This window comes from Mesorhizobium sp. M1142, assembly GCF_040318565.1.
In the GTDB taxonomy this organism is placed as follows: Bacteria; Pseudomonadota; Alphaproteobacteria; order Rhizobiales; family Rhizobiaceae; genus Mesorhizobium.
This window is the reverse complement of the sequence record NZ_JAMYMK010000001.1, coordinates 625792-683462: the sequence shown is the minus strand read 5'-3', so window position 1 is coordinate 683462 and position 57671 is coordinate 625792. Positions and strand designations below refer to the sequence as shown.

Below are 57671 nucleotides of genomic sequence, written 5' to 3'. Positions count from 1 at the left end.
TTGCCGGCGACGAGGCCTGCGGCGACGCCGAGCGTCAGCGGCTCGATCAAGGCGGCAGCGCTGAGACCGCCGAGTGAGACGCCGGCGTTGGCAAAACCGAAGATCGGGATGACGAAAAAGGGTACGATTGTGTGCAGGCCGTGTTCGAGCCGGTGCAGCGGCGAATGGTCGAGATCGTGGCCGCTGCCCGACGAGATCTTCAGCGGTATGGTGAGAGCCAGCGCGACCCCGGCGAGCGTCGCATGGACGCCCGATTTCAAAACCAAAACCCACAGCACGACACCAAGCACGATATAAGGCAGCAGCGTCAGCACCCGCATGCGGTTGAGCACCACCAGCAGCGCGATGACGGCGAAGGCGGCGCCGAGATAGGCGAGCGACAGGCCGCTGGTATAGAACACCGCGATGATGAGCACGGCGCCGAGATCGTCGATGATGGCGAGCGCGGTAAGGAATATCTTCAACGAGCCCGGCACGCGGCTGCCGAGCAGCGACAGCACGCCGAGCGCAAAGGCGATATCGGTGGCGGTCGGGATCGCCCAGCCGGACAGAGCGGCTGGATTGTTGCGGTTGATGGCGACGTAGACCAGTGCTGGCACCGCCATGCCACCGGCGGCGGCGATGCCGGGCAGCACGCGGCGCGGCCAGGTCGAGAGCTGGCCGTCGAGCATCTCGCGCTTGATCTCGAGGCCAACCAGCAGGAAGAACACCGCCATCAGGCCGTCATTGATCCAGTGCGAGACGCTGAGCGGTCCGAGATAGGCATGGAGGGCGGAGAAATAAGCTTCGGCCAGCGGCGAATTGGCGACGATCAGGGCCAGGGCCGCCGCAGCCATCAGGATGAGGCCGCCGGCCGCCTCGCTGTCGAGGAATTCGCGCAGCATGGAGACCAGCCGCTTTTCGTCCTGCATGTCGCCTCCGTCGTATCAGCGGCAAGGTCCGACGCACCGCCCAGCGATGATGCGCAAACGGCGCTGGCCGGGCAAGCCGGCAGTCAGAACCTTTTAGCGCGGCGCGCGCTTGGCGAGGATGCGTTGCAGCGTGCGGCGATGCATGTTCAGGCGGCGTGCGGTTTCCGAGACATTGCGGTCGCACATTTCGTAGACGCGCTGGATGTGTTCCCAGCGCACGCGATCAGCCGACATTGGATTTTCCGGCGGCGCGGCACGTTCGCCCGCCGTGCGGGTCAGGGCTGCAAAGATGTCGTCGGCATCGGCCGGCTTCGATAGATAGTCGATGGCGCCGAGCTTTACCGCCGTCACCGCGGTAGCGATGTTGCCATAGCCTGTAAGGATTATGGCGCGAGCATCGTCGCGCTTCTCGCGAATGGCAGCGACGACGTCGAGGCCGTTGCCGTCGGCCAGCCGCATGTCGACCACCGCATAGGCCGGCGGATTGGCGCGCGCCTTGGCAACCGCCTCCTCGACGCTCTCCGCCGTCTCGACCACGAAACCCCTGGTTTCCATGGCGCGGGCAAGCCGCGTCAGGAACGGCTTGTCGTCGTCCACGATCAGCAACGAGGTGTCCTCGCCTTCGACCATTGCGCCAATCGTTTCGTCAGTACTCATCGTGCTGAAAATCCTGCTGCCTGATTTTTACGCAAATATAGTTTCGCAACGCTATTGTCCAATTTAGGCCGTGTCGAACATGGTGGCCGAAGCCTGCTCGGGATTAAGGAAGACGCTGCGCGGCCACGATATCTGCACGATAGCGCCCTCGCCGGGCTCGCTCGAATTGCGGAAATCGAGCGTCGCGCCGGAGCGTTCGAGCAAGGTCTTGGCGATGAATAGGCCGAGGCCGAGGCCGCCGCCGGCTTCGGTGCCCTGGCGGGTCGACATATAGGGTTCGCCGATACGGTCGATGATCTCCGGTGGAAAGCCCGGCCCGTCGTCGATGATCGAGAAGCTGACGGCGGCCTCGTTCCACCTCCAGCGTATGGTGACGTTCTTGCGGGCGAAGTCGACGGCGTTCTCGACCAAATTGCCGAGGCCGTAAATGACGCCCGGATTGCGCCGGCCCACCGGTTCCGGGCCGATGCGCTCGCCCGGCCGAAGCTTGATCGAAATGCCGAAATCGCGGTGCGGTGCCGTCACTTCCTCGACCAGCGAGGTCAGCGGCAGGCGCGAGAGGTGCACTTCGCTCTCGGAGGAAAGGCTGGTCAGGCGCTTCAGGATTTCGCGGCAGCGCTCGCTCTGCGAACGCAGCAGCTTCACGTCCTCGCCGTATTTCGGATCTTCGCCAAGCGCCTTCTCCATCTCCTTGGCGACAAGCGTGATGGTGGCGAGCGGCGTGCCGAGTTCGTGCGCGGCGGCCGCGGCGAGGCCGTCGAGGGCCGAGAGATGCTGTTCTCGCTGAAGCACCAATTCCGTGGCGGCAAGCGCGTTGGCAAGCAGCCGCGCCTCCTCTGCCACCCGGAAGGCATAGATCGCGGTAAAGGCGATGGAGCAGAACACCGCCATCCACATGCCGGCGACATAGATGAAGGGCATCGCCAATGGCGCCCCCTCATGCCAGGGCAGCGGCAGGTGGTAGAAGACCAGCAGCGTCGCCGCCACGATCACCAGCGCGCCGAGCAGAGCCGTCAATCGCAGCGGCAGCGACGTCGCCGAGACGACGACGGGCACGGTCATCAGCAGCGAAAACGGATTGGTAAGGCCGCCGGTCATGTAGAGCAGGCCGGCAAGCTGCAGGCTATCGAAGGTCAGGATGGCAAAGGCCGAGAACGGGGTAAGCCGATGCGCCGCCGGATAGCGGAAGGTCAGCAACAGGTTCATCCAGGCCGAACAGGCGATCAGCGCAAAACACATGCTGACCGGCAGCGGAAATTTCAGCCCGTAGGCGACGACAAGCACAGTCAGGCTCTGGCCGACAATGGCAAGCCAGCGCAGCCTGATCAGCGTGTTGAGGCGCAGCCGCTGGCTTTGCTGGAAGTCGGGCGCGTGCAGAATGTTTATCATGGCGGGATTATAGAGGGGAAACCGCTGGAGGTCTTTCCGAAAACCGGGACCACCTTCCGCTGACGCGGACCTTCGGGTTGTGATCATGGTCCGGGAAGCATCAGGTACCGCGCGGCTTCGCGCGGCTCGTGGCGGCGGCGAGAAGCGGGTTCTCCGGCCAGACATGCCTGGGATAGCGGCCACGCATCTCTGCCCGCACATCGGCCCAGGAGCCGCGCCAGAAGCCGGGCAGGTCGCGCGTCGTCTGGATCGGCCGGTGCGCCGGCGACAGCAATTCGAGGGTCAGCGGCACAGTGCCGTTGGCGATCGCCGGATGCCGGTCGAGGCCGAACAGTTCCTGCACGCGCGCCGCCAGCACCGGCCATTCGCCGTCATAGCGGATCGGTAGCCGGCTGCCCGACGGCGCGTCGAAATGGGTCGGCGCCAATGTGTCGATCTTGCGCTGCAATTCGTGCGGCACCAGCGTCATCAGGCCTTGCGAAAGCACGCTAGGATCAATCGCCGTAAAGGCTGTGGCACCGGAAAGGAATGGCAGCAGCCAGTCGTCGAGGCGCTCGACGAGCGCGGCATCGGAGACATCGGGCCATGGCGCGCCGAGGCCGCGATGCAGCCAGCCGAGCCGCTGCCGCAACGTCTCCGCCTCCCTGGTCCACGGCAACAGGGACAGACCGTGTTCGCGCAAGGCGTCGAGGATGGCGCGATCCGCGTCGGCACCGGTCGGCGCCGGCAGCATGCGTTCGGACAACGTGATGGCCCCAAGGCGAACCGTTTCGCGCACCCGCACGGCGCGCCTGTCGCGGTCGAAGCTGACCTCGCGGCGCGTCTCGATCCTTTCCGCCAGCGCGGCACGGATATCGGTCTCATCGATGGCTGCCGCCGCGGTGATGCGGGCGTTCTGCGCCTTGCCCTGCAGGTCGGCGACGACGAGCCATGTCTCGCCGGCCAGCGGATCGGAGGCGTCGAGCGTGGCGCCCGAGCCGTTGGCAAGCACGAAGCGGCCACGCTCGCCGCGCGCTTTGGCGACCCGATCCGGCCAGGCATGGATGAGGAGCGAGCCGGCAGTGCTGCCCTTCTCCTTGAGGGGAGGGTTGATCCGCGTAGCGGATCGGGGCGGGGTCGATTCGGGCACGCCATCGGCGACCCCGCCCCGTCTCCCTCGTCTCGCTGCGCTTGGCTCGTTCGCCGACCCTCCCCTGGAGGGGGACGACGAAGCCTGCTTTGCCAACCTCTCGGCCAACTGCCGGGCAGCGGTGGAACGCGGCGATCTGTCGGCGTGAAAGCGCATTAGCTGCCGTTCGAGATCGGCACCCTCGCCGCCAAGGCCACGCTCGGTCAATAGCACGGCGAGCATCGCCGCCTCGAGCGCCTGTCCGGTCCTTGCCGCCTCGGCGACCATGTGGGCGAGCCGCACCGGTAGCGCCAGCCTGCGCATCGCGGCACCGGCATCCGTCAGGCGTCCTGCTGCATCGACCGCATCGAGCGCACGCAGCAGCGCCCTCGCCTCGGTGAGCGCCGCAGCCGGCGGGGGATCGAGGAAGGACAGGCTGGTCGGATCGGCGACGCCGAACGCGGCGCAATCGAGCAACAGGCCGGAAAGATCGGCCTCGAGGATTTCCGGCGGCGTGAAGGCCGGCAGTGCCGTCGTCTGCTCGGCCCGCCACAACCGGATGGCGACGCCGGGCTGCGTGCGCCCGGCACGGCCGGCGCGCTGGTCGGCGGAAGCGCGCGAAGCACGCACCGTCTCCAGCCGCGTCAGGCCGCTCGCCGGCTCATAGCGCGGCAGCCGCGACAGGCCGGAATCGATGACGACGCGCACGCCATCGATGGTGATGGAGGTTTCGGCGATCGACGTCGCCAGCACCACCTTGCGGCGGCCGGGCGGCGCAGGCTTGATCGCCGCATCCTGCCTCTTGTTGTCGAGCATGCCGTAGAGCGGCACGATATCGGTGTCGGCACCGACCTTGCCGGCCAGCCGCTCCGCGGTGCGCTCGATCTCGCGCTGGCCGGGCAGGAAAGCGAGCACGCTGCCCACCTCCCCGGCAAGCGCCGAGCGGATCGCCCTGGCCATCGCGTCCTCGATGGCGATGCCGGCCGGCCGCTCGTCATAGCGGATGTCGACCGGAAAGGCGCGGCCTGCGCTCTCGATCACCGGCGCGCCGGACAGCAATTTTGCGACACGCGCGCCATCGAGCGTCGCCGACATCACCAGCAATCTGAGGTCGAGCCTCAGCGCACTTTGCACGTCGAGCGCCAGCGCCAGCCCGAAATCGCCGTCGAGCGAGCGTTCGTGGAACTCGTCGAACAACACCGCCGCGACACCGGGCAACTCGGGATCGTCGAGGATCATGCGGGACAGCACGCCTTCGGTGACGACGAGAATCCTGGTCTTCGCGGACGTGCGGTTTTCCATGCGCATGGCATAGCCGACAGTTTCGCCGGGCTCTTGGCCAAGCAATTCGGCCATGCGGCGGGCGGCAGCGCGGGCGGCGAGGCGGCGAGGCTCGAGCAGAATGATTTTTCCGGCGCCTAGCCATTCAGCGTCGAGCAGTGCCAGTGGAACCAAAGTCGTCTTGCCGGCGCCGGGCGGCGCCACCAGCACGGCGCTGTTACCATGGCTCAGCGCTTCATCGAGCGCCGGCAAGACAGCGGAGACCGGCAGGTCCGGCAAGAGTTTTGTGGTCATTGTGCTAATGCTGTGCAGCCAGTTGGCGCCGATCGCGTATCGGCGGTGACGGTCGCGGCGCAACCTCGGCGCCGATTCAAAGCCTGGTCCGCGAAAACGGGTTCCAGCGCACCGTGCCGAGCCGCACCTCCTCGCGCACCATCGTCAGCAGGCCGGAACCGCCGACCACGGCGAGCCCGACCAGCGACAGAAAATCCGGATATTCCCTGAAGAACAACGCACCTAGAAGCACCGCCCAGACGATCTGCGAATAATGCGTCGGCGCGATGCGGTTGGCCGGTGCGTATTTGACCGCCAGCAGATGCAGCAGCTGGCCGCCGGCGGTGAAGGCGCCGGCCAGCACAAGCCACGCCCATTGCCTGCCATCCGGCAGCGAGAACGAGGTGGCCGCCGCACCGACGCCGTTGAAGAGCAGGCCGTAGCCGATCAGCACGCCGAGCATCGTCGTGCGTTTTTCCTGAGCGGCGAGCGAACGCATCAGGATGACATTGGTGGCGGCCAGGAAAGCGATGATGAACGCCGCCAGATGACCAAGATGCAACTCGCGAAAACCAGGCCTGACGACCAGCATGACCCCGGCAAAGCCAGCGACGACCGCAAGCCACCGCCATGGGCCGACCTTCTCCTTGAGGACCAGCGTGGCCAGGATGGTGACGAACAGCGGCGCCAGGAAGATCAGCGCATAGACTTCCGCCAGCGGGATGGTGGTGAAGGCATAGACGCTGAGCACACCCGACGCGATGCCGGCCCAGGCGCGGGCCTGTACCGCCCAGGGCCGGGTCGTGCGCCAGAAATCGCGCCAGCGCTCGCCTGGCGGCCTGGCGAAAAGCAGGAAACAGCCGGCAAACAATGTCGAGAAGAATCCGATCTCGAAGACATTGAACTGCCCGCCCAGGCTTTTGACAACGGCGTCGCTGCACGAATAGCTTGCATAGGCGATGAGAGCGAGCAGAATTCCGTTGGGCACGTTTTTCCGTTTCCGGGAGAGATGAGAGTGAAGATACTGGCGCTTGGCGCGCATCCGGACGACATCGAGATCTTCATGTTCGGTACGATGGCGGCCTATGCCGCGCAAGGCGCAGAACTCTTTTTTGCCATAGCCACGGATGGCACCAGGGGCGGCTATGGCGATCCGGCCGCGCTTGCCCGCACGCGCCGCAAGGAGGCGACCGCGGCGGCCGGTCTGCTTGGCGTGACGCCGCGCTTCCTCGACTTTCCCGATGGCGCGCTGGTGGCGGACGCGGCCCTGATCACGGCGCTGAAAGCAGTGATCGGCGAGATAGGGCCGGATCTGGCGATCACGCATGCGTCGAACGACTATCATGGCGACCACCGCGCGCTGTCGGATGGCGTGCGCATCGCCGCATCATTCTCGGTGCCGGTGCTGCATGCCGACACGTTCGGCGGCACCGGGTTTTCGCCAACGCACTACGTCGATACCTCCACGCATTTCGATCTCAAGGCGGAGGCGATCCGGGCGCACCAGTCGCAGGATCCCGAGCGTTTCGTCGACGCGGCGCGCACGCAGAACGCCTTTCGCGCCGGCCAGTGCAACGGCCCAGCCGGATCATTCGCCGAGGCCTTCCGCTTCGAGCCGGTCTTCCCCTTCGCCGATATCCGCGCGCTGCTGCCGCCGGCCCCAGTGATCCGACCGGTGACGGTCAGCAACAAGACGGTGACCTAGGCAGGCCGCCGCAACTTCTCACGTTGGTTCCTATCCAGCATGCTGCGGTGCAGCAACGAATTCGCTTGCGTTGTTTAGTAAAAATTGCATCACTAAACAAATTACTGAACATCTGGGCGTTGCCGCCATTGTGTTTAGGCCCCGGAGGAGAGGGGTTTAGCGGGCTCTTGAAACCGTCATCCGGACGCGTTTCGCAAATGGGAGGAAGGCATGAAATCGACCTTTAAATTGGCGTTGGGACTGGCCTCGGCACTCGTCGCGTCGACAGCCGTTTCGAACGTCGCGCAGGCAGAAGATCTGACGCTTTGCTGGGCAGCCTGGGACCCGGCCAACGCGCTTGTGGAATTATCCAAGGACTTCACCAAGGAAACCGGCATCGGCATGAAATTCGAGTTCGTGCCGTGGACCAACTATGCCGACCGCTTTCTCAATGAGCTGAATTCGCACGGCAAGCTGTGCGACTTGATCATCGGCGACAGCCAGTGGATCGGCGGCGCCGCCGAGAACGGCCATTACGTCAAGCTGAACGACTTCTTCGACAAGGAGAAGATCAGCATGGACGATTTCGTGCCGGCGACCGTCGTCGGCTATTCGGAATGGCCGAAGAACTCGCCAAATTACTGGGCGCTGCCGGCGATGGGCGACGTCGTCGGCTGGACCTACCGCAAGGACTGGTTCTCCAGGCCGGAGCTGCAGAAGGAATTCAAGGAAAAGTATGGCTGGGATCTCGGCCCGCCGACGACCTTCGACCAGCTGAAGCAGATCGCCGAATTCTTCCAGAAACGCGAGATCGACGGCAAAACCGTCTATGGCGCGTCGATCTATACCGAGCGCGGCTCGGAAGGCATCACCATGGGCGCCATGGACGTACTCTACAGCTTCGGCTTCCAGTACGAAAACCCGAAAAAGCCCTACGAGATGGAAGGCTTCGTCAACTCCGATAAATCGGTGAAGGGCCTGGAGTTCTACAAGGCGCTCTATGACTGCTGCACGCCTCCCGGCGCCTCGAACAGCTACATGGGCGAAGGCGTCGATGCCTTCAAATCCGGCCAGGTGGCGATGCACATGAACTTCGCCTTCACCTGGCCAGGCCTGCAGAAGGACGAGAATGTCGGCGGCGACAAGATAGGTTATTTCGTCAATCCCAAAGGTCCGGACGGCGACCAGTTCGCCCAGCTCGGCGGCCAGGGCATCTCGGTGGTCTCCTATTCCGACAAGCAGGAAGCCGCGCTCAAATACATCAAATGGTTCGCCAACAAGGACGTGCAGTCCAAATGGTGGTCGCTCGGCGGCTATTCCTGTCTCAACGCGGTCGTGAAGGACCCGGGCTTCCCGGCCAGCCAGCCCTACGCGCAGACCTTCCTCGACTCGATGGCCATCGTGAAAGACTTCTGGGCCGAGCCGAGCTATGCCCCGCTGCTGCAGGCATCGCAGAAGCGCTTCCACGACTATGTCGTTGCCGGGCAAGGCTTGGCCAAGGATGCCCTCGACGGCCTCGTCAAGGACTGGACCGAGGTCTTCCAGGACGATGGCAAGATGTAACCGGGCAAGATGTAACCGGCTCCTCCCGAGCCCATGACCGAACCGTCCCGTGCCGCCCTTGGCACGGGACACAGTTCAGATAAATTCCATTGTCGAGACGATCCAAGTGACCGAAGCAGGACTGACCATGCTCAATCGGACTGCGGACAGCGTTGCCCGGGCTACGCCCGAGCCGTTGGCCCGCAAGGTCCGGGGCATCAGCGACAAGGGCCTCGCCTGGCTGTTCATTTCGCCGACGATCCTGTTGCTTCTAGCCATCAACATCTTCCCGCTGTTCTGGGCGATCTATCTGTCCTTCAGCAATTTTCGCGCCAATCGTCCCAATGAGGTGGTGAAGAACCTTGGGCTCGCGAACTACAAGCGCATTCTCGCCGACCAGGACATCTGGATCGCCATGCAGACGACGGCGCATTTCGTGTTCTGGACCATCCTGCTGCAGACGCTGATCGGCTTTACGCTGGCCTGGCTGATCGACCGCAAGTTCCGCGGGCACGCCTTCTGGACGACCATCATCCTGGTGCCGATGATGCTGTCGCCGGCGGTGGTCGGCAATTTCTGGCGCTTTCTCTACGAGCCGCAGATCGGGCTGTTCGCCTACGCTGTCTCGTTCGTCACCGGCATTCCGGCAACGCAGATCAGCATGCTCTCCAACGTGTCGCTGGCGCCATGGTCGATCATCATCGTCGACACTTGGATGTGGACGCCTTACGTGATGCTGATCTGCCTCGCCGGCCTGCGCTCGATCCCCGAATACATCTACGAAGCGGCCGAGGTCGACCGCGCCTCCAACTGGCGGCAGTTCTGGTCGATCACGCTGCCGATGGCGCTGCCCTTCATCATGCTGGCGGTGCTGTTCCGCGGCATCGAGAACTTCAAGATGTTCGACATGGTCAATTTGCTCACTGGCGGCGGGCCGGGATCGACCACCGAAGTGGCCTCGATCACGCTGAAGCGGCAGGCCTTCGAAAGCTGGCGGACGGGCTATTCCTCGGCCTTCGCCATCATCCTGTTCGTCGCGGTGTTCGGCCTGGCCAACATCTACGTCAAGGCACTGAACAAGGTGAAGCAGAGATGAGCCTGACGTCAGCCCATTCCGTTGTCGCACCCTCGGCCACGTCGAAGCGCGTCGCCGGCACGATCATCGTTGCCTACGCGCTGATCTCGATCGTGCCGCTGCTGTGGATCTTCGCCACCAGCTTCAAGACGCCGCCGGATTCGATCGCCTATCCGCCGAAGATCCTGTTCCAGCCGAGCCTCGAGGGCTACTGCAACTTGTTCTCGACCCGGACTCGGCAAACCCCGGAATACATCAACTCCCTGGGACCGGCGACGGGGGTCTGCGACGAGACGGTGCGCAAGCGCAATATGGTGATCGCCGGCCCGTCGAACTTCATGCCGCGCTTCGTCAATTCGCTGATCATCGCCTTCGGCTCGACGTTTTGCGCGGTGTTCCTCGGCACGCTGTCGGCCTATGGTTTTTCGCGCTTCAAGGTGCCGCTCGCCGACGACCTTCTGTTCTTCATCCTGTCGACGCGCATGATGCCGCCGATCGCGGTCGCGATTCCCATCTACCTGATGTATCGGGAGCTCGGACTGTCGGACACCGCGCTCGGCATGATCCTGCTCTACACGGCGGTCAACGTGTCGCTGGCAGTCTGGCTGCTGAAAGGCTTCATCGACGAGATCCCGCGCGAATATGAAGAGGCGGCGATGATCGACGGCTACACCAGGCTGCAGGCGTTCTGGCGCACCGTGCTGCCGCAGGCGACCACGGGCATTGCCGCGACCGCCATCTTCTGTCTGATCTTTGCCTGGAACGAATACGCCTTCGCTGCGCTGCTGACCTCGGGCACGGCGCAGACCGCGCCGCCCTTCATCCCGACCATCATCGGCGAAGGCGGCCAGGACTGGCCGGCGGTCGCGGCCGGCACGACGATCTTCCTGGTGCCGATCCTGGTCTTCACTATCCTGCTTCGCAAGCAATTGCTGCGCGGCATCACCTTCGGCGCGGTGCGCAAATGAGCCTGACCGTAAAACGCAAATCGCGCTGGCCCGTCTGGGCCAGGCGCGGACTGATGGAAAACGTCGCCACGGCGATCATCGCCATCGGCTTCCTGATGCTGTTCCAGCCCTTCGCGCTGGCGCTCTACACCTATTCGTTCGTCACCATGCTGGCCGGCACGGCGATGTTCATCATCGTCTCGAAATTTCCGGAGTAGACGATGGCTGAGATCAGGGTCGAACATCTGAGAAAGGCATTCGGCGATTTCGTCGCCGTGCAGGATTCCAACTTCGTCGTCGAGGACGGCGAATTCTTCGTCATGCTGGGGCCGTCGGGTTGCGGCAAGACGACGACGCTTCGTATGATCGCCGGGCTCGAACTGCCGACCGGCGGCAAGATCCTGCTTGGCGGCGAGGACGTCACCATGCGGCGTGCCCGCGAGCGCGACATCGCTTTTGTGTTCCAGCTGTTCGCGCTCTATCCGCACATGAATGTGAGAAAGAACATCGGTTTCCCGCTGCTGGCGCAAGGCATGCCAGGCGCTGAAATTCGGGCCAGGGTGGAAGAGACGGCGAAGCTGTTGCGGATCGACCATCTGCTCAACAAATCGGTCTCCGGGCTAGCCGGCGGCGATCGCCAGCGCGTGGCGCTCGGCCGCGCCATCGTGCGGCGGCCAAAATGTTTCCTGATGGACGAACCGCTCGGCACGCTCGACACCGAATTCCGCGATCTGATGGTCCATGAGCTGCGCGAATTGCACAACCGCATCCACGCCACCACCGTCTATGTCACGCACGACCAGATGGAAGCGATGTCGATGGCCGACAAGATCGCGGTGATGAACCATGGCGTCATCGAGCAGTTCGGCACGCCGCGTGAGATCTACGACCGGCCGGCGACGATGTTCGTCGCCGACTTCATCGGCTCGCCGCCGATGAATTTCCTCGGCTTCGACGGCGGCCTTTCAAAGGGCGCCAGGGAAGTTGTTGTGCAGGGCGCGACGGTGGCCGTGCCGGAGGTGCGCGAGGATGTCGCGCCGGCCGAGATGGCGCTTGGCATCCGACCGGAGCACATCCGCTTCGACGACGCTTCGAAGCTGCGCGGAGCTGTTTACGGCACGGAATATCTCGGCACCACCCAGATCGTGGCGGTGGAGACGGCAGACGGCATCATCAAGGCCAGGGTGCCGGCCGAAATCCGGCTCAATCCGGGCGATCATGTGGGCCTGGCGCTGAACAGCGCGCGGCTGTCGCTGTTCGCAAAAGGATCCGGCCGTGCGGTGCGCACCGAAATCCATGACTCGGCCTCCCAGGGGAGAGCGCATCATGGCTGACGTTCACATCAAAGGCGTGACAAAGGCTTTTGGCGAGCATGTCGCCGTCGACAATCTCGATTTGCATATCGCCGACGGGGAATTCGTCGTGCTGCTCGGGCCGACCGGCGCCGGCAAGACGACAACGCTCAGGCTGATCGCCGGGCTTGAGCGTCCGGAAGCGGGCTCGATCCATATTGCCGGCCACGACACGACGACGCTGTCGCCGGCCGAGCGCGACACCGCTTTCGTGTTCCAGCAATATTCGCTCTATCCGCATCTGTCGGTTTACGACAACCTCGCCTTTCCGCTGCGCTCGCCGGCGAGGAAAATGCCGGAGGATCAGATTCGCCGCCGCGTCGAGGACGTGGCCAAGATGGTGCGCATCCACCACAAGCTGAATAATCGCTCGACCAAACTCTCGGGCGGCGAAATGCAGCGCGTCGCCATCGGCCGCGCTTTGGTGCGCAAGCCGTCGATCTACCTGATGGACGAGCCGCTGTCGTCGCTCGACGCCAAGCTGCGCGCCGATCTCAGGCTCGAGCTGAAGCGTATACAGGCCGAACTCGGCGCCACCATGCTCTACGTCACCCATGACCAGATCGAAGCGATGACCATGGCCGACCGCATCGGCATCCTCGCCGACGGCGTGCTGGTCCAAATCGGTTCGCCGCGCACGATCTATTCTGAGCCGGCAAACCTTCACGTCGCGGCCAGGCTCGGCCAACCGGCAATCAATTTGTTGCCGGTCGGACTGCTGCCGGATGGCGGAGCGCCGGCGGGGACCAGGACAATCGGTGCGCGGACCGAACATCTTTCGATCGCGAAGGCGGCGAACGGCCATGCCGACGGCGTCGTCGATTGGGTCGAGCATCTCGGCGACCAGAACCATCTGCATGTGACGGTGGGGACCAGGAAGCTGGTGACGCTGACCGACCCCGACACCGACCTGGCGCAGGGCGACAGGATCATGATCCGCTATCGCTCGCCGCTGTATTTCGGCGCCGATGGGCGACGGCTGCTGTGAGCGCTGCGCGGGTGTTTTCCTGGCACCTTTCAACCGGCAATTTCGGGCACCGGAGTGGACCAATTCGATGAAGCATTTTTTCAATCGCAGGGATACGATCGTAACTGAGGCCCTGGACGGCTTTCTCGGCACGACCGGCACCGGCGATCTCGCCCGCCTCGACGGCTATCCCGAAATCAAGGTCGTCCTCCGTGCAGACTGGGACAAGAGCAAGGTCAGCATCATCTCCGGCGGCGGGGCCGGGCACGAACCCGCGCATGCCGGCTTCGTCGGCATGGGCATGCTCACGGCGGCGGTATCAGGCGAGATCTTTGCTTCGCCGAGCGTGGAAGCAGTATTGACGGCCATCCGCGCGGTGACCGGTCCCGCCGGGTGCCTGCTGATCGTCAAGAACTATACCGGCGATCGCCTCAACTTCGGCTTGGCCGCCGAGAAGGCGCGCGCCGAAGGCTTCCGCGTCGAGATGGTGATCGTCGCCGACGACATCGCCCTGCCTGATATTGCCCAGCCGCGCGGCGTTGCCGGCACCTTGTTCGTGCACAAGATCGCCGGCCACATGTCGGAAGCCGGCAACGATCTGTCGACGGTTGCCGCTGCTGCGCGGGCCGCGGCGGCGGATATCGTTTCCCTCGGCATATCGCTGTCATCCTGCTCGATCCCCGGTCAGAGCCATGACGAAAGATTTGGCGCCGACGACGCTGAACTCGGCCTCGGCATCCATGGCGAACCGGGCGTTGAGCGGATTGCGGTGCAAAGTGCCGAAAGGCTGGTTGCGATCATGTCGGAGCGCCTTGCCGCGCGGCTCGATCCCGCCAGCGACTACGCCTTGCTGATCAACAATCTCGGTTCGGTGCCACCGCTGGAAATGTTGCTTGTCGCCAATGCGGTGTTGACATCACCGCTGGCACGAAAGGTGACGCTGACGATCGGACCCGGGCAGCTTATGACCGCGCTCAACATGAACGGCTTTTCCTTGTCGCTGATCCGGCTCGATGCGCCGCGCGAAGCGGCGTTGAGGGCGCCGGTAGGCCCTCACGCCTGGCTGCCGGCAAGAGCCGTTCGCCAAGCCAGCGTCGTGCCGATGGCCAAAGCCGCCGGCCGGGGCAACGCGTCGAAAGCCAGCCCGGACGCACGCACCGAGCGGCTGGTGGTCGCCATCTGCGAACGGCTGATCTCGCTTGAAGGCGCGTTGAACGGACTGGACGCCAAGGCGGGAGACGGCGACACCGGATCGACTGTGGCGGCCGGTGCGCGCAGCGTGCTTGGCCGCCTTGCGGCGCTGCCGCTCGCCGACCCTGCCGCCACGCTGGCCGCCGTGGGCGACATCCTGAGTGCCAGCATGGGCGGCTCCAGCGGCGTGCTGTTGTCGATCTTCTTCACCGCCGCCGGGCAGGCGCTGGAGTCTGGCGAAACGCTTCCCAAGGCGCTTCTCGCCGGCCTCGATCGGATGTCCTTCTATGGTGGAGCGAGGATGGGCGATCGCACGATGGTCGATGCCTTGGAACCCGCCTTGAAGGCGCTGGATAGCGGCAGTCTGGAGGATGCGGCGGTCGCGGCGCGACGCGGCGCCGAGGCCACCGCTGCCATGCGCAAGGCCAAGGCCGGGCGGTCCGCCTATATTGGCAGCCAGCTCGACGGCGTGGTCGACCCCGGCGCCTTTGCCGTCGCCGAGGTCTTCACGGCCCTCGCTGCGTTGCTCGAACCCGCTTGACTGGGGAAAAGAATGCTTCAATTGCCGGATATGCAATTTTCTCGTACTGCCGGCAGCGTAGGGGCCAGGAGCATGGGTGATATGGCGGCAGCGGATATTTCCAGGCTGATCGAGGCGGCGGCAAACACCATCGCCGCCCATGCCGAAGAGCTGACCAGGCTCGACCAGGCCATCGGCGACGGCGACCATGGGCTCAACATGAAACGCGGCTTCGAGGCCGTGCGGGCCGAGGCCGGCGTGTTTGCGGCAAAGCCGTTGCCCGAGGCGCTGAAGGCGATCGGCACCAAACTGGTGATGACCGTCGGCGGAGCCTCCGGTCCCTTGTTCGGCACGCTGTTCATGGTGCTCGGCAAGGAGATTCCCGCGGCGCCGGATCGCGCCGATCTGGCGGCGGCCTTCGGCAAGGCGATTGAAGCAGTGGCCGCCAGAGGCAAGTCGCAGGCCGGGCAAAAAACCATGCTCGACGTGCTGCAGCCGGTGCACGAGGCCCTGCTGCAGGGAAAGGCGGCAGCGGACATCGCCGAGATCGCCGACAACGCAGCCGACGCGACTGTGCCGATGAAGGCGCTGCGTGGGCGCGCCTCCTTCCTTGGCGACCGTTCGATCGGTCATATGGATGCCGGCGCACGCTCGACCGCGCTTCTGGTGCGGGCCGTAGCCGAAGCAATCGAGAGGCGCGCATGAGCAATGTCGGCATCGTCATCGTCTCGCATTCGCCGCTGGTCGCCGAAGGCACCGCCGACATGGTGCGGCAGATGGTCGGCAACGAAGTGCCGCTTGCATGGTGCGGCGGAAACGGCCATGGCGGGCTGGGAACCAATGTCGAGGCGATCATAGGTGCCATCGACAAGGCCTGGTCGGAGGCGGGTGTCGCGATCCTCGTTGATCTCGGAGGTGCCGAGACCAATAGCGAGATGGCGATCGAGATGATCGGCGAACCACGCGCCCAGAAGATCGTCGTCTGCAATGCGCCGATCGTCGAAGGCGCGGTGATGGCGGCGACCGAGGCTTCCGGCGGCGCCTCGCTCAGGGAAGTGGTGGCGACGGCGCACGAATTGTCGCCGTCGTGAACGAACGGGAATTTTGACAAGCATGTCCGCAGCAGCCGAAGCCAGCGTCCTGATCACCCATGAGGTGGGGCTGCATGCGCGTCCTTCGGTGAAGTTCACCAAGCTTGCCAAGACGTTTTCGGCCGACGTCGAGATTGCGCTCGCCGCCAACGGGCCATGGTTCGACGCCAAGAGCATCGTCAAGGTGATGGCTGCGAAAGCGCCGAAAGGCACTGTCCTGCACATCAGAGCCAAAGGGGACGGCGCCGGCGAGGCGGTCGGAGCACTGGTCGAGCTGGTGCGCCGCGATTTCGACGAAGGCAAGGACCATGCCCGAACCGCTTAGGCTGCAGGGCATTTCGGCATCGGCCGGCTATGCCGAGGGGCCGCTGTTCGATCTAGACCAGGCTGCTGTGCGTTATGTCCGCAAGGCGACTGCCGCGGGCGAGAAGGCGGCGCTTGAGGCCGCCATCTCCATTGCCGCGGGCCGGCTCGCGACATTGATCGAAAGCAGCGACAGCGAGGCGGCCGCCATCCTCGAATTCCAGCTCGCCATGCTGGAGGACGACGCGCTGACCGGCCCGGCCTTTGCGCGAATTGCCGACGGCATGGCTGCTGATGTGGCTTGGCGAAAAGCGCTCGACGCCGAGATAGCCGGCTATGAAACATCCGAGCAGGACTATTTCCGGGCGCGCGCCGCCGACATGCGCGATATACGCGACCAGGTGCTGCGCGCGCTGACCGGGGGCGGCGACATTGCGCCGCCGGCGGGTGCGATCTTCTACGGCGAGGATATCGCACCGACGCGCTTCCTCGAAACCGACTGGAGTGCAGGCGGCGGCATAGCACTTACGGCAGGAAGTGCCGCAAGTCATGTCGCAATGCTGGCACGCTCACGCGGCGTGCCCATGGTGGTGGGGCTTGGGCTCATGGAGCGTGGGCTGGCCAGGCCAGGTGCTTCGCCGGCTCACCTTACCGGAATCGCACTGCTCGATGCCGAACATGGTGGCATCGTGTTGGCGCCTTCGAAAGCGGAGATCGCCATATTCCGGCGATCGTCGTCGTCTTTCGCGGCGCATCGCGGCAAAGCGGCAGCCTATCTGACAAGGCCGGCGGCAACGAAGACCGGCATAGCGGTCCGCGTGCAGGTGAATATCGCCGATCCGTCCGATGTCGACAGCATCGATGCTGCGGCGTGCGACGGTGTCGGGCTGATGCGGACCGAATTCCTGTTCGGCAAGACGCTGCCGGGCGAGGAGACGCAATATCGCGCCTACCGCAAAGTGCTGGAATGGGCAGGCGAGAGGCCGGTGACGATCCGTACTGTCGATGCGGGCGGCGATAAGCCTGTGCCGGGCCTCACCGTCGAAGAAGGTAATCCGTTCCTTGGCCTGCGCGGCATCAGGCTGTCGCTGATGCGTCCGGAGGTCTTTCGTGTGCAGATCCGCGCCTTGCTACGTGCCGCCATGCACGGCAATTTGAAGGTGATGTTCCCGATGATCGCCGTTCCGGAAGAGTATGAACACGCCACCGCGCTGTTCGCGGAGGAGCAGGCTGACCTTTTGGCGCGCGGCATCGCGCACAAAATGCCGCCGCTTGGCATCATGGTCGAGGTGCCGTCGGTGGCCATCGCACCGGAGGCATTCGCCAAGGCCGCCTTCTTCTCGATCGGTTCGAATGATTTGACCCAATACGTGATGGCGGCCGCGCGCGACAATGCGTCGGTCGCACATCTGAATTCCGTCAGGCACCCGGCCGTGCTCCGGCTGATCGCCTCCGTTGCGGCCTTCGGCCGCGGGCATAATATCCCGGTCAGCCTGTGTGGCGATGCCGGCGGCGACCCCGCCTCGATCCCGGCGCTGCTCGAAACCGGCCTGCGTGACCTCTCCGTCGCTCCCGCCCAACTCGCGATGGCCAAGGCGGCCATCGCGGACGTTTCGATCTAGGCCCCGGCATGGCTGACAAGGCGTCGCAATCCGGCCCCGAAGAGGCGATCCGCGCCTACAAGACGATCCTGTCGCAGGTGATCGACCAGCGCCCGTCCGGCATGCGCCAGCGCCTCGCCGACGCGCTTGGAAAACACCGCAGCTTCGTCACGCAGATTTCAAGCCCAGCCTACTCGACGCCGATCCCGTCGAAGCATTTGCCGGCTATCTTCTCCGTCTGCCATTTCAGCCCGGTCGAACGCGATCATTTCCTTGAGGCCTACCATCGGGCGCATCCGGGAAAGATGTCGCTGGCCGCAGGCATGCGCAAGACACGTCATGTCTCGCTGATCGTTCCCGATTTCGGCGACGACAAGCAGAACGCGGCGCTCGACCGGGCGGTCAACGATTTCATCCAGAAGATCACCAGCATCGCCGGCAAGGGCAGCTGACGCTGGGCTATTTCGGGAGGACAGCCATGAAGAAATTTCTGAATTCGGTCGATACGGTGCTGACCGAGAGCCTCGACGGCTTCGTTGCAGCGCATGCCGATATCCTGGCGCTTGGCGAGGAACACAAATTCATCCGCCGCAAGCTGCTCAAGCCGGGCAAGGTGGCGCTGATCTCCGGCGGCGGCTCGGGTCACGAGCCGCTGCATGGTGGGTTCGTCGGGCACGGCATGCTGGATGCCGCCTGCCCCGGCCAGGTATTCACCTCGCCGACGCCTGACCAGGTGATGGCGGCGGCCGAAGTCGTCAATACGGGCGCCGGCTGCCTGTTCATCGTCAAGAACTACGAGGGCGACGTGATGAATTTCGACATGGCCGCTGAAATGTCGGAAGGCGTGATGCAAATCGTGACCAATGACGACGTCGCGGTCGAAAACTCGTCCTACACAACCGGCCGGCGCGGCGTCGCCGGTACGCTGGTGGTCGAGAAAATCGTCGGCGCGGCGGCCGAAGAAGGCATGCCACTGGAGCCGTTGAAGGCGCTGGGCGAGCGCGTCAACGGCGCGACGCGCTCGATGGGCGTGGCGCTGACCAGTTGCACCGTGCCGGCGGCGGGCAGGCCGACCTTCGATATCGGCGACGGCGAGATGGAGTTCGGGGTCGGCATCCATGGCGAGGCCGGAAGGCGGCGTGACACATTGAAAAGCGCCGACGCCATCACCGACGAGATCTGTACCGCAATCCTGGGTGACCTGGGCGACGGTGCCAGAGGCCAGGCGCTGCTCTTCGTCAACGGCTTTGGCGGCACACCGTTGATGGAGCTTTACCTGATGTACAACAGCGCCCGCAAAATCTTCGAGAAGCACGGCGTCACAGTGACCCGGTCGCTGGTCGGGTCCTATGTGACCTCGCTCGACATGGCCGGCTGTTCGATCACGCTGAGCATGCTCGACGACGAGGCGGCTGTTTGGTGGGATGCACCGGTACATACGGCCGCACTGCGCTGGGGCATGTAGCGGCGGAGAATGCCCCAGAAATAGCCGGTGATAGGACCGACATCGGCAACGCCGCGTATCGTCAGACAGTTGCCCTCCTCACCCTGCGTAAGATAAGGAATCTGCGGGTTTGGGGAGTTCGAGCATGCGTTACAATTGGGATCGGGCGCCGACGGGTTTCGAGCGCCATGGAAAGATGCTGGCAGCCGCCTTGCTGATCGCCGGCGGGGTCGGACTTATGCTCGCTGCCCTCCCGCTTTAGGGACAACAACTCGGGTAGCGGACTACTTCCGTGCGCGTTGCCTCAGTTCACCTGGCCTGTCACGGCGAGAAAACGGCGGTCACGCCCTTCAAATCCCTGGCTGAAGCGCTGCACGAGCACGACAACCACGCCCGCTTTGCCGTCTGGGGTGAAGGTGTAGGATTCCGACACGCTGTAGGAGGTCGGGCAATTCCTCGAACCGGGTACGGTCTTGTCCTCGTGCAACACCTTGATCGGATGACCGTCCTGGCCCTGCAGCGTCAGGCGAAAGCCGAGCGCCTTGCCGGTCGTCTCGCCCTGCTGCGCCCCGTCGAAACTCGCTGAACAATCCGCCGTGCTATCGGCAAGAATCTGCTCGAGCTGAATGGTCGAGATGCCAAGCTCGTCATAGGTCGGCGAAAGCCATTGTTGCGAAACCTGCTCGAGGCGCGCAATGTCGCTGTAGGCGACCATGTCGTCGGGAAAGGTGAACCTGTCCAAGGCAGTCCGCTCGCCACGCGGCGCTATGTAATACTTGGCCAGCAAGGGCGCCGCCTGCTCCGCGGCCTGTGCCCTTGCCTGCGCAAGTGTCAGCGTCGAATCCTCCGTCTCGTCGACGACGAGGATCGGCTTGCCGCCGACGAACTGATCGGTGCGGGTGTCGATGATGTCGATCTCCGACCAGCCCGAATCCGAAGCACCGGCATCGAGCGTGCCGTACTGTTCGAAGGCGAAGTAGTCGCCGTCTGGCGAAAAGCCGATGACGCGCCGAGCCGCCGCGTCGCCTGCCTGAGCAGCTGAAGCGAGCACCACCGCCAGCGTCGCAACCGCGGCAAACCCAAGCTCATATCGCAATTTCATCGCGCCCTGCCCCTAATGCCGAAAATTCGAACGATACCGGCCCCCAGACCACCATGACCCGCACTTGCGGCCAAGTTAGAACGACAGCAAACGAAACGCACAAATACATGGTTACACAAACCAGCATACGCTATTTCAAGGACAGCAAACATTCCTGGGGAGGAAGCTGGATGGCGTCACGCTACCACGAGATCTATGACGGCTGGAAACGCGACCCGGAAAAGTTTTGGGCCGATGCCGCGGGCGCTATCGACTGGTTCTCGCCCTTCGAGACCGTGTTCGACGCCAATGCCGGCGTCTATGGCCGGTGGTTCAACGGCGCTTCCTGCAACACCTGCTTCAATGCCGTCGACCGCCACGTGGCGGGCGGCCGTGCCGACCAGATCGCGTTGATCCATGACAGCGCGATTTCGGGCACAATCAGAAAATTCACCTATGCCGAGTTGAGGCGCGAGGTGGTCGCGCTGACGTCGGTGCTCAAGAATCGCGGCATCCAAAAAGGCGATCGCGTCATCATCTATATGCCGATGGTACCAGAAGCAGCCTTCGCCATGCTTGCCTGTGCGCGGATCGGCGCCGTACATTCGGTGGTCTTCGGCGGCTTTGCCTCGCATGAGCTCGCCACCCGCATCGACGATGCCAAGCCGAAGCTGATCATCTCGGCGTCCTGCGGCCTGGAGCCAGGGCGCGTCGTTGCGTATAAACCGCTGCTCGACAAAGCGATCGAGATGTCGCGGCACAAGCCCGAAGCCTGCCTCATCCTGCAGCGCGACCAGCTGCGCTGCGAGCTCAGGGAAAATTACGATATCGACTATGCCGACGCCGTGGCGCGAGAGCGGGCCGCCGGCGCCAATGTCGACTGTGTCCCGCTGCTTGCCACCGATCCGCTCTACCTCATCTACACGTCGGGCACGACCGGCCAGCCGAAAGGGATCGTCCGTGACAATGGCGGCCATATGGTCGCGCTGAAATGGTCGATGGAAAACGAGTTCGGCGTCAAGCCGGGCGAAGTGTTTTGGGCGGCTTCCGATGTCGGCTGGGTGGTCGGCCATTCCTACATCGTCTACGGCCCGCTGCTGCATGGCTGCACGACCGTGCTGTTCGAGGGCAAGCCGGTCGGCACGCCCGATGCCGGCACCTATTGGCGGGTGATTGCCGAGCACGGCGTCGTCGCGCTGTTCACCGCGCCAACCGCCTTTCGCGCCATCAAGGGACAGGACCCGAAGGGCGAATTCGTCCCGAAATACGACCTGTCCAAATTCCGCACGCTGTTCCTCGCCGGCGAGCGCGCCGATCCGGAAACCATCAAATGGGCGGAGCAGAAATTGAACGTGCCGGTGATCGACCATTGGTGGCAAACCGAGACCGGCTCGCCGATGACCATCAACCCCGCCGGACTGGGCCTGCTGCCGGTCAAATACGGCTCGCCCGGCGTGCCGATGCCCGGCTATGACATCCGCGTGCTCGACGATGCCGGGCATGAGGTCAAGCGTGGTACGCTTGGCAATGTCGTGGTGAAATTGCCATTGCCCCCCGGCTGCCTGCCGACGCTGTGGGATGCCGACGAGCGGTTTCGCCAAGCCTATCTCGAGGAGTTCCCCGGCTTCTACAAAACCGCGGATGCCGGCATGATGGACGAGGACCGCTATCTCTATGTCATGGCCCGCACCGACGACATCATCAATGTCGCCGGCCACCGGCTCTCGACCGGCGCCATGGAGGAGGTGCTGGCCGCGCATCCCGACGTCGCCGAATGCGCCGTCGTCGGCATTGCCGATGCGATGAAAGGCCAGGTTCCGCTCGGCTTCGTCGTGCTGAATGCGGGCGTCGACCGCGATGCAGGGATCATCGAGAGCGAGGTGGTTACGCTGGTGCGCGAACGGATCGGCCCTGTCGCAGCTTTCAAGACGGTAGTGACGATCAAGCGCCTGCCGAAGACGCGCTCCGGCAAGATCCTGCGCGGCACCATGCAGAAGATCGCCGACAAGGAAGAATGGAGTATGCCCGCGACGATCGACGATCCCGCCATCCTCGACGAGATCACCGCCGCGCTGAAGGGCCGCGGGATCGGCCTGTAAGAACGCCGAAGCCGAGTTGCGTTCGAAGCTCCGGTATGGAACGACCGGTGCCAGACATGGTATCCACGCGCTGCGTCGCCATGTTGTTTCGAGATCGAGGCGCATTCACAGCCATACGGGACGCCATTCGTGACCTTGTTCCAGCGATCGAGAAACACCCGGACCGCGGCGCGCCAGCGGCTCGAGATCGATATCCGGGACTCAGTCGTCTACGCGATCGGCGACGTGCATGGCTGCTATAAGGAGCTTCGCTCCCTGGAGCAGAACATCCTGCTCGATTCTGCGTCTTTCGAGGGGCGCAAGCTCATCATCATGCTTGGCGACTACGTCGATCGTGGCCCGCAGTCGGCGCGCGTGCTCGATCATCTGCTGGCGCCGCCACTCCAAGGCTTCCAGCGTATCTGCCTTGCCGGTAACCACGAAGTCGTGATGCTGAACTATCTCGACGGGATCATTTCGAGAGAGTCGTGGCTGGCGATAGGCGGCCTGCAAACGCTGTTTTCCTACGGCGTCGACCCGGACCGCATGGCCGATCTCTACGGTTCAAACGAGGAGGTCGACGGGCGCATTCGGGAGATCATTCCCGCCGACCACGTCAGTTTCATGCGTGCGCTGCCGGTCATGGTCTGTTCGGCGAAATTCGTATTCGTTCATGCCGGCATCAGGCCGGGCATCGACCTCGCCGCACAAGACGAGGACGACCTGCTCAACATCCGCTCGGAGTTCTTCGAAGCCGCGCATCTTCTCGACCGCTATGTGGTGCACGGGCATACGCCGGTCGAGCTTCCGAAGCTCGAGGGACGCCGGCTTGGCATCGACACGGGCGCCTTCCAAAGCGGCCGGCTGACCGCAGTCAGGATCGCCGACAAACGCGCCAGGCTGATATTTTCCTGAGCGCGATATCCGTCGCTCAGGCGGCCGCCTTTGTGCGCGCTTCCGATTTTTCCAGATAGTAGCTCGAATATTTGTCGAAGAATCTTTCGGAGCCGCCGATCGAGCCATACTTGGCCAGTTTCTTCAATTCGACCTTGTTCAGAACCGCGCCGACGATCTTCTTGGCGATATAGGGTTCTGAGCTCAGCACGGACTGCACCATTGCCCGCGGCGTGCGTCCCCACTCGGCGACCAGCACGAAACCGTCGACAAGTGGGGCGAAGGCCTTGGCGTCGACGACTGGCCCGAGCGGCGGCAGATCGACGATGATGTATTCGAAAGTTTCCTTGGCATTGTCAATGAAGCGCCGCATGCCGGCCGAAGACAGAAGCTCGCTGGTGTGCGAAAAATGGCCACGCAGGACGGCCGGGATGATCGCCAACTTGGTCTGCCGGTCGATCTTGCCGACCGACTGCCAGGTCCGCCCGCTCACCACCGCTTCCATCAGGCCTTGCTCGGCCTCCATGCCAAGGCTGCGGCTGAGGCCGGGGTTGCGCAGGTCACCGTCGATCAGCAGCGTTTTCGATCCGTTGGCGGCAAGCAGCCCGGCAAGATTGGCGGCAACCGTCGACTTGCCTTCGCCGGGCAGCACCGAAATCACACCAATGACCCGGCTGCCCTGGCCTTCCATCACGACATCGAAGGCGATCTTGGCGTTGCGCAGCGTCTCGGAGAACATTGACGCCGGTGCATCGACGGTTACCCGCATGCGCGCACGTTTTTCGGCTGCCGACAATGTCTTGGAGGACTGGGATTTGGAGGACTTGGCAGTCCTGGTTTCGGAGGCCTTGACGTCGGGCTGACCGTCGTCGCGCTGGTCGTCCTTCCCAGCCTTGCCGATGACCGGCAGGTAGCCGAGGAATCTGAGGCCGACGCGGTCGCGCACATCCTCGCCGGTCCTGAAGAACCGTTCCCTGAATTCATTCAGGCCGCCAACCCCGGCCCCCATCATTATGCCAAGCGCCAGCGAAAGCCCCAGCACGATGGCCGTCCGCGGGGTTGCGGCCGACTGCGGCATCGTCGCATCAGAGATGACCCGGATCTTGCCTACCGGGAAGGATTGCTGCTGTGCAGCCTCCTCATAGCGGTTCAGGAATGTCTGATAGAGCGTCGAGAGCGCCGTCGCCTTCTGCTCCAGTTCACGCAGCTTGACCTGCGACTGGTTGTCGATGGAGCTCTTGCCTGCCGCCAAGGCGACATTTGCGCGGAGCGCGGTCTCGCGCGCCAGAGCGACCTCGTATTCGTTGCGGTAGCTTTCGGTGAGCTGCTTCAGCTCGCCGAAAATCTGCGCCGATATGTCGGCCTTCTCCTTGGCGAGCGCGACGGCCTGCGGATGTTGCGGGCCGAAATTGGCTTCGACATCCTGCTGCCGCTTGGCGACGGTGAGATAGCGGTTCTTGAGCGTCGTGATGACCGAGCTGCTCGGCTGGTCGTTCGATATCGCAGCGTCCTTGAACGCATTGTCCGAGCCGCTTTCGACGATCGACTTGTACTGCTGATAGCGGGCGCCGGCACGTGCGGTATCGGCCTGCGCAACGATCAGCTGGGTGTTGAGATCGGACAGTTGCTTGTCGCTGATCAGCTGGCCGTCATTGACGGCCAATCCATGTTCGGCCCTGAACTTTTCGACCGCCAGTGCGGCCGCCTGGGAGCTCTCACGAAGCTCGGTCAGCCGGCCTTGCAGCCAGACCGCCGCCCGCTCGGTCGCGTCGAAGCTGGCATCGAGCTGATCGGCGAGATAGGCGTCGGCATAGGCCTTGGTGATGGCGGTCGCAAGCGCCGGATCCGTCGCCTGGAAGGAGATGCTGATGACAAAGCTTCGGCCGATCCGCTCGGCGTCGAGTTGGTTCTGCAGTTTGAAGATTGCGTAGTCGCGGGGCGACGACGATGCGGTGATCGCGTCACGCGTCGCAGCATCAAGCTGAGTGACGTCGGTCGTGCTAGCGGCGCGCTTGGGGCGGACAGACTGGATGATACCGCGTACAAAGCCTGCGACCTTCGACAGAGCCGACGTCGGAGGGTTCATGAAAGCGTCGTTCTGATCGAGCTTCAGCTTGTCGACGACCACCCCCGCCAGCCTGGCCGACTGCAGAATTTCGATCTGGCTCAGAACGGCGGAGTCGGTCTGCATGCTGACCGACGCCGCCGAAATGTCATCGACGACCTTGTTCAATCCTTCGTCGATCAGCACGCTGCTCGTCGCCACATAGGTAGGAGGCGTCGTCTGTAAGTAGAGGACGCCGAGAAAGAGACCGATGACGGCACAGGCGGCAACCACTTTCGCCTGCCGCGCGGCCATGCCAAGCAGGCGCTCGATGTCGATGAAGTCTTCGGCGTTTGCCGCACTCGAAGCCGGCAATGGCGTCCTCTTCTCGACAGGAAAATTGGCATAGTTCATCTTCGGTCCAATTCTAGTTTGCAGGCGCTACCGCCTCGAAGGTCGGGACATAGGGTGCAAACCTTGCGCCGGACAGTGCGCGTTACGCGCGGCGCAACGGGCCTGTCCTGCGTCATCAGCCGCACCCACAATGCCTCGAAAAAATGGACATTATGCGGCTTCTTCCCGACGCTGATGCGACCGGACGAATTCCTGCAGCATATCGAAGATCGGGCCCTTCATATCCTCCCGCGCCAGCGCGAAAGCGATATTGGCCTGGATAAAGCCCTCCTTCGAACCGCAGTCGAACATGCGGCCGTCGAAAGGCTGGGCAAAGAAGGCTTGCGTCTGAGCGAGGCGCACCATTGCGTCTGTCAGCTGGATCTCGTTGCCGGCGCCGCGTTGCTGGCTGCCCAGCAGCGAGAATATCTCGGGCTGCAGGATGTAGCGGCCGTTGATGTAAAAGTTCGACGGGGCGTTGGCCGGAGCCGGCTTTTCGACCATGGCCGTCACCTCGAAGCCAGTGCCGACATCCGCGCCGCGGCCGACAATGCCGTATTTGCTGGTCTCGGTCGGATCGCAACGCTCGACGGCGATGACGTTTGCGCCGGTCTGTGCATAAAGATCGGCGACTTCGGCGAGACAGCCGCGCCCGCCAAAGGACACCATGTCCGGCAAAAGCAATGCAAAGGGCTCGTCGCCGATGACTTCGCGCGCGCACCACACGGCATGGCCGAGGCCCTGAGGCGACTGCTGGCGGATGAAACTCGTCGCGCCGGCGACGGGAAGCAGGCTTTCGAGCGCTTCAAGCTGCGCCTTCTTGCCGCTCTGCTCCAGGGTTCCGATCAGTTCAGGATGCAGGTCGAAATAGTCCTCGATCACCGCCTTGTTGCGGCCGGTAACGAAGACGATGTGCTCGATGCCTGCCTCGAACGCCTCATCCACCGCATATTGCACGACAGGCCTGTCGACCACCGGCAGCATTTCCTTCGGCATGGATTTGGTCGCCGGCAGGAACCGCGTTCCAAGCCCTGCCACCGGTATGACTGCCTTCCTGACTTTTTTCATTGCATATTCCTTCTGATCGATTTCAACCCGTCGCAGGCGGCGAAAACTGTCTTCATTCGCCCGCAGCCCTTCACCTCCCCGCCACTGCGGCAAACTGTGCCGCCACCCTTCGCAGCCGGACGGCGATCGGCATGCTCATATGCCGAACCGCTGCCGGATCGCTGAGCGCCGTCCATATCGCCTTGAGCGGGGACCGCGCCTTGATGTGCTGAACCAGCGACAGGAATGATGCCGCCCGCCGCAGGCTGCGAGCGCGCCTGGCAAACGCCGCCGCGGCCGCAGCATCCATGGAATGGGTTCCGGCGAAGACGGCATCGGCCCTGCGCATCGCCTCGACGTGATGAAGCTCCAGCACCCGGGAAATGGAGCCGGTGCGGATGTGGTAGACATAGCCCGTCGTCGGTTCGACCACGCATTTGCCGCCTTTGGCCAGAGCATTGGCCAGGAGGATATAGTCTTCGCCGATGATCAAGCTTTCATCGTAGCGGAGCCCGTTTTCGTTCAGGAACCGGCGCTGGAAGATCGGCTTGAGATAGCCGAGATTGAATCTCGATTCGAAGACCACATTGCCGGCGATGTAATCCGCCAGCGAGATTTCGCCGAGCCCTTCCAGATAGTCGGCCGGGAACATCGTCTCTTCGGCAACGCCATCCTCGCGAACGACCTGCAGATTATCGACCGCGATCTCGGCGCCCGCCTTCTCCGCGCGTTCGATCATGGTGCAGATTCGCCCGGGATAGACCGCGTCGTCGGAATCGAGGACCGCGACCCACCTGCCGCGGGCAAGTTCAAGGCCGGCGTTCCTGGCGCCGCCGGGGCCACGGTTTTGCTCAAGCGCGACCACGCGTACGATGCCTTCGGGGTAGGATCTCGCCAGATCGAGCGTCCGGTCGGCCGACCCGTCGTCGACGACGATGACCTCGACGCTGACATTGCGCTGGGCAATGGCGCTGGCGATCGCCCGATCGATGGTCGCCTCGGCATTGTAGGCGGCAATCACGAAGCTCACGTCAGGCTGCACGCTTGCCCCCTTGCTGCGGCGAAGACAGACCGTATTGGCGGATTTCACGAACCCCGACGAGGCCGCTGACGACGCCGACATGCATAATGCCGCGAAGCAGGCTGCGGTTCCGGCGCACGGGGTCGATGGCGACCGGAATTGCCGACAGGAAACTGTAGGCGGCCTTTGCCGCGGCAATGCCGACCTGCTTGAGCCGGGCAAGGCCGTGTACATTGCGCCCCAGAAGATGACCGTGCGTCTGCCCGACGCGGAACCGGCGGCGGCCGAGCCAGTCGAATGCCGCCCTGGCAGGTGGCACCGCTTCGTCGACCCAAGCCTCCGGCGAAAAGGCGATGCGGCCGCCGGCCTTGACCATCTGGTCGAAGAATTCCGTATCTTCGCCACCGGTCTGGCCACGTGCCAGGCTGAAGCGCTGGCCGCGCAGGCTCTCAGCCCCAATCCTGAGCAGGACGTTGCAGGTATAGCCGGTGCGGATCTCGCCGCGGACCCAGACCGGTAGGGTCGAGTGGAAATCACCCTTGCGCATCCAGGCGGGCGCATCCGCCCGGTAACGGGCTCGCACCGGCCCGAGAACGGCCGCAGCACCAGTTGCTTCCGCCGTCGCCACCAGTTCGGCAAGCCAGCCGGCGGTGGCCGTCTCGTCGTCGTCGATAAAGGCGACGAAATCGCTCGCACTGGCATCGAGGCAAGCGTTGCGCGCGATCGAGATGTTGCGGGCCGGGGCGTGCCGATAGGTCACCGGCAGCTTCAACTCCCCCGCCAGCCTGGCGACCAGCGTTTCGGCCGTCGGCGTATCGTCGTTGTCCGCAACGATGACACCGACGTCGAATCCCACGGGCATATCCATGGCCGCTATGGAGCGAAGCGTGTCGGCAAGCTCCGGCCGGCGAAATGTGCAGATGCAGATATCGATGCTTCGATTTTTCCTGACCGGCTCCATCACGCTACCTCGCGCTGCGGTCGCGGTGCGAGCAGTTGCAGCCAGAAACCGACCGACCAGCCGAAATGCATAACCATCGCCGAGACCCCGGCAAGCGCAATGTCGGGTTTGCGCTGGCTGACGGCGGTCAAAAAGCCGTAGCCGAGGCAGACCGACGCCCATAGCAAAAGCGGCACGGCCGCCAGCCAGTGGACGAAGGAAAAGGCGGCGAGAAGAACCACGGGGAACACCAGAAGCGGCACCATTTGCCGGATCTTCGGGATCATGCGGTGCTTGAGAACGTTCTTCGCCCGGCCACGGCCATAGCCGAGATACTGAAAATAGAGGCCCTTTAGCGAGGAGCGCGGGTAGTAGACCATCTGCGTCTTGCCGGTCATCCAGATGCGGTAGCCGGCCTGGCGGAGCCGATAGTCGAGTTCGGCATCCTCATTGTGGCTGAACGTCTCGTCATAGCCGCCGACCGCGGTGAAGGCCGATATCCGCATCAGCGCATGGTGGCCATGATCGACCCATTCCCCCGCCGAAAGGTGCCGGTGCTTGGAGCCGCCGGTGCCGAGCCTGGAATTCTGCGCCGCTGCCGCTGCTTTCTGAACCATGCCGCTGCCACTGGTCAGCATCGAGACGACGACCGAATCCGCGCCGGTGGCCTGCGCTTCTTCGATCAGCCGGTCGCAATAATCCGCGGGATAGCCGCCGTGCGCATCGATGCGAATGAGATAGTCGACGCCTTCCCCGAATCTGGCGACGGCGAGATTGATCGCCGCGCTCTGCAAGCGCTTTTCATTGTGCAGCAGGGTCACCCGCTGATCTTTTGCGGCGATATCCGCGACGATCGTCCTGGTGCCGTCGGTACTGCCGCCATCGGCAACGATGATCACGGCGCCCAGCCTCTCGGCCGCAGGGCGAAGCTCTCGAAGCAATGCGCCGATATGGGCCGCTTCGTTCAGGCACGGAACCACGATCATGCAGGATGGAATGTCGGTTTGCGTCATCGGCAGTCCTTCTATGCCAATGCTTCGGCAGCATATGGACCGGGAGCCGCAGTCAGCCCGCGGAGCTTTTCCACAAACGCCCGGCAATCGGCGCGGTCGTGGCTCCAGGTGCGCGGATTGCGGGCAAGAACACGCGCCCTCAATGTCTCGAACCGATGCTGCTCCATCGTGCCGACGGCGGCTTCGAGCGCCTCGGGGGTGGCTTCTGACAATAGAACCCCGATGCCTTGCCGGTCGAGGAACCGGCCGGTTTCGGTGGTTCCCATCGAAATCGGCACAGCTCCGAAGCGGCAGCCTTCATAGAGCCGGTTCGGCAGCAGCCATTCGGAGTTCAGGCCCTGCTCAAAAAAGTCGATGGCCCAGGAAAAGTGAACCTCGTGGTAGATCGCCGCCATGTCCTCGGGATTGCGGTAGGGCCCGCCAAACGACAGCCAGGGTTCCGATTGAACAAAACCATGGAAATCGGGAAATTCGGACAGCGCCGGCCGGCCTCTGAGGACGATTTCAAAGCGGCCGTCGAGGCGGCGCGAAAATTCGGCCAGAAGCTCCAGGGAGCGACGGCAGCGGAGCGCACCGAACCAGCCGATCCGCCACGGCGGCGCAACGGGATTCTCCGCCGTAATGCGGTCATCCAGCGAAGCTGCGGCCGGCTCGAAATGCTTGTTTTCGAGCAGTTCGACCGGAGCGGCAACCTGTCCGAACGGCTTGAAATAGTTAGCGATGAAGGCCGGAGAGCTGGTCACCAGAAGCTTCACATCCCTGGCTAGGAAGCGTTCCGCACCGCGCATCGCCCAGCCCAGCGAATCGTCGCGAAGCAGCAGGCGATGGATGTCCAGGCACTCGTAGACGATCGGCACTGTTGCCTGGAAAGCCGACCTGGCGCGGCGGGCAAGCGCCAGCATTTCCAGATTGCGCGCGATAATGAGATCGGGCCGTGGCATTGAGCCCAGCTTCGAGCCGGTCGAGACCACCGCCTTCATGATCGCGGCCAGACGTTGGGCGAATCGGCCATCACGAGTCGGGCCGAGATCGATCGGCTGCAAGCCCTCGACATCAGCAACTGCGCTTGCCGTACGACGAAAGCCCGCCAGCGTAACCTGGGCGCCGCCTGCCTTGAGCATTATGATCCGCCGGCGCACTGCCGGGTCGGAGACGTCGTGTACCAAGTACAAGACATGCAGCATGAAAACTCGACCGCTGTTGGCCCGCCCGCGACGATGCTAGTACACCTCTTGCTGCATCGCAACATTTTTGGTTGCAGCGTAGCAAAGATCCACGTTTTTTGTTGCACTGCAAAATCGATGGGTTAATCTCGCTCTGCTTGGGCCGCATGGACCGCGCGCTGGCCTGCCATCGGACTGCGCGCCAATAATCACGACGCGAGGACCATCCTTGGCGTGCAGCATTTTCGGCCAACCCGCCTGCAATTCGCCCCTTCGCGCCCGTCGATGGAAGCACGGGACTACTCACGAAATGAGGTCATTCCATGAAGATCGCGGTTGAAAACACCGTCTGCCTGAATACCGGGGATGCAGCGATTCTCCTGGCGATTCGCCATGTTTTCAAGACGATCGTGCAGGACGATATCCAGTTCTACGTCTTCGACAGCCAGCCGGAGGTGGCGGCGAGGCTCTACACGAAGAAGGACTATCCGGACCTCGAATTCCACAAGCTGCTGTCGGAATCGCTGTTCCGCTACAAATACGGCAGCGGGCTGAAGAACCTGTTCAAGCCGATCTACAATCGGCTCGTCCTCAATGCCCTGCGGCGGTTCGGCATCCGCGGCGTTGTTGGGCGTTTGTTCAGCTCAAGCAATCGCCGTGGTCTCGAGATCTACAAAGACGCCGATCTCGTGGTCACGACAGGCGGAACCTATCTCGTCGAGACCTACAATCTGGAGCGGCGCCTCAATCAATTCAGGATCGACGCGATTCTGGGCAAGGACCCAGTCTTCTTCACACAATCGCTCGGCCCGTTCAACAAAAGTTACAATCGCCAGGAGTTGAGCCCGATCTTCGACCGGAGCCCGCTCATCCTGCTGCGCGACGAACGTTCGCGGGGCCACATTGTGGACATGGTGAAAAACCCCGGCAAATGCCACGTCGTGGCCGACGCCGTCTTTGCCCTGGCCGACACTGACAGGATCGGAAAAATTCTGGCCTCCGGCCAGTCGGCGACCGTCACCGGCCGCGTCGCCATTTCCGTCCGTCACTGGAACTATGTCAGCGACGGCGAGGGCGGCATGCGCCGCTACATCGACTCGATCCGCGAGATCGCGACTATCCTGGTCAGGGACCACGCCAAGGAGGTCACCTTCGTCTCCACCTGCCAGGGCGTGCCGGAATACGCCCATGACGATTCCAAGACGGCGAGGGCTATCGTTGCCGAACTCGATCCGGAGATCGCCAAGCATGTCAGCGTGGACGCTTCGTTCCACACGCCGGAGCAATTGATGGCCCTGGTGAAAGGCTTCGACTTTGTCGTCGCAACACGCATGCATATGATGATCATGTCGCTCTGCGTCGGCACGCCGGTGCTGCCGATCGCCTATGAATTCAAGACCAAGGAGCTTGCCAAGCGGATCGGCGTCGCCGACCTGCTGCTCGACATCGATACGGTGACGCCCGAGGAAGCGAGCGAGAAGCTCGGCAGACTTACCGCCAATCTCGACCTCTATCGCAGGACGAGCCTTCAGGCAGTGCTTGAGGAGCATGCGTCGGCGATGTCGGCAGGTGAGCTTTTGAGGCCGGTGATCGCTCGCCTAGCGGGCGTTGCGCATGGCGCTGGAAAGCGTGGTGAACAGGGCGCTGCGCGACTGGCGAAGGGCAAGCATGAGGATCAGGCCGATCGAATAGTTGAGGGCAACCGCCAGGACCACCGCGAGCAGGTCTGATTGGCCGGTCAGCGATGCCGGCAACTCGCGGTACACGGACCAGGCAAGCAGCGACGATACGATGAAAAGCCCCTGCATGATCAGGAAGTCGGCTGCGGTCACCGGGCCGACCCGGTGGACCAGGACGGCAAGCACCGGGACGCGCAGCACATAGCCGCTGATTGCATAGGCCGCCGCGACACCGACGGCCCCCCAGTGCAATCCGATGATGAAGGCGGCGACCGTCGTCAGCGACGAGTAGATGCCCCAGTGGAACATGGTCTTGGTCTTGCCCTGGCAGATGAAGATCCATCCCGTGGTGCTCGAGACGGACTGGATCAGGCTGGCGATGCCCAGCCAGGCGAAAATCGGCGCCACCGCCGCCCAGCGCTCGCCGAAGAGAAGCCCGACGACCTGGTCCGACGTTAGCGTCAGCGCCGCGATGCCGGGCATGGTGACGGCCGCCAGCATCCAGTTGGTTCGCACATAGATGTCGCGAAACCGCGCCTTGTCCTCATGGATGCGGCTCAGCAGCGGCACCATCACGCGTGTCAGCGGCTGGTTGATGTTCTGCAGCGGGAACAGCAGGAGCTTATAGGCGCGGTCATAATAGCCGAGCTCGATCGCGCCCGAATATTTTCCGATCAGGATGTTGTCGAGATTGCGCGAGAAGAAGTTGGCCAGATTGAAGCCGGTCAGATTGGCGCCGAAGGACAATATGTCGGTATCGACCTTCAGGTCCGGCCGCGACGGCGTCCAGCGCGCCACCTGCCATGCCGCGGCCAGCGCGACAACAGCCGATACCGCCGGGCCGATGACCAGCGACCAGTAGCCCAGCCCCGCATAGGCCGCGGCTGCTGTAGTCGCAAGTCCGGCAGCAGCGGTTATCATGTCGTTCAGCGCGAGCTGGCCAAAGCGCAAGTGACGGTTCATCAGCGCCAGCGGCACCGCGGCGAGGCTGCCAAGCAGCAGCGGCAAGGCAGAGCCGATGGTGATCCCGACCATGCGTTGATCGCCGTAGAAGGCGGCGATGGCGGGCGCCAGGCATGCCACCATCACGGCACTGCCCAGCCCGACCAACGCACTGATCCAGAATACCTGGTTGAGCTGCTCCGTGCTGATATCCTTGCGCTGGACCACAGCCTGCTGCAGGCCAAGGTTTTGAAGCAGTCCGACAAAGGCCACGATCGGCCCGACAGAAGCCACCAGGCCGAAATCCTCGGGCACGAGCAGACGCGCAAGCACGATGACGGAGAGAAACTGGATCGCCATCTTGAAGCCTTGCGCGCCGATCGTCACCACGCCGCCGCGCAGGGCGACACGACCGAACTGGGGGGGCGGGTTGGCGTTCATGCCGGGCGCCCGGCTTCGGCCAGCTGGGCAACGATCTGCGCAAAACGTTCGTTGAGCACGTCCGCGTTGAAATCCTGCTCGATCTTACGGCGCGCCGCACGTGCGATGCGCTCGCATTTGTCCGGGTTTTCGGCCACCCAGACAAGCTTGCGGGCCAACGCCGCAACGTCTCGCTCCGGTGCGAGGAAGCCCGTCTCCTGATCTTCGATCAGTTCGGGAATGCCCGAGTGATAGGTGCTGACGACGATCAGCCCGGCGGCCATAGCCTCCATCAACGCCACCGGAATACCCTCGAGATCGCCGTCTCGCGCGGTAACGCTCGGCAACAGGAATACGTGGGCATCGCGCAGGCGCTGCTTGACCTCGGCGTGCGGACGCGGCCCGAGGAAAGTCACCCGGTCGGCAATGCCGAGATTTGCGGCGAGGTTCTTCAACTCTTGCAGCAATTCGCCGCCGCCAATCACCGAATAGACCCAGTCGCGCCGCGGCAGGCTGGCGAGCGCCCGAAGGGCGAATTCGATGCCCTTCTTTTCGGTCAGCCGGCAGACCGAGATGAAGGACAGTGTGTCCCGTTCCCAGGAACGCCAATGGTAGCCGATCTCACCGGGCCGCACGCCCATATGGTGAACCATGACTTGCGCCGGGGGTGCGCCGACGCCGATCAGGGCGTCGCGGAAAAACGCGTTCACCGGGAGCTGGAGAACACCCTTGTCGAAGACAACCTTGTAGCGCGTGAGTGTGTTGTCATGCAGCGGTTCGCCGACATCGCGGCCGTGGAATATGGTCACCAAAGGAGCGGAAATCCGGCCTCGTTTCATGGCGCGGGCGACGCGCATGCCGTTATTGCCGAAATGCGCGACGATCACATCGGCGTTCTGCAATTTGCGCGCAAAAGCGATGTCGACGGCGGTCGAGAGCTTATCCCAGAACCTGCCCGACCATTTCCTGAGCGTCGGGCGAAAGCGCCCCAGCCCGCCCCACCAGCAGACGACCTTGCCAGGGAGAGCCTGCCAGCGGCGATCGTCGATGTTGCTGTCCTTGCCGAAGGACGTCTCGTTGCAGACGACGCCGACTTGCATGCCGCGCTCGAGGCACCCTTCTATCTGGTCAAGGACGAAGGTCTCCGACAAAGAGGGGAACTTATCAACTACGAAGCAAATCTTCATCGAATGGACGATCTTTCGAGGCCGGTCGGCGATCTGCTCGCGCGGATGAGGGCTGACGCCCGTCGCCGCCGTGCGAGGCGCTTCAAGCGTCTGGTGTTGTGCATGTTGTTGTCCCAAAGCCGCTCACACCCCGGTCAGGCGCAAAAGCGGGCTGTTGGGCGACATAAACGATTTTGGACGAAATGCATCAGGCGGCACGCTCCAGCGCGCCTTGCCTGGCGTTGTCGAGAACGCCGAGGAAGGTCGTGAACTGACTGTCGGGGTTCATTTGCGGCCGCTCCGAAAACAGCTGCGCCGCCGCCGACAGCCGATCGTACTCGGCCTTGTCGCTCCATAGTCGCCTGACCGCGGCGACCCAGTCGTCGAGCGGTGCGTCATAGTCGAGCACAACGCCGCCGGCGCCAATCGCTTCCGGCAGGCCGCCGCGGCGGGATCCGACGACTGGAATGCCGCTGCAATGGGCCTCGGATGCCACCCGCCCCCAAGCTTCTTCCCATTTGCTGGGCGCCAGCAGGATCTTGGTGCGGCCATAGACGGTCTTCATGTCGCTGGTGCGGCTTTCCAGCCTGACGTTGCGTAGCGGCGCGATGATCCGTTCGATCTGCGCCCGGTGGTCGTCGTCGAGCTTCCAGCTTTCGACGAACAGGAACGGGATTTCGGGGCATTGGCCGGCGATGCGCACGGCGAGTTCGAACCCTTTTTCATTGTAAGGATTGATCAGCGTGACGAATTCGCCGGTGGTCGGCGTGCTGTAGAGCCCGGGATTGATGGTCGGCGGGATTACGGTCGAGTCGATGCCGAACTTTTCCTTATAGGTGCGCGCCGTGAATTCGGAGTTGGCGATATAAAGCGCCGAATGCAATTCGCGCAGGTCGCCGGCCAATTCGTGGAATTCGACGTTCCGCAGATAGACCACCAGCGGCACGCCGAGCGCCTGCAGCGCCTTTCCGATCGGCACCGATTTGTGGCACTGCACGACGGCGACATCGGGATCGAGCCGTTCGACGGCGAAGCGGGCCGCCTCCCAGGGAAACCACGCCCGCACGACAGGATAGCCGGGATAGCTGTCGATGACCGCGCGCTGGCGAAGGAGCTTCATCTTGGCGCGCGCCTTGAAACCGAACATGCCGTCACCGAACAGCGCCGCCAGCACCGAGGCGTCATGACCGTGCTCGCGCAGCTGCTCGACCAGATGGTGCGTGCTCGACTGAACGCCACCGCTGAACTGCGGTGTGTAGCCGTTGCCGCCTGCAAACAGAACTTTCATGGACCTGGCTCCTTGCTGGACCGCCCTAGCGTCACGCCGCCATTCTGCCGATGCTGTGGTATTCGATGCCGTGGCGGGCGATGACCTTGGGGTCGTAGAGATTGCGTCCGTCGAAGATGACGGGCCTGGTCAGCGCGTTCTTCAATGCATCGAAGGACGGCGCGCTGAAACTCTTCCACTCGGTCACGATCAAGAGCGCGTCGGCGCCTCGCAGCGCGGCCTCCTTGGTGCCGCACAGTTGCAGGTCGTCGCGCAGCCCGTAGATCGCCTGGCATTCCTGCATCGCCTCCGGATCATAGGCCTGGACATTGGCACCGGCGGCCCAGAGCGCTTCCATCAGCGTGCGGGCCGGGGCCTCGCGCATGTCGTCGGTATTGGGTTTGAAGGCGAGGCCCCACAGCGCAAAGGTTTTGCCTTTGAGATTGCCCTTGAAATAGCGGTGCACCTTCTCGAACAGGACCGACTTCTGCTGGTTGTTGCGCTCCTCGACGGCACGCAGCAGCTTGGCGTCGAACTTGACAGCCTCGGCGGTCTTGATCAGGGCACGCACATCCTTCGGGAAGCACGAGCCGCCATAGCCGAGGCCCGGATAGATGAAGTGGTAGCCGATCCGCGGGTCGCTGCCGATGCCCTTGCGGACCTCCTCGATGTCGGCGCCCAGTTGCTCGGCCAGGTTGGCCATTTCATTCATGAAGCTGATCTTGGTCGCCAGCATGCAATTGGCCGCGTATTTGGTGAACTCGGCACTGCGCACGTCCATCACGATCATCTTTTCGTGGTTGCGGTTGAACGGCCCGTAGAGCTCGCGCATCACCGCCTCGGTGTCCTCGTTGCTGGTGCCGACGATGATGCGGTCGGGCTTCATGCAGTCGCTCACAGCGGACCCTTCCTTGAGGAATTCCGGATTGGAGGCGACGTCGAAAACCAGATCCTCGCGCCCGCGCGCCTTCAGCGTCTCGGCGATCCTGGCCTTTATTCTTTCGCAGGTGCCGACCGGCACGGTCGACTTGCCGACGACGATCTTGGGCGCGTCCATCTCACGACCGATAGCCTCGGCGACGGCCAGCACATATTTGAGGTCTGCCGAACCATCCTCGCCCGGCGGCGTGCCGACGGCGATCATCTGGATCTGGCCATGCTTGATCGCCGCGGCGGCGTCGGTGGTGAACTTGATGCGGCCGGCGGCATGGTTCTCCTTGACCATATTTTCGAGACCGGGCTCGAAGATCGGGACATGGCCCTGGTTGAGCCTTTCGACCTTTTTTGCATCGATGTCGACACAGACCACCTGGTGGCCGACTTCGGCAAGCACCGCCGCCTGTACAAGACCGACATAGCCGATTCCAAAGACAGTCAAATTCATTCGGTTTCATTCCTGTTCAAGGCTTCGGGCGTGTTCAAGCTTCGGTTTTCCGACCACCTTCGGCCCGGCCGGTTCAGATGCGCTTCTAGTTTGTGTTGCATGCCAGCGATTCCGGGAATTGGCAGGGCTGGCCGAGTGCGGTGAACGCAACGCGATCCACCTGCATGGTGAGCTTGCGGCCCGGATCCGAGAACGGCCCCATCCAGCCCTTCATCGTGTCGCTGCCCCACAGGCTGAAATAGATCCTTTGCGAATGGGTGGGCAGCTTCGCCGGATCGGTGATCTCGTGGACAAGCTTGCCGTTGACGTACCAGCGCAGCCGGTCTTTTTCCCAGACGAAGGCGTAGTCGTTGAAGGCCTTGTCGGTGCCGCCGGCGACGTCGACCAGTTTCTCGTTCTTGCCTTTGCCGGCTATGTAGGCGTTGACCTGAACCTTGGACGTGTCCTTGGTCAGCACCTCGAAGTCGATTTCATCATGCGGCTGCTTGTCGGCATCGCCGACGAAGCTGAAGAATGCCGCGTTGACGCCGGAGCCCGTGTCGGTCTTCATCCGCGCCTCGTAGGTGCCGTAGCCGAAGCGCTGCTTGGTCTGGATCTCGGCGCAGGCGAATTCGCGATCCTTCAGCTTGCGCTTCTCGAAACCGAGCGTCAGCATGCCGTCGGAAAGCCCGATCAGGTTTTTGGACCAGGTGCAGTTCTGATGCTTGCCGTTCGTCCAGCCGTCGGAAATGTACCAGCGCGCGCGACTGAGGCTGGTGAAATCATCGACAAAAGACGGCGCGGTTGGCAGATCCTGCGCACGGACGGGTACAAGGCCCGCAACCAGACTGACGAGAACGATCAGCAGAAACGCGCCGTCTGAACGGAGCGGCCGCAGCTTGCCTGAGATCGGGCGCGTGAACGGGGTGCCGCGGGGTGCCGGGGCGGACGTGCTTTTAAGATCTGCATTCATATCAAAACTCACCTTGTGCTGTGCGCCCCCAAAGCGATCGTTCGAACCGTGACGAAACAACCTGATCTTGACCTCTGTCGCTCCCAAGCTCCGTGTTGTGCCTAAACCATTGCGCCGACCCAGGGTGTTCGCTCAGCCCGTGCCGGAATCGGCGGGCTTCACAAAATCAGTCCTCATGTCGGGACCGTTCTGCCGCTTCGGCTCGAAGATTTCATCCAGCGAATGACGGAGATCCTTCATCATCTGCATCTGGCGCGACAGCGCTGTGATGCGCCGCTCGCAATTCAGAATCGACCTGGTCAGTTCGCCGACTTCGGAAGACCTGCGCGAGGAGACCGAACCGTTCTCCATCGCCTCGACCAGAAAGGCGGCATTGGTGGCCGTTGTCCTGTAGCGGTTCTCAAGTCCGCTCTTCTCCGCCTCGACTTCGGCCGCGATCTGGTCCAGCAGCTTTGCCAAGCGATCGAGGCGCGAGGTGTCGGTCTGCGTGTCGCGCGCCGGATCTCTCGATCGGAAGCGAAAGATCGAGGCCATGTAGTCAGCGCCCCGTCATCGTCGAGCTGGTGAACGGCCTTAGAGCCCGTCCACATTCAAAAGACATTTCTTGCATCGTCCAGCTCCTCCGACAGGGTATGTCTCGGGCCAGTTCGGTTGGCCGTCCAAAATTGCTGCACCGCAACATAGATTGCCATTCCCTGCGCGCATAGGCAACCACCTAGATCGTAAACTCATGAATCTCGTTGAAATGGTGCGAGCCGACCTAAGGGTAACGGAGTGGCTACCGCCATCGCACGTTGACGGGCCTAGCTATCGCTGGCCGTGCTGGTTCCGGCCATGAGGAAGCGCAGCGGCGGCACATGCTGACGCTTCGCGGCGAGGCCGGCGCGGCGAAACAGCGCATCCAGCTTGTCGGAGGCAACGCCGCGGACGACGGCTGTGAGGTTGGACGAGCCGGCCAAGGCGTAGGCCGCGGCCGGTGCCAACCCGCGCTCAGCCTTCACGTCTAAAAACTTCCGCAGCCGGTATTTGTCGCGGATGTGCCGCTCGTGCCTTCTCAGCGCAGCCTTCGATGCCTCCGGCAAACTGTCGATCGCAAGCAGTGCCAGGTCGGCATCGGCCAGATGCTTCAGGTCCTGGGTCTTGTGCCGTCCGCTCAGCGAATCGGCGCGCACGATCGCGCCGTAGCCACAGGATTTGATGACCTTGAAGCGCGCGCCATGGGCAACCGCGCGCGCATAGAGTTCATAGTCTTCACCCAGGCGCAGCTTCTCGTCGTAGCGCAGCCCATGCCGATCGAGGAAGGCGCGGCTGATCACTGGCTTGAGGAAGCCCAGTTCCCCTCGTTGCACACGGCGCCTGGAGATATTGCCATCGACGAAGCCCTCGAAATCGAGGAATTCCGGCTCGGGCGAGAACGGTGGAGCAACGATTTTCGAAACGTCGGTTGCCGCGTCATCCCTGACAAGCATGATGTTGTCTGCGGCGAAATCCCAATCGGTGCTGGCGAACAGTCTGTGAAACCTGCCTTCGAAAAAGAAATCATCAGCGTCCAGAATGCTGATGAACGGCGACCTGGAACCGGCTATCGCGGCGTTGCGTGCAAAGGAGGGGCCGCGATTGACGTCGAAGCGGATGACGGACAGGCGGCCCGTGCCGTCGCCGGCTGCGTGGGCGACTTTCGCCGTATCGTCGGTGGACGCGTCATCGACGACGACAACTTCCGCAACCTCAGGTTCGCGTAATGCCGATGCAATGGCAGCCGGGATTGTCCGCGCCGCATTGCGTGCGGCGATGATCACGCAGACCTGGAATGATGTCATGGACATGCCTCTCGATTGCAGAAGTCGTTGCGGATTTCCTCGCCCCGACCGCTCAATGACCCACCGCCCAACCTGAAATGCATCGGCCCAAACGCCTATGCTGCAAGTGCGAAGCAAGCATCGCCAAAATCATCGGCGCCGTCCAGTTTTTCATTCTGCTGGGTGTCATGGCCCGGCTGGGCAGGCGGCGAGCCTCAATCGGGATGGCTCCAGAAATGCGCCGCTTGGCAGAGCCGTTCCTACACGCTCCATCAGAGCGCTCGACTGGCGGAAAACCAGTTGCTGGTCCTGGCCGACCGGACTGCGGCGGGGCGGAGCGAGCGCGTCGAGGCCCGCAGTGTCAAGGAAACGAAAGAACAGGAATGCCGACTGCCGGTGTTGTCGAGGCGAGCAATTCGTCAGAGGACCGGCGAGCTTAACCATAGGTCACATGGACATCGCAGACCCGGCCAGGCCCGAAATCAGTGAAGGCCTCTCCTTGCGCTGAATTTCTCGCCTTCGGCCGCCTCGTTCGAACTCAGCTTTCGTTCAGCGTCGCGAATTTTGTCGGCCGGGGTCGGGGCATTTCTGGCGACCATGGCAAAGACCAGTAGAAAATAACCCATTTGGATGACTATGGCACAGCCGATGACGCGAAACAGCGTCGTACCGAGCGAGGCGCCGCCCAAATAGGACCAGACGATCACGATCGCCAGCGCAAAACACATTCCGATAATGAACTTTGGCAGTGACATACCCGATAGCCCATCCACCGGCTCGGGAAAAAATGTCGACAAGCCCACCCCGAGCACCTCCCTTAAACTCTGCGAGCTTATTTAGGTTGCCCGCTTCTGGCCGGTTGCTTCCGGCCTAGCCCAATCTGTCCATTAGTCCGACAGAAACAATTTGCAACTCTATTGAGCCGCGCAATAGCCGGCAAGGGCAGCTGCGGAATAAATTTTAAACGAATCCTCGGGATCGACTCTGCCATGGTGCAATGCACACGTCGGCATCACCACTGATTGCCGGATATCGACTCGCTCCAGTAAGATTTATGATATCGACTAGTATTTTATCACAACATCAGTCGTTATTTCGAAATTCTAAATGACGACAAAGCTCCACAACAGGGTATAATGAGCGATTCGCCTAAAATCAGCCTCAAAATTGGACTAGCTTTTCCAAAATTGCCCATAATCCGTCTCTTTTGCGACATAAAGGCGAAATTTTGTGCAGGACGAGTTTATTATTTAGTCAGTTCATGACGCGACTATTACAGCCGTCTGGCAAATTGTGTGTTGCGCTGCAGCATTTTTTTGGTATCGTGCGGTAAACCATCCGTTCAACGTATGGAGTTTACGCATGAGGGACGTAGCCAAGCCGGCCGATGCGGATTTTTCGCAGGCCGGTGTCGATTTTCCGCCACCGATCGGCGGCCTGCTCAAACGCAGCTTCGATATTGCCGGTTCGCTGATCGGCCTGGTCGCTCTCAGCCCGCTGTTCGTGATGATAGCGCTGCTTGTCAAGTTTTCCGATGGCGGGCCGATTTTCTATGGTCATAGCCGGATCGGCCGCGGAGGACGGATTTTTCCGTGCCTCAAGTTCCGCACCATGGTTCCAGACGGCGAGCGGGTGCTTGCTGCCTATCTCGCCGCGAATCCGGAGGCCAGCGCCGAATGGATCGCGACCCGCAAGCTGAAGAACGACCCGCGGATCACCCGCGTCGGAGCGGTGCTGAGGAAGCTCAGCCTCGATGAGTTGCCGCAGATCATCAACATCCTGCAGGGGGATATGAGCCTGGTCGGGCCTCGTCCCGTGGTGCGCGACGAGCTGGAGATTTATGGCAATTCGGCCGTCTATTACCTGAAATCGCGCCCCGGCCTGACCGGGCTATGGCAGGTCAGCGGACGCAACGACGTTTCCTACGACAGCCGCGTCGCGTTCGACAGGCACTATGTCGAGAACTGGTCGATGTTCGAAGACATTCGCATCATCATCAAGACCGTACCTGCGGTCTGGATGTCGCGAGGCTGCTACTGACGGCCGCTTGCTGGCCGTACATCGAGGAGCAGCTGTCCAGAATTCGGGCCCGAAACTCAGGCCCCTAACTCAGGCATCGGCAGTTCATCGGGCGGGGCAAACCAGATCGGAAACGCTCAGTTGAAAGCAGATATAATCGATATTTTTTGCACCGGCATTCTCTCCAGACGCATGCGGCGAGTACGACTTTTGACGACTTGCCTTACAGTGGCGACCGGCCTGACGCTGTCGCTAGCCCTGCCACAGTTTGCCTTCGCCGACGACTATCGGCTTGGAGCACAGGACAAGCTGACCATCCGCGTGGCGGAATGGCAGACCGTCGAAGGCACGTTCCGCGACTGGTCGGCCATCAATGGAGAATACACGGTCGGGCCCGCTGGAACCTTGTCGGTTCCCTTCGTCGGCGAGATGCCCGCATCCGGCAAGACGACTTCGGAGATCGCCGCATCGCTCGGCGAGGCGCTGCAGCGCAAGCTCGCTCTGGCCGACAGGCCGGAGGCTTCCGTCGAAATGGCGCAGTACCGGCCATTCTACATCTCCGGCGAGGTGCAAGCGCCTGGCCAGTATCCTTGTGTGCCTGGGTTGACCGTGCTGAAAGCGATGAGCATTGCCGGCGGAGCCCGGCGGACCCCGGAGAGCGGACAGCGCTACGATCGCGACCTGATCAATGCCAAGGGCAATTTCGACGTACTACAAGACCAATTGGTCAGGCTGACCGTCAAGCGCGCCCGCGTCGAAGCGGAACTGGCGGACAAGCCGACATTCGCGGTGCCGAAAGAGGTGGCCGACGATCCGAAACTGCCCAGCATCGTTGCCGATGAGACGGCGATCCTGGCGGCCGACCAGAAGAAACTCAAGCTGCGCTTGCAGGCGCTAGACGATTTGAAGGCGCTGCTGCAGAGCGAGATCGATTCGCTGCAGAAAAAGATCGTCAACCAGCAGAAGCAGGTCGATCTGGCGAAGGAGCAGCTCAACGGCATCGGCTCGCTGGCGCAAAAGGGCCTGGTCGTCAACACGCGGGTTTTGAACTCGCAGCAAACCATCGCCGACCTTGAAGGCCAGATCCTGGATTACGAAACGGCAATTCTCACGGCCAAGCAGTCGATCAGCAAGGCCACCCAGGACGCCATCGATCTCGAGAACACCCAGAACTCCAGCCTCGCGACCGACCGGCAACAGACGGAAGCCGATCTCAACGAGGTGACGCTGAAGCTGAATATGGAAAAGGCCTTGATGTCCGAGGCCTTGTCGGGCAGCCCCATGCCGCAATTCTACGGCAATAACGAACCAGCGGCCTTGTCATTTTCCCTGGTGCGGGTGGTCGACGGCAAGACCAGCGAAATCACCGCCGATGAAGACACACCGGTGCTGCCAGGGGACGTGATCAAGGTCAAACCAGCGCCCCTGGCCATCCAGTAGCTTCTTTCCACCGGAACGAAGCACCAACCCCGCAGGCAGCGGTCTGCGGGGTTTTTGCGTTTGGTATCTTATGGATCAGAAAACAAGGCCGCCTTCGGGCAGGAACCGCCTGGATCCGCCCGCTCTAGCCTCGCACGGCGTCCGGTTCCTCTAGGTGGTTCACGGCGCTCCACCGGGAAGGAGCGACGGCCGGCACCCTCACCAGCTTGAAGTAGCTGTAGTACAGCAGAAACGATCCCATGATGTAGGGATTGAGGGTCTCGACCTCGACGAAGGAGCGGATGAACAGAAGCACCATGACGCCGGCAAGAATCACGGAGTCGGCTTGCCATGTCCTGAATATCAGCGCCGAGACGTGGCCCCAGAGCGTGCGCAGGATGATCAGCGAAAGCAGTGTCGCGCCGACGAAGCCGAGTTCCACCAAGGTCTCGATGTAGGTGTTGTGGAAGTGGAAGCCGCTTCGCGCGGCGATGTAGAATTCGTTCCACAGCCGCTCGGCCTCGGAGAAGCCCTGCACCCAATAGGCCGCGTAGCCGACGCCGAGGATGGGCGATTGCTGCGCGGCATTCCAGCCCTGTTGCCAGAGGTAGGTTCGTCCGGTGAGCGTCGAATCCTTGCCGAAAAGGCCAAGGACAAAGTCCGTCAGCCCGAGATTCAGCGCAATCACGCTGCAGGCGACCAGCCCGCCCGCACCGATCATGAAAATCACCCGGCGATGGCGGAGCGAAAGCAGCTTGCCGATGGAAAGCAGGGCGACCAGAGCGAGAACCGCCGGGGTCGATGCCATCGAAGTGGCCGAATGCGACACGACCAGCAGATAGCCCGATAGAAGGACAATCGGTACGATCAACAAAAAGCTTATCCGGCCCCGCCTGAGAAAGGCGAGGTAGACAACGCAGAAATAGATGCCAAGCGATGCGACAAAACCGATCTGGTTCTTGGAGCTGAAAGCGCCGACGAAATTATAGGTGCCATCGAGAACGTCGTAGGAATAGCTCGCGACCTTGAGCGAGTAGAGCAGGACGACGAAAATCCCGATCAGGGCGCCTATGGTCAAGGTCCGGACGCTGACGGTGCGCGCGGCAATATAGGCGCAGGCGATATGGGAGCAATATTGGACGGCCGTCCTTGCCGTGGTGCCGGGAGCCGCCGACCAGAACACCGAGAAGCAGACATAGGTTGCAAGGGCCAGCGGAAGCCAGGCGCTGGAAGCGTGCCTTAATATCTTCCGATAGTCGACCAAGATGAGCGGCAGCCAGACTGCATAGTAGGCCAGGATCATCGCCTGGCCGAAAATGGTCGAGTAGGAGAACGCCCAGATCGAGACGGCAACGGCAAAGCTGCCATAGACCGTGTTCTTGTCCGGATCGATCAACAGAGATTTTGGAATCTTCATCTCGGTAGCGGTTTTCCGTCCTTGCAGCTCAATGCCGAGTTCATGGACCGCTCATGGTCCGATTCGTCGGATCGATGGGAGCCTCGCCTGCAGGCGCTCGCATTGTGCAGTGCAATATAGCCCATCCGGCGCAGCCTGTCACCCGGATGCCAACCGGCCAAGTCGTTCCAGCCGTTCTCCGCAATACCGGACGAGACGATTTGGCCAGGAGGCAGTGCCGTCCAATTGCCCGGTGCTGGCCCATCACAAGCTGTTCTGAGGCTGCAAGTCCGCGCTTGAACTTGTCCGCCGTTGACTTCACATTCGCCGCCGATTGGGAGGAATACGACATGCCGATGAGTTTCGCGGGACGATTTGCCGGACGATCTGCTGTTATCACCGGCGGCGCCTCAGGCATCGGCCTGGCCGTCGCGCAAAGGATCACTGACGAAGGTGGGCGTGTTTCGGTCTGGGATCGCGATGCGGCCCAGATCGAGCAGGCCAAGGCCATTGTTCCAGGCCTGCACAGCGTCACCCTAGACGTCGCCGACCCCATAGCGGTCGAAGCCGCCGCCGGAGAGACGGTCGAAGCGCTTGGCGCAGTCGATGTCCTTGTCACCAGCGCTGCCATCACCGGACCGAACATGACGACCTGGGAGTATTCCGTAGAGGATTGGCGCCGGGTCATCGACATCAACATCAACGGCGTCTTCTTCTGCAACAAAGCGCTGGTCCCGCATATGCTCGAACGCAATTACGGCAGGATCGTCAACATCGCCTCGATTGCCGGCAAGGAAGGTAACCCGAACGCCTCGGCCTACAGCACCTCCAAGGCGGCGGTGATCGGCATGACCAAATCGCTCGGCAAGGAACTGGCCAAGACCAGGGTGACGGTGAACTGCGTCACGCCGGCGGCCGTGCGCACCGCGATCTTCCAGCAGATGAGCCAGCAGCACATCGACTTCATGCTGTCCAAAATACCGATGGCGCGTTTTGGCGAGGTCGAGGAGGTGGCGGCGCTGATTTGCTGGATCGCGTCCGAGGAATGCTCGTTCACGACGGCTGCCGTCTTCGACGTCTCCGGCGGCAGGGCGACCTACTGAGGCCGGCCCGACGCAAACCGCCCGACCGCATCGCGGCGCCTCAGTCGTGAAGCTCCCGCGAGATCGGCGGGCTGATCGAAAAATCGCTGAATGTCACTTCGAAACCCTCGCGCTGCGGCGAACAGCACATCATGCCGACATCGACCGTTTTCGACGGCGGGAAATAGGCAAGTCGCACCGGTTTCCAGTGCTTGTCGGACGCGTCCAGATACTGGACGCGGATCGTTTCGGCATGGCGGGTCAGGCGGATCCTGACCCCGTCGGGGTCGGCGGGAATGCTGGCCAGCGACCAGTCGGAGGCATCGTTGGTGACGACGACGGAAAAATACATCAGCCCGTCGGTGTATTCGATGCCGGCCTTGATCCAGTGCGTCTCGCTCAGGCGGACCATAAGCCCGGCCTGATCGTAAAGCACCTCATAGTGCCCCTTGACCGTGACTTCGGCGCTGAAATCGCCCTCGACCTCACGATAGAGGAAATGGCCATTGTCGCGCCAGAAGCCGTAGAACGTCTCGCGCCAGAAGTCGGTCTCCTTGCCGGTCCGTACATGCACCGTATTGTTGCCGAAGGCGTGGTGCGGCGGCGGATTGAGCCAGGTCAGGGCCGTATTCTCAGATGTCATCGATTTGCTCGCCTGCCTGGCTGGTCTGCCGTCTTTTCTTAGCCGGCAAACGTGTAAGCGGTCTTCACTGTTGTGTAGAACTCTGCGGCATAGCGGCCCTGCTCGCGCGGGCCGTAGCTCGATCCCTTGCGTCCGCCGAAAGGCACGTGGAAGTCGACGCCGGCCGTCGGCAGGTTGACCATGACCATGCCGGCTTCCGAATTGCGCTTGAAGTGCGTGGCATGCTTGAGGCTCGAGGTGCAGATACCGGAGGTCAGGCCGAACGGCGTGTCGTTGGCCACCGCCAGCGCCTCGTCATAATCCTTGACGCGGATGACGTTGGCGACCGGTCCGAAAATCTCCTCGCGCGAGATGCGCATGGCGTTGGTGGTTTCGGTGAACAGCGCCGGCTGCAAATAGAAGCCGCGGGTTTCACGATCGAGCCGCTCGCCACCGAAGGCAAGGTCCGCACCTTCCTGACGGCCGATGGCGATATAGTCTTCGTCCTGTTTGAGCTGGCTCTGGTCGACAACCGGCCCGATCTGGGTCTTGGCATCGAGAGCGTCGCCGACGACCAGCTTGGCCATGCGGTCCTTAAGCGCCTCGACGAAGCGGTCGTGGATGCCGTCCGTCACCACCAGGCGGGACGACGCCGTGCAGCGCTGGCCGGTCGAGAAGTAGGCACCGTTGATAGCGCAGTCGACGGCGACGGCAAGGTCGGCATCGTCGAGCACTACAAGCGGGTTCTTGCCGCCCATTTCGAGCTGGAACTTGCGCATGTGCTCGACGCTGGCGGCGGCGACGCGCTTGCCGGTGCCGACCGATCCGGTGAAGGTGATGGCGTCGAGGTCAGGACTATCGAGCATGGCCTGGCCGACCACCGAACCTTTGCCCATGACCAGATTGAGCACACCCTTGGGTAGCCCGGCGCGGTGCAGGATGTCGACGATGGTCCAGGCGCTCTCCGGAACGAGTTCCGCCGGCTTGAAGACGATGGTGTTGCCGTAGGCCAGCGCCGGAGCGATTTTCCAAGCCGGAATGGCGATCGGGAAATTCCACGGCGTGATGATGCCGACGACGCCGACCGCTTCGCGGGTGATCTCGACGCCGACGCCGGGCCGCACGCTCGGCACCAGCTCGCCCGACAGGCGCAACGCCTCTCCGGCGAAAAAATCGAATATCTGGGCGGCCCGCACGGTCTCGCCGATGCCCTCGACCAGCGTCTTGCCTTCCTCGCGCGCCAACGCCCGGCCGATTTCATCTTTCCGCGCGGTGATCTCGTCCGACGTCTTCCTCAGCACCGCATGGCGGGCCAGCAGGCCCGATCGAGACCATGCCGGAAATGCCGCTTTGGCCGCTGCGATGGCCTGCCGAGCGTGCTCCGCGCCCCCCGATGCATATTCGCCGACCACGTCGTCGAGATTGGACGGGTTGATGTTGCGGGAGCCGGCATCGCCTACCCACTCGCCATCGATGAGGTTCTTTCGAAACGGGATCATGTCGCTGTCTTCCTTGTCGTCTTTCGATCGCCGTCTATCTGGACCACCGACCGCCGCACCGCAAGGCCGAAGAAGGCAAACTTCTCCTTCTCGACAGGCATGTGATAGGTGTCGGGGGCGGGAAAAGACGATTCTAGTGTGGTGCGACGCGGATCGCACGGGAGGTGAAGTATCATGTCCGACAGCGCCTTGCCCCTGGTGATCAGCGCACCCGAACCGCGCACGCTCGACCTGATCTTCACGCCGGCCGCGCTGGCGAACTTTCGATCGAAATACCGCATCGTCGAAACATCGCCCGAAGCGGTGGCGGCGCTGCCGGCCGATATCCTTGGCGAGGCGCGCTACATCGTCGGCCAGCCACCTATCGCGCCGGAGACGCTGGAAAAAATGAAGGCGCTGCGCTGCATCTTCAATGTCGAGAGCAACCTCATCAACAACATGCCCTACGAGACGCTGTTTTCGCGCGGCATCCATGTCGTCACCACCGGGCTGGTGTTTGCAGAACCGGTGGCCGAACTCGGCCTTGCCATGGCGCTCAACCTCGCCCGTGACATCGTCGACGCCGACCTCGCCTTTCGACAGGGCAAGGAGCGTTGGGGCGGCGACGGCAACCGGACGGCGCGGCTTCTTTCCGGCGCGGACGTCGGCATCATCGGCTTCGGCGATCTTGGCCGTGCGCTCAACCGGCTGCTGTCAGGCTTTCGCACGCGGACAAAAGCCTTCGACCCGTGGCTGCCGCCGTCGATCCTGATCGAAAACGGCGTTGAGCCGGCCTCTCTCGACGACGTTCTGTCGAACAGCGATTTCGTCTTCGTCGTCGCTTCGGTGACCAGCGAAAACCAGGGCTTCCTCGGCGCCGAGGCGTTTGCCAGGATGCGCAAGGGAGCCGCTTTCATTTTGCTCAGCCGATCCGGCGTGGTCGATTTCCCGGCACTGATGGATGCTGTCCGCAGCGGCCATATTCTCGCCGCCAGCGATGTTTTTCCTGAGGAGCCGCTGGCCCAGGATCACCCGGTCCGCACATTGCCGGGGTTCCTGCGCTCCGCCCACCGGGCCGGTGCGCTCGACATCGCTTTCAAGCGGATGGGCGACATGGTGCTGGAAGACATGGACCTGGTCGACCGCGGCCTGCCGCCGATGCGTTCGAAGCGGGCCGAGCGTGAGACCGTTTCGCGAATGCGCTCAAAGCCGGTCGACAAGAATTAAGCCGCCTGCCGACGGTCGCACATGCTCAGACGGTGAAGGACCAAAACAGGCAGGCCAGTGTTGCTGTGGCGAAGACGACGAAGAACAGGCTTCGCAACAGGATGTTGCGGCGCAGCTCGTTGATGAAGAGATGGCATCCGACGACGGCTGCGACAAACAGGAACCGCCAATTCAGCAGTGCCGGGAGCACATCGCGCTGACCGAAGGCAAATCTGGCGGCGAGACATCCAACGATGACCGCAAACAACACGATGATCGTCCAGAAGATCGCATCGGCGGCATGTGTCAGTACGATGCCGGCGAGCCTGATCGGCAGAACCATCATCAGCAGTGCGCTGAGAAAGTAGACCGCCGCGAGCGGAATGAACGCCCCCGCATCGGCGACGTCGCTCAAGCGCTTGGCGCCGATCGCGCCATAGGGATAGCCATGCCTGGCCACCGCCAGGCTGAGCGCCATCAGCAAGGCCGTCAGCACGGCGGCAAGCGCGAATGAGGTCAGGGCTTTGCTCATGAGGCTCCCGTTCCGAGCGAATCGAAGTCAGAACGTTGGTAGCCCATGGTTTGTAAATTGCTAGTAAGCATCATGCAGCGGCGCGGCAGAGTTCCTCGGCGCATCACTCCGCAGCTTGCAGACGCCGCCCGTCGATAATGGTCTTGATCTCGGCGCGGCAAGAGCCGCAATTGGTGCCGGCGTGAAGGACGGCTCCGATTGCCGCGACGCTGGTACAGCCGCCGCGTACCGCTTCCGCGATCTGGTTGGCACCGACCCCGAAACAGGCGCAGACGATGGCACCGCGGTCGACGCTGTTGCCGCCCGGGCGCCCGGCGACAATCGCCAGTCGCGCCTGCCGATCGGCATGGTCAGCACCAAGTTGTTCGACCGCCCAGCCGCGCGACACCGCTACCGGCGTAGGCGCAAGATAGAGCGCGCCGACCAGCCGATTGCCTGCGAAACGGGCGAAGCGATGGTGCCCGCCGGCGATGTCGTGATAGGCGAGCGTCTCGCCTTCCATGCCTAACAGCGCGGCGGCCAACCCGGTCCAGTCGCGGCTGTCCTGCAGCGCAATTTCAAGCCGCCAGCCGGCGGGGCTGCGGGCGAGGCTCCAGTAATCGGCGTCGATCGATGCGGGCCGTTCGGCAAGCACGGCGAAGCCGAAGGCTGTGGCGGCGAACCGCTCGATGCGGGCGGCAACATTCTTCGAGGCCGGTTGGCCTGAAATCGCATCGGTCGTCGGCGCGACCAACGCATCGACGCGCGCGCGGGCGGAGAACTGATCGGTCCAGTGCATCGGTACGAATACAGAGCCCTGGCGTTGACGCACCGTCACCAGGGCACGGACCAGCACCTCGCCATGGGCAGTCGAGACGCGGACGATCTCGGCATCGCCGATACCATAGTGCTGTGCATCCGCCGGGTGGATTTCGACGAACGGTTCGGCCATGTGCTGCGACAAGCGCGGACTCTTGCCGGTCCGCGTCATGGTGTGCCAATGGTCGCGCACGCGCCCGGTGTTGAGCACTAGCGGGTAGTCCGGGCTGGTGCGGGTTTGTGCGGCTGGGCGGATAGCAATGAAGCGCGCCCTGCGGTCGGGCGTGTAGAAGCTGCCGTTGGCGAAGAAGCGGGTGGTAAGTGAGGCTCGTCTTGCCTGAACCCCCAAGTCTTTTTCACTTTCAGCCTGAGCACCCCCCTCTGGCCTGCCGGCCATCTCCCCCGCAAGGGGGGAGATTGGCAGCTTTGGCGCCGGCTCTCCCCTTGCGGCATTGGAGATTAGCGAAGGCCGTGATGATAGCCGATCTCCCCCCTTGCGGGGGAGATGGCCGGCAGGCCAGAGGGGGGTGGCTTGGCTCGGCGCTGGCCACTGGAATGGCGCCAACTCCTCATAGGTCTCTGCATCCACATCGGCATAAGCGCCGATGTCGAAATCGCGAGCACTATCATTCTCGAATGCCGACAACGCCGCGTGCTCGGCGAAGATGTCGGCCGGCGACACATGCGAAAACGCCTCGCCAAAACCCATCCGCTTGGCGACTTCGGCGATGATCCACCAGTCGGCTCTTGCCTCGCCGGGCGTGGCCAAAAAGGCGCGCTGGCGCGAGATGCGGCGTTCCGAATTGGTGACGGTGCCGTCCTTCTCGCCCCATGCCGCCGCCGGCACCCGGACATGGGCGTGGCGGACCGTGTCGGTCTCGCCCAGCACGTCCGACACCACGACAAACGGGCAGGCCTTGATCGCCGCTTCGACGGCATCGGCATCCGGCATCGAATCGACTGGGTTGGTCGCCATGATCCACAGCGCCTTGATGCGTCCGTCGGCCACCGCCTCGAACATCTCGACCGCTTTCAGGCCGGGTTTTTCGGCGACGGCCGGCGCGTTCCAGAAGCGCTGCACGCGGTTGCGGTGCTCGGGATTTTCGATCTCCATGTGGGCGGCCAGCATGTTGGCCATGCCGCCGACCTCACGGCCGCCCATGGCGTTGGGCTGGCCGGTCACCGAGAATGGCCCGGCGCCGGGCTTGCCGATGCGGCCGGTGGCTAGATGACAGTTGATGATAGCGTTGACCTTGTCGGTGCCCGAAGACGACTGGTTCACGCCCTGGCTGTAGACGGTCACCGTCTTCGCCGTCGCGGCAAACAGACTGTAGAAGCGGGCCAGTTCGTCCTCGCCAAGGCTGGTGGCCGCGGCGATGCCGGCCAGGTCGAGCGCCGAGGCGGCGAAAAGCGCTTGCCCGAAGCCGGTCGTGTGTGCCGTGATATAGGTGCGGTCCAACGCGTTGTGCTGGCCGAGATAGGCGAGCAGGCCGGTGAACAAAGCGACGTCGCCATCGGGCGCGATCGCCAGATGCATGTCGGCGATGTCTGACGTCATGGTGCGGCGTGGGTCGACCAGCACCACCTTCATCTCGGGCCGCTTTTCCCGGGCCGCGGCGATGCGCTGGTAGAGCACCGGATGGCACCAGGCGAGATTGGAGCCGACCAGCACGATCAGGTCGGCAAGTTCCAGATCCTCGTAATTTCCCGGAACGGTGTCCGAGCCAAAGGCGCGGCGGTGGCCGGCGACGGACGATGCCATGCACAGGCGCGAATTGGTGTCGATATTGGCCGAGCCGATGAAACCTTTCATCAGCTTGTTAGCGACGTAATAGTCCTCGGTCAGCAACTGGCCGGAGACGTAGAGGGCGACCGCGTTGGGGCCGTGCTCGGCAATGGTTTGCGAGAAGGTCGAGGCGACGAGGTCGAGCGCTTCGTCCCAGTCGGTGCGGCGACCGTGGATTTCCGGATGAAGTAGCCTGCCTTCGAGATCGGTGGTCTCGGCCAGCGCCGAGCCTTTGGAGCAGAGCCGGCCGAAATTCGCCGGGTGGTCCGGGTCGCCACGAACGGTAATTTCACCGTCCGCGGCGACCTTCGCCAGCACGCCGCAGCCCACCCCGCAATATGGGCAGGTGGTCCTCACCTCGCGCGCTTCATCAATCTGCATGGTTCACGCCGCGCGGCTGGCCAGCGCTTCCAGCGCAATGAACAGCCGCTCGCCGTCGATCCGCACCGCGATGGTGCGCACCGCGCCCTCGTCGGCGCCAAGCGCCTTGCCTGTCTCCAGCGAGATCACCCAATTGTGCAAGGGACAGGTCACCGCCGTGCCATGGACGATGCCCTGGCTGAGCGGCCCACTTTTGTGCGGGCAATGGTCATCGATGGCAAAGACCTGATCGTCGGCCGTACGAAAGACGGCGATCTTGCCTTCGGGCGTTGCCACGCAGCGCGCACCGCGACGCGGAATGTCAGACAGGGAGCCGATCGATACCCAATTCATATGGCCATTCCTCTTTGCGCGTTGTTCTTGTCCGAAAACCGCATTCCACTTTTCGGGAACACGCGCCTACTCCGCCGCCTGCGCAAAGCCGACCGAAGCCATCGGCCGGAATTCATGCTTGTCCTTGCCGGAAACGCGTTCCGACCACGGGTCGACCTGCGCGAATTTCTGCGAAAAGACGAAGCGGTCGAAATAGGCCCTGCGCTTCTCGCCATCGTCCATGATCTGACGCTTGATCTCGGCGATGCCGATGCGCTTGGCCCATTTGTAGATGCGCTCGAGATAGCGGCCCTGCTCGCGATACATCTGCGTCAGCGCCACGATATGCTCCAGCGCCTCGTCCTCGGTCTTGACCAGGCCAAGCACTTCGGTGCCCTTGATGTCGAGGCCGGCGGCGCCGGCGAAATGGATCTCATAGCCGCTGTCGACGCAGATCACGCCGACATCCTTGCAGGTCGCCTCGGCACAGTTTCGGGGACAGCCCGACACCGCCATCTTGACCTTGGCCGGCGTCCAAGAGCCCCACATGAATTTTTCGATACGGATGCCCAAGCCGGTCGAATCCTGCGTGCCGAAGCGGCACCAGTCCGAGCCGACGCAGGTCTTCACCGTGCGCAGTCCCTTGGCATAGGCCTGGCCGGAGACGAACCCGGCCTGACCGAGATCGGCCCACACTGCCGGCAGGTCTTCCTTGCGGATGCCGAGCATGTCAATGCGCTGGCCGCCGGTGACCTTGACCATCGGAATGTCGAACTTGTCGACGACATCGGCGATGGCGCGCAATTCGGCGGCGTTGGTGACGCCGCCCCACATGCGCGGCACTACCGAATAGGTCCCGTCCTTCTGGATGTTGGCGTGGACGCGCTCGTTGATGAAGCGCGACTGGTAATCGTCGGCGTATTCGTCGGGCCAGTCGCAGACGAGGTAATAGTTGAGCGCCGGCCGGCATTTGGCGCAGCCGCAGGAGGTTTTCCACTCCAGCTCCTGCATAACGGCGGGAATGGTCTTCAGGCCCTTGGCCTTGATCAGCCGGCGGACCTCATCATGGCCGAGCGTGGTGCAGCTGCACATCGGCTGGACCGCCGCGGGGTTGTATTTGTCGCCGATGGTCAGCACCATCAGCTTTTCGACCAACCCGGTGCAGGAGCCGCAGGACGCGGACGCCTTGGTGTGGGCGCGCACGTCGTCGAGCGAGGTCAGGCCCTTGGCCGTGATCGCGCCGGTGATCTTTCCCTTGCATACGCCGTTGCAACCGCAGATTTCCGCATCATCCGGCAAGGCTGCAACGGCCGCCATAGGGTCCAGGGGGGCGCCTCCCTGGTAGGACTGGCCGAAGATGAGCGTGTCACGCATCTCGGATATGTCGGTCTGCTTCTTCTTGAGGTCGTTGAACCAGGCGCCGTCCGCTGTCTCGCCATAGAGCACGGTGCCGATGATGCGGTCGTCCTTGAGCACCAGGCGCTTGTAGACGCCGGCTGCGGCATCGCGCAGCACGATCTCCTGGCGATCCTCGCCCTCGGCGAAGTCGCCGAGCGAGAACAGGTCGATGCCGGTGACCTTGAGCTTGGTCGGCGTGTCCATATGGACGAAAGCTGCCGCCTCGTTACCAGCCAGCTGGCTGGCAGCGACGCGCGCCATCTCGTAGAGCGGCGCGACCAGCCCGTAGACCTGGCCGTTGACCTCGGCGCATTCGCCGATTGCATAGATGTCGGGATCGTTGCTGCGCATGCCTGCGTCGACGACAATGCCGCGATTGACGGCAATGCCGGCTTCCTTGGCCAGCGCCGCATTCGGCCTGATGCCCACCGCCATGACGACAAGCGTCGCCGGGATGATGGTGCCGTCGGCAAGCTCCACCCGCTCGACCTTGCCGTTGCCGGTAATCGCCTGGGTGTTGGCTTTGGTGATGACCTTGATGCCGCGCTGCTCGACTGCGCGCTGCAGGAGATAGCCGGCGGCCGGATCGAGCTGACGCTCCATCAGCGTCGGCATGACATGCAGCACGGTGACGTCCATACCTTGCGCGTTCAAGCCCGCGGCTGCCTCGAGCCCGAGCAGGCCACCGCCGATGACCACGGCCTTGGCCCGTGACTGGGCGGCAAGCATCATCGCCCGGACGTCGTCCAGATCGCGATAAGTGAGCACGCCCGGCAGGTCATGGCCGGGCACCGGAATGATAAACGGCACCGAGCCGGTGGCGATGACGAGCTTGTCGTAGGGCTCGGTCACGCCATGATCGGAGGTGACGGTCTTTGCCTGCCGGTCGATGGCGACGATCTTGTGGCCCTTGTAGAGGGTGATGCCGTGCTTGATGTACCAGCCGTCGCCATGGATGATGATCTCCTCATAGGCCTTTTCGCCCGACAGAACCGGCGACAGCATGATGCGGTCGTAGTTCACGCGCGGCTCGGCGTTGAAGATGGTGACCTGGTAGCGCCCAGGCGCCTTTTCCATGAGGTGCTCCAGCATGCGCCCGGGGGCCATGCCGTTGCCGATGATAACGAGTTTCTCGGTCATGTCCTGATCCACTCCGGTCTCACTCAGCCGCGTAGGAAAGGCCTGAAGCTTCGTGAGACGCCGTGCGCTCCATCCGCCGGATGGAAAAATGCATCCAGGCAAAGCAGGTGGCGACGATGACGAAGAGCAGCATGAAGCAGCTCGACCAGACGCCGGTGAGGTCGTTGAGCGCGCCGAAGACGATTGGCAGGATAAAGCCGCCGAGCCCGCCAATCATGCCGACAACGCCGCCGACCGCGCCGACACTCTGCGGATAGTAAGCCGGGATGTGCTTGTAGACGGCAGCCTTGCCAAGGCTCATGAAGAAGCCGAGCACACAGGCAACGGCTATGAAGGCGAGCGGGCCGACCTCGAAATGGAAGGCGATCGGCCCGCTGACACCGCGCACGACGTAGTCTGCCGAGGGGAGAGACAGAACGAGAGTCGCGGCGGCACTGACAGCGAAGGTCCAGTAGAGCACGGTGCGGGCGCCGATCCGGTCGGAAAGCACGCCGCCATAGGCGCGGAAAATACTTGCCGGAATTGAATAGGCCGCGCCGATCATGCCGGCGGTCGCAAGCCCGAAGCCATAGACGCCGATCAGGTAACGGGGCAGCCACAGTGAGAGCGCCACGAATGCACCAAAGGCGAAGAAATAATAGAAGGCGAAGCGCCAGACCTGCAGGTTCTTGAGCGGCGCGAATTCCTGCCAGAAGCTTCTCGCGGGTGCAGCCTTGCCGTCGCGGCGCTCGCGAATGACCGGATCGTCGCCGGTCGTGAACCAGAAGACGGCGGCCATGACGACAAGTGCTGCCGCCCAGATCAGCGCGACCGACTGCCAGCCCCAGGAGAGAAGCACGAACGGTGCCAGGAACTTGGTGACCGCGGCACCGACATTGCCGACACCGAAAATGCCAAGCGCCGTACCCTGCTTGCCGGCCGGGAAGAAGCGCGAGACATAGGCGACACCGACGGCGAAGGAACCGCCGGCGAGCCCAACGCCTAGCGCAGCGGCCAGCATCTGCCCGTAGGTGTGCGCAAACGCGAGCAGGAAGGTCGCGACTGCCGCCGCAAGCATGGTCGCGGTGTATACCAGCCGACCGCCAAAACGGTCGGTCCAGACACCGAGCACCATGCGCACAAGCGAGCCGGTGAGGATCGGCGTGCCGACGAGCAGGCCGAACTCCGTCTCGTTCAGCCCCAGTTCCTGCTTTATGCGCACGCCGATGATTGAAAAGATCGTCCACACCGCGAAGCAGACGGTGAAGGCGATGGTGGACATCAGAAGCGCCTGCCGGGGAGCAGTGTCCTGGCTGGGCGCGGCAGGGAGATTTGCGGTCATTTTCTGGCTCCGGTTTGCGGCGTGGGGGGCGGCACCGCCCTTGGCTGTTCGTTCGCGACTGTCAGCGGCGCGGCATCGGCGAACTGGTTGAAACCGAGCTGTGCACGGTCACTTCGAAACCTTTGCCGTCAGTCTTGGCGCCAGCGGGAAAGAGGACGAGCG

48 protein-coding genes and 1 pseudogene (1 of these 49 running past the window's edge) are annotated in these 57671 nt (G+C 62.9%); 21 read left to right on the top strand and 28 right to left on the bottom strand.

The genetic code is table 11. The features are described from left to right. From nhaA to NKH42_RS03280, 5 genes are all read right to left on the bottom strand, one after another. Window positions 1-911 carry the 5' portion of a Na+/H+ antiporter NhaA gene (gene nhaA / locus NKH42_RS03300; protein ID WP_352686959.1) on the bottom strand. Its footprint begins 283 nt before the window's first position, so only the first 911 of its 1194 coding nucleotides appear in the window; it begins with the start codon at window positions 909-911; the stop codon falls past the left edge of the window. A 93-nt stretch (window positions 912-1004) separates the two neighbouring features. Further along, window positions 1005-1568, bottom strand: a complete 564-nt coding sequence (locus NKH42_RS03295) for an ActR/PrrA/RegA family redox response regulator transcription factor (protein WP_023676342.1) — start codon at window positions 1566-1568, stop codon at window positions 1005-1007. A 63-nt stretch (window positions 1569-1631) separates the two neighbouring features. Beyond that, complete coding sequence (locus NKH42_RS03290; RefSeq protein ID WP_352506958.1) at window positions 1632-2957, bottom strand: ActS/PrrB/RegB family redox-sensitive histidine kinase; 1326 nt, start codon at window positions 2955-2957, stop codon at window positions 1632-1634. 100 nt (window positions 2958-3057) lie between these two features. Beyond that, the gene (hrpB, locus tag NKH42_RS03285; RefSeq protein ID WP_352506960.1) at window positions 3058-5640 is read right to left on the bottom strand and encodes an ATP-dependent helicase HrpB; all 2583 of its coding nucleotides are present in this window, start codon (window positions 5638-5640) and stop codon (window positions 3058-3060) included. A 76-nt stretch (window positions 5641-5716) separates the two neighbouring features. After that, window positions 5717-6607, bottom strand: coding sequence for a DMT family transporter (locus NKH42_RS03280; RefSeq protein ID WP_352973923.1), 891 nt, complete (start codon window positions 6605-6607; stop codon window positions 5717-5719). A 27-nt stretch (window positions 6608-6634) separates the two neighbouring features. On the opposite strand from NKH42_RS03280, the gene NKH42_RS03275 reads away from it, so the two are divergent. From NKH42_RS03275 to dhaK, 14 genes are all read left to right on the top strand, one after another. Further along, on the top strand, window positions 6635-7324 hold the full coding sequence (locus NKH42_RS03275) for a PIG-L deacetylase family protein (protein WP_352751984.1): 690 nt from the start codon (window positions 6635-6637) through the stop codon (window positions 7322-7324). A gap of 210 nt (window positions 7325-7534) precedes the next feature. Next, window positions 7535-8866: an ABC transporter substrate-binding protein gene (locus NKH42_RS03270; RefSeq protein WP_352751982.1), complete on the top strand. Its 1332-nt coding sequence runs from the start codon at window positions 7535-7537 to the stop codon at window positions 8864-8866. A gap of 127 nt (window positions 8867-8993) precedes the next feature. After that, the gene (locus tag NKH42_RS03265) at window positions 8994-9941 is read left to right on the top strand and encodes a carbohydrate ABC transporter permease (protein WP_352751995.1); all 948 of its coding nucleotides are present in this window, start codon (window positions 8994-8996) and stop codon (window positions 9939-9941) included. Continuing rightward, window positions 9938-10888, top strand: coding sequence for a carbohydrate ABC transporter permease (locus NKH42_RS03260; protein WP_254816115.1), 951 nt, complete (start codon window positions 9938-9940; stop codon window positions 10886-10888). The genes NKH42_RS03265 and NKH42_RS03260 overlap by 4 nt, the downstream gene beginning before the upstream one ends. After that, window positions 10885-11085, top strand: coding sequence for a hypothetical protein (locus NKH42_RS03255; RefSeq protein WP_352479849.1), 201 nt, complete (start codon window positions 10885-10887; stop codon window positions 11083-11085). Before NKH42_RS03260 ends, NKH42_RS03255 begins: the two co-directional genes overlap by 4 nt. 3 nt (window positions 11086-11088) lie before the next feature. Further along, on the top strand, window positions 11089-12201 hold the full coding sequence (locus tag NKH42_RS03250) for an ABC transporter ATP-binding protein (protein WP_352506963.1): 1113 nt from the start codon (window positions 11089-11091) through the stop codon (window positions 12199-12201). Continuing rightward, complete coding sequence (locus NKH42_RS03245; RefSeq protein WP_352506964.1) at window positions 12194-13207, top strand: ABC transporter ATP-binding protein; 1014 nt, start codon at window positions 12194-12196, stop codon at window positions 13205-13207. The genes NKH42_RS03250 and NKH42_RS03245 overlap by 8 nt, the downstream gene beginning before the upstream one ends. Window positions 13208-13274: 67 nt before the next feature. Beyond that, window positions 13275-14918, top strand: a complete 1644-nt coding sequence (locus NKH42_RS03240; RefSeq protein WP_352506965.1) for a dihydroxyacetone kinase subunit DhaK — start codon at window positions 13275-13277, stop codon at window positions 14916-14918. A gap of 81 nt (window positions 14919-14999) precedes the next feature. Further along, complete coding sequence (dhaL, locus tag NKH42_RS03235) at window positions 15000-15602, top strand: dihydroxyacetone kinase subunit DhaL (RefSeq protein ID WP_352506967.1); 603 nt, start codon at window positions 15000-15002, stop codon at window positions 15600-15602. Beyond that, complete coding sequence (gene dhaM / locus NKH42_RS03230; protein WP_352506968.1) at window positions 15599-15988, top strand: dihydroxyacetone kinase phosphoryl donor subunit DhaM; 390 nt, start codon at window positions 15599-15601, stop codon at window positions 15986-15988. The genes dhaL and dhaM overlap by 4 nt, the downstream gene beginning before the upstream one ends. A 22-nt stretch (window positions 15989-16010) precedes the next feature. Next, window positions 16011-16313, top strand: coding sequence for an HPr family phosphocarrier protein (locus NKH42_RS03225; RefSeq protein ID WP_023676329.1), 303 nt, complete (start codon window positions 16011-16013; stop codon window positions 16311-16313). Next, window positions 16297-17913 carry a phosphoenolpyruvate--protein phosphotransferase gene (gene ptsP, locus NKH42_RS03220; RefSeq protein ID WP_352751980.1) on the top strand — a complete coding sequence of 539 codons (1617 nt, stop codon included), beginning with the start codon at window positions 16297-16299 and terminating at the stop codon, window positions 17911-17913. Before NKH42_RS03225 ends, ptsP begins: the two co-directional genes overlap by 17 nt. An 8-nt stretch (window positions 17914-17921) precedes the next feature. Continuing rightward, window positions 17922-18344 carry a hypothetical protein gene (locus tag NKH42_RS03215; RefSeq protein WP_352479842.1) on the top strand — a complete coding sequence of 141 codons (423 nt, stop codon included), beginning with the start codon at window positions 17922-17924 and terminating at the stop codon, window positions 18342-18344. Between the two features lie 26 nt (window positions 18345-18370). Then, window positions 18371-19357, top strand: a complete 987-nt coding sequence (gene dhaK / locus NKH42_RS03210; RefSeq protein WP_352751978.1) for a dihydroxyacetone kinase subunit DhaK — start codon at window positions 18371-18373, stop codon at window positions 19355-19357. 283 nt (window positions 19358-19640) lie between these two features. On the opposite strand, the gene NKH42_RS03205 is transcribed toward dhaK, so the two are convergent. Next, the gene (locus NKH42_RS03205) at window positions 19641-20438 is read right to left on the bottom strand and encodes a DUF2259 domain-containing protein (protein WP_352973921.1); all 798 of its coding nucleotides are present in this window, start codon (window positions 20436-20438) and stop codon (window positions 19641-19643) included. A 170-nt stretch (window positions 20439-20608) separates the two neighbouring features. Here NKH42_RS03205 and NKH42_RS03200 point away from each other — a divergent pair, with 170 nt between their 5' ends. Continuing rightward, window positions 20609-22516 carry a propionyl-CoA synthetase gene (locus tag NKH42_RS03200; RefSeq protein WP_352506972.1) on the top strand — a complete coding sequence of 636 codons (1908 nt, stop codon included), beginning with the start codon at window positions 20609-20611 and terminating at the stop codon, window positions 22514-22516. A gap of 129 nt (window positions 22517-22645) precedes the next feature. Further along, window positions 22646-23410 (top strand): metallophosphoesterase family protein, encoded by a 765-nt coding sequence (locus tag NKH42_RS03195; RefSeq protein WP_352506973.1) that lies wholly within the window; start codon window positions 22646-22648, stop codon window positions 23408-23410. Window positions 23411-23426: 16 nt separating this feature from the next. Here NKH42_RS03195 and NKH42_RS03190 read toward each other — a convergent pair whose 3' ends face one another. From NKH42_RS03190 to NKH42_RS03165, 6 genes are all read right to left on the bottom strand, one after another. Then, the gene (locus NKH42_RS03190; RefSeq protein ID WP_352751974.1) at window positions 23427-25847 is read right to left on the bottom strand and encodes a polysaccharide biosynthesis tyrosine autokinase; all 2421 of its coding nucleotides are present in this window, start codon (window positions 25845-25847) and stop codon (window positions 23427-23429) included. A gap of 150 nt (window positions 25848-25997) precedes the next feature. Further along, window positions 25998-26894 carry a UTP--glucose-1-phosphate uridylyltransferase gene (locus tag NKH42_RS03185; protein WP_254816102.1) on the bottom strand — a complete coding sequence of 299 codons (897 nt, stop codon included), beginning with the start codon at window positions 26892-26894 and terminating at the stop codon, window positions 25998-26000. A gap of 70 nt (window positions 26895-26964) precedes the next feature. Beyond that, window positions 26965-27915 (bottom strand): glycosyltransferase family 2 protein, encoded by a 951-nt coding sequence (locus tag NKH42_RS03180; RefSeq protein ID WP_352751971.1) that lies wholly within the window; start codon window positions 27913-27915, stop codon window positions 26965-26967. Then, window positions 27905-28855 carry a glycosyltransferase family 2 protein gene (locus NKH42_RS03175; RefSeq protein WP_352751970.1) on the bottom strand — a complete coding sequence of 317 codons (951 nt, stop codon included), beginning with the start codon at window positions 28853-28855 and terminating at the stop codon, window positions 27905-27907. The genes NKH42_RS03180 and NKH42_RS03175 overlap by 11 nt, the downstream gene beginning before the upstream one ends. Beyond that, window positions 28855-29847, bottom strand: coding sequence for a glycosyltransferase family 2 protein (locus NKH42_RS03170; RefSeq protein WP_352506975.1), 993 nt, complete (start codon window positions 29845-29847; stop codon window positions 28855-28857). Before NKH42_RS03170 ends, NKH42_RS03175 begins: the two co-directional genes overlap by 1 nt. Window positions 29848-29858: 11 nt before the next feature. After that, complete coding sequence (locus NKH42_RS03165) at window positions 29859-31031, bottom strand: glycosyltransferase family protein (protein WP_352506976.1); 1173 nt, start codon at window positions 31029-31031, stop codon at window positions 29859-29861. A gap of 302 nt (window positions 31032-31333) precedes the next feature. Between NKH42_RS03165 and NKH42_RS03160 the strand changes: the two are divergent. After that, a pseudogene (locus NKH42_RS03160) lies at window positions 31334-32386 on the top strand (polysaccharide pyruvyl transferase family protein); the annotation flags it as partial. A 222-nt stretch (window positions 32387-32608) separates the two neighbouring features. On the opposite strand, the gene NKH42_RS03155 reads toward NKH42_RS03160, so the two are convergent. The 8 genes from NKH42_RS03155 to NKH42_RS03120 form a co-directional block, all read right to left on the bottom strand. Further along, window positions 32609-34072, bottom strand: a complete 1464-nt coding sequence (locus NKH42_RS03155) for a lipopolysaccharide biosynthesis protein (RefSeq protein ID WP_352506977.1) — start codon at window positions 34070-34072, stop codon at window positions 32609-32611. Further along, the gene (locus NKH42_RS03150; protein ID WP_352506978.1) at window positions 34069-35238 is read right to left on the bottom strand and encodes a glycosyltransferase; all 1170 of its coding nucleotides are present in this window, start codon (window positions 35236-35238) and stop codon (window positions 34069-34071) included. The genes NKH42_RS03155 and NKH42_RS03150 overlap by 4 nt, the downstream gene beginning before the upstream one ends. 187 nt (window positions 35239-35425) lie before the next feature. Then, window positions 35426-36505, bottom strand: coding sequence for a glycosyltransferase (locus NKH42_RS03145; protein ID WP_352479830.1), 1080 nt, complete (start codon window positions 36503-36505; stop codon window positions 35426-35428). Window positions 36506-36536: 31 nt separating this feature from the next. Next, entirely contained in the window at window positions 36537-37868 is a 1332-nt protein-coding gene (locus NKH42_RS03140) for a UDP-glucose dehydrogenase family protein (RefSeq protein ID WP_352751968.1), read from the bottom strand. A gap of 85 nt (window positions 37869-37953) precedes the next feature. Continuing rightward, window positions 37954-38820, bottom strand: coding sequence for an endo-1,3-1,4-beta-glycanase ExoK (exoK, locus tag NKH42_RS03135; protein WP_352479829.1), 867 nt, complete (start codon window positions 38818-38820; stop codon window positions 37954-37956). A gap of 132 nt (window positions 38821-38952) precedes the next feature. Next, window positions 38953-39354, bottom strand: coding sequence for a hypothetical protein (locus NKH42_RS03130; RefSeq protein ID WP_352506980.1), 402 nt, complete (start codon window positions 39352-39354; stop codon window positions 38953-38955). 269 nt (window positions 39355-39623) lie between these two features. Beyond that, window positions 39624-40646 (bottom strand): glycosyltransferase family 2 protein, encoded by a 1023-nt coding sequence (locus tag NKH42_RS03125; protein ID WP_352506981.1) that lies wholly within the window; start codon window positions 40644-40646, stop codon window positions 39624-39626. Window positions 40647-41101: 455 nt separating this feature from the next. Beyond that, the gene (locus NKH42_RS03120) at window positions 41102-41422 is read right to left on the bottom strand and encodes an exopolysaccharide production repressor protein (protein WP_352506982.1); all 321 of its coding nucleotides are present in this window, start codon (window positions 41420-41422) and stop codon (window positions 41102-41104) included. Window positions 41423-41981: 559 nt separating this feature from the next. On the opposite strand from NKH42_RS03120, the gene NKH42_RS03115 reads away from it, so the two are divergent. Together NKH42_RS03115 and NKH42_RS03110 are read left to right on the top strand one after the other, a co-directional pair. Continuing rightward, entirely contained in the window at window positions 41982-42659 is a 678-nt protein-coding gene (locus NKH42_RS03115; RefSeq protein WP_352479827.1) for a sugar transferase, read from the top strand. 171 nt (window positions 42660-42830) lie between these two features. Continuing rightward, a complete protein-coding gene (locus NKH42_RS03110) occupies window positions 42831-44078 on the top strand; it encodes a polysaccharide biosynthesis/export family protein (protein ID WP_352687051.1) in 1248 nt (415 codons plus the stop codon). 124 nt (window positions 44079-44202) lie between these two features. Here the strand turns inward: NKH42_RS03110 and NKH42_RS03105 are convergent, their stop codons facing one another. After that, on the bottom strand, window positions 44203-45474 hold the full coding sequence (locus NKH42_RS03105; protein ID WP_352751966.1) for an O-antigen ligase family protein: 1272 nt from the start codon (window positions 45472-45474) through the stop codon (window positions 44203-44205). 329 nt (window positions 45475-45803) lie between these two features. Between NKH42_RS03105 and NKH42_RS03100 the strand changes: the two genes are divergently transcribed. Further along, entirely contained in the window at window positions 45804-46556 is a 753-nt protein-coding gene (locus NKH42_RS03100) for an SDR family NAD(P)-dependent oxidoreductase (protein WP_352687016.1), read from the top strand. 40 nt (window positions 46557-46596) lie between these two features. Here the strand turns inward: NKH42_RS03100 and NKH42_RS03095 are convergent, their stop codons facing one another. Next, entirely contained in the window at window positions 46597-47178 is a 582-nt protein-coding gene (locus tag NKH42_RS03095) for a DUF1349 domain-containing protein (protein WP_352687019.1), read from the bottom strand. 38 nt (window positions 47179-47216) lie between these two features. Next, a complete protein-coding gene (locus NKH42_RS03090) occupies window positions 47217-48653 on the bottom strand; it encodes an aldehyde dehydrogenase family protein (RefSeq protein WP_352687053.1) in 1437 nt (478 codons plus the stop codon). A gap of 177 nt (window positions 48654-48830) precedes the next feature. Here NKH42_RS03090 and NKH42_RS03085 point away from each other — a divergent pair, with 177 nt between their 5' ends. Beyond that, complete coding sequence (locus NKH42_RS03085) at window positions 48831-49862, top strand: hydroxyacid dehydrogenase (protein WP_352687022.1); 1032 nt, start codon at window positions 48831-48833, stop codon at window positions 49860-49862. Window positions 49863-49887: 25 nt separating this feature from the next. Here the strand turns inward: NKH42_RS03085 and NKH42_RS03080 are convergent, their stop codons facing one another. The 5 genes from NKH42_RS03080 to NKH42_RS03060 all read right to left on the bottom strand — a co-directional run bounded on the left by NKH42_RS03080 (window position 49888) and on the right by NKH42_RS03060 (window position 57509). Next, window positions 49888-50373: a hypothetical protein gene (locus NKH42_RS03080; protein WP_352687025.1), complete on the bottom strand. Its 486-nt coding sequence runs from the start codon at window positions 50371-50373 to the stop codon at window positions 49888-49890. A gap of 103 nt (window positions 50374-50476) precedes the next feature. After that, window positions 50477-53338, bottom strand: a complete 2862-nt coding sequence (locus tag NKH42_RS03075) for a nitrate reductase (protein WP_352751963.1) — start codon at window positions 53336-53338, stop codon at window positions 50477-50479. A 3-nt stretch (window positions 53339-53341) separates the two neighbouring features. Next, window positions 53342-53671 (bottom strand): nitrite reductase small subunit NirD, encoded by a 330-nt coding sequence (gene nirD, locus NKH42_RS03070; RefSeq protein WP_352687031.1) that lies wholly within the window; start codon window positions 53669-53671, stop codon window positions 53342-53344. A gap of 66 nt (window positions 53672-53737) precedes the next feature. Then, complete coding sequence (gene nirB, locus NKH42_RS03065; protein ID WP_352751962.1) at window positions 53738-56188, bottom strand: nitrite reductase large subunit NirB; 2451 nt, start codon at window positions 56186-56188, stop codon at window positions 53738-53740. A gap of 19 nt (window positions 56189-56207) precedes the next feature. Next, window positions 56208-57509: an MFS transporter gene (locus tag NKH42_RS03060; protein WP_352751960.1), complete on the bottom strand. Its 1302-nt coding sequence runs from the start codon at window positions 57507-57509 to the stop codon at window positions 56208-56210. Window positions 57510-57671: the final 162 nt, after the last annotated feature.

Coding starts and splice junctions, on each gene's coding strand:
- NKH42_RS03130 (WP_352506980.1), bottom strand. CDS start 39,354: ATGGCCTCGATCTTTCGCTTCCGATCGAGAGATCCGGCGCGCGACACG.
- NKH42_RS03175 (WP_352751970.1), bottom strand. CDS start 28,855: ATGGAGCCGGTCAGGAAAAATCGAAGCATCGATATCTGCATCTGCACA.
- NKH42_RS03150 (WP_352506978.1), bottom strand. CDS start 35,238: ATGAAGATTTGCTTCGTAGTTGATAAGTTCCCCTCTTTGTCGGAGACC.
- NKH42_RS03165 (WP_352506976.1), bottom strand. CDS start 31,031: ATGCTGCATGTCTTGTACTTGGTACACGACGTCTCCGACCCGGCAGTG.
- NKH42_RS03215 (WP_352479842.1), top strand. CDS start 17,922: ATGGCTGACAAGGCGTCGCAATCCGGCCCCGAAGAGGCGATCCGCGCC.
- NKH42_RS03265 (WP_352751995.1), top strand. CDS start 8,994: ATGCTCAATCGGACTGCGGACAGCGTTGCCCGGGCTACGCCCGAGCCG.
- nirB (WP_352751962.1), bottom strand. CDS start 56,188: ATGACCGAGAAACTCGTTATCATCGGCAACGGCATGGCCCCCGGGCGC.
- NKH42_RS03105 (WP_352751966.1), bottom strand. CDS start 45,474: ATGAAGATTCCAAAATCTCTGTTGATCGATCCGGACAAGAACACGGTC.
- NKH42_RS03190 (WP_352751974.1), bottom strand. CDS start 25,847: ATGAACTATGCCAATTTTCCTGTCGAGAAGAGGACGCCATTGCCGGCT.
- dhaK (WP_352751978.1), top strand. CDS start 18,371: ATGAAGAAATTTCTGAATTCGGTCGATACGGTGCTGACCGAGAGCCTC.
- NKH42_RS03200 (WP_352506972.1), top strand. CDS start 20,609: ATGGCGTCACGCTACCACGAGATCTATGACGGCTGGAAACGCGACCCG.
- NKH42_RS03295 (WP_023676342.1), bottom strand. CDS start 1,568: ATGAGTACTGACGAAACGATTGGCGCAATGGTCGAAGGCGAGGACACC.
- NKH42_RS03170 (WP_352506975.1), bottom strand. CDS start 29,847: ATGACGCAAACCGACATTCCATCCTGCATGATCGTGGTTCCGTGCCTG.
- NKH42_RS03290 (WP_352506958.1), bottom strand. CDS start 2,957: ATGATAAACATTCTGCACGCGCCCGACTTCCAGCAAAGCCAGCGGCTG.
- NKH42_RS03125 (WP_352506981.1), bottom strand. CDS start 40,646: ATGTCCATGACATCATTCCAGGTCTGCGTGATCATCGCCGCACGCAAT.
- NKH42_RS03185 (WP_254816102.1), bottom strand. CDS start 26,894: ATGAAAAAAGTCAGGAAGGCAGTCATACCGGTGGCAGGGCTTGGAACG.
- NKH42_RS03255 (WP_352479849.1), top strand. CDS start 10,885: ATGAGCCTGACCGTAAAACGCAAATCGCGCTGGCCCGTCTGGGCCAGG.
- NKH42_RS03205 (WP_352973921.1), bottom strand. CDS start 20,438: ATGAAATTGCGATATGAGCTTGGGTTTGCCGCGGTTGCGACGCTGGCG.
- NKH42_RS03270 (WP_352751982.1), top strand. CDS start 7,535: ATGAAATCGACCTTTAAATTGGCGTTGGGACTGGCCTCGGCACTCGTC.
- nirD (WP_352687031.1), bottom strand. CDS start 53,671: ATGAATTGGGTATCGATCGGCTCCCTGTCTGACATTCCGCGTCGCGGT.
- NKH42_RS03060 (WP_352751960.1), bottom strand. CDS start 57,509: ATGACCGCAAATCTCCCTGCCGCGCCCAGCCAGGACACTGCTCCCCGG.
- NKH42_RS03140 (WP_352751968.1), bottom strand. CDS start 37,868: ATGAATTTGACTGTCTTTGGAATCGGCTATGTCGGTCTTGTACAGGCG.
- NKH42_RS03075 (WP_352751963.1), bottom strand. CDS start 53,338: ATGCAGATTGATGAAGCGCGCGAGGTGAGGACCACCTGCCCATATTGC.
- NKH42_RS03100 (WP_352687016.1), top strand. CDS start 45,804: ATGCCGATGAGTTTCGCGGGACGATTTGCCGGACGATCTGCTGTTATC.
- ptsP (WP_352751980.1), top strand. CDS start 16,297: ATGCCCGAACCGCTTAGGCTGCAGGGCATTTCGGCATCGGCCGGCTAT.
- NKH42_RS03115 (WP_352479827.1), top strand. CDS start 41,982: ATGAGGGACGTAGCCAAGCCGGCCGATGCGGATTTTTCGCAGGCCGGT.
- NKH42_RS03225 (WP_023676329.1), top strand. CDS start 16,011: ATGTCCGCAGCAGCCGAAGCCAGCGTCCTGATCACCCATGAGGTGGGG.
- NKH42_RS03240 (WP_352506965.1), top strand. CDS start 13,275: ATGAAGCATTTTTTCAATCGCAGGGATACGATCGTAACTGAGGCCCTG.
- hrpB (WP_352506960.1), bottom strand. CDS start 5,640: ATGACCACAAAACTCTTGCCGGACCTGCCGGTCTCCGCTGTCTTGCCG.
- dhaM (WP_352506968.1), top strand. CDS start 15,599: ATGAGCAATGTCGGCATCGTCATCGTCTCGCATTCGCCGCTGGTCGCC.
- dhaL (WP_352506967.1), top strand. CDS start 15,000: ATGGCGGCAGCGGATATTTCCAGGCTGATCGAGGCGGCGGCAAACACC.
- NKH42_RS03095 (WP_352687019.1), bottom strand. CDS start 47,178: ATGACATCTGAGAATACGGCCCTGACCTGGCTCAATCCGCCGCCGCAC.
- exoK (WP_352479829.1), bottom strand. CDS start 38,820: ATGAATGCAGATCTTAAAAGCACGTCCGCCCCGGCACCCCGCGGCACC.
- NKH42_RS03250 (WP_352506963.1), top strand. CDS start 11,089: ATGGCTGAGATCAGGGTCGAACATCTGAGAAAGGCATTCGGCGATTTC.
- NKH42_RS03245 (WP_352506964.1), top strand. CDS start 12,194: ATGGCTGACGTTCACATCAAAGGCGTGACAAAGGCTTTTGGCGAGCAT.
- NKH42_RS03085 (WP_352687022.1), top strand. CDS start 48,831: ATGTCCGACAGCGCCTTGCCCCTGGTGATCAGCGCACCCGAACCGCGC.
- NKH42_RS03110 (WP_352687051.1), top strand. CDS start 42,831: ATGCGGCGAGTACGACTTTTGACGACTTGCCTTACAGTGGCGACCGGC.
- NKH42_RS03145 (WP_352479830.1), bottom strand. CDS start 36,505: ATGAAAGTTCTGTTTGCAGGCGGCAACGGCTACACACCGCAGTTCAGC.
- NKH42_RS03155 (WP_352506977.1), bottom strand. CDS start 34,072: ATGAACGCCAACCCGCCCCCCCAGTTCGGTCGTGTCGCCCTGCGCGGC.
- NKH42_RS03260 (WP_254816115.1), top strand. CDS start 9,938: ATGAGCCTGACGTCAGCCCATTCCGTTGTCGCACCCTCGGCCACGTCG.
- NKH42_RS03080 (WP_352687025.1), bottom strand. CDS start 50,373: ATGAGCAAAGCCCTGACCTCATTCGCGCTTGCCGCCGTGCTGACGGCC.